The following is a 57,327-nucleotide window of genomic DNA, read 5'->3' on the forward strand; positions in this document are numbered from 1 at the left end:
TCCCGGCTTTCGGGCCAGTGGCATTGGGCATCCTCTCCGTTCACGGTCGCGGGGGCGGCTGCGTTTGGCGGCAAGACCGTTGACGCATTCCCTTTTCATCGGCTGTCACCGACACCAACGAAAGGGACATGCGGCACCGCTGGCCTGCTTGTCAAGCGAGTCGCGCGCAACAATGATGCAGAGGCATGGAAAGCGACCTGTGGGCGTCGATGGGCGGCATGGCGTGCCGGGACCCAGCCTGAGATGGGCCGGGCGACGAACAGTATGTTAGCAAGGGGCGTAGACTATGGTGAACGGGTGCCTTGACTGAACCTGTCCCGATGATGGGAAAAGACCACCGAACACCGCAGATCCTCTTGCGCTAATAGATGACGTTGATCATGAGCAGGGAGACGACCAGAAACAGCGCCGTCATTATTCCGCCGGAGCGGACGAAATCCATCACCTTGTATCCGGCCGGACCCATGATCAACGCGTTTACCTGATGGGTTGGGATGATGAAGCTGTTCGAGGTCGATATGGCGACCGTCAGGGCAAAGACGGCCGGGTTTCCACCCGCCGCCACCGCAATCGATACTGCCAGAGGCACCAGCAGGACCGTGGCCCCCACGTTGGACATGACCAAAGAAAAGGCCGTCGCCAGAATGGCGATGCCGGTTTGCAACGACCAGAGCGGCCAGCCGTCCAGAATTATCATGATCTGCTGGGCGATCCACGCGGCCGTGCCTGTGTTCTGCACGGCTTGTCCCAAAGGTATGAGGCAGGCGAGCAGGAATACGGTGTTCCATCCGACCGCGCGGTACGCCTCGTCCACGCTGAGCACACGGGTCAGCATCATGCCCACCGCGCCGGTAAGAAGACAGAGTGAAAGCCGGACGTCCGTGAACAGGATCAACGACAGCGAAATGGCGAAGAATGCCAGGGCCCAGCCGACTTTTTGCGGCCTCAGCTCGTCCTGAGGAAAGTCTGTCGTCACAACGACGAAATCCGGATCTCGTTTGATCCGCATCAGGTTGTCCCATCTGGTATGGGCCACAAGCATGTCGCCCGCCTGAAACTTTTCGAGCCCGATCTGAGTGGATTCGTGATCCTCGGTCTCGACATGGCTCAGCGTCTCTTCGCCGCGGTGAATGGCCAGCAGCGACATCCCGTAGGTCTTGCGAAACAAAAGCTCGCGGGGGCATTTGCCGATCAGCTTGCTGTCAGGCGTGATGACCACCTCGGCCACGCCTGCATTGGTTGGGGCGAACTCTTCGACGAAAATGTCCAAGTCCGGAAGAACGGTCAGCCCGTATTTCTCGGCGAACTTCTCGACCTCCCAACGGCGGCCGACGATGGCCAGCCGACACGGCGCTGCAATTTCCGCTGTCAAAACCTGAACCATCGAGGTTTTGCCGCGATAGAAGGTTGAAATGATGTACAGGTGGTTTTCGTGGTTGATGTCGGCCAGAATCTCGCCGACCAGGGGGCTGTCCTCGGGCACCACGACTTCGAACACATCAGCTTTGAGGCCATAGACCCTTTGCAGGTATTCCTGTGTCCCTTGTCCGGTACCCGTATTGTCAGGTCCTTCAGCCTCCGGCAAAACCCAGCGTCCCAACAGCAGAAAGTAACCAATTCCCGTCAGGATCAGAACCGCACCGATCGGCGTGACCGAGAACAGGCCGAAGGGCTCCATTTTTTGAGAGGCCGGCAGACTGTCATTTGCCGTCAGGATCAGATCGTTCAGCAGGATAAGAGGAGACGACCCGACCATCGTCATTGTGCCGCCCAAAATGGCGCAGAATCCCATTGGCATGAGCAGGCGCGACAGCGGTATGCCTGACCGTGTGGAAATTCGGCTGACAACCGGCAGAAACAGAGCAGCGGCGCCTACATTCTGCATGAACGAGGATATGACGCCAACGGTGCCGGAAATGATTGGTACAACCCTGCCTTCGGATTTGCCGCCGTATTTGAGTATGACGGCAGCCACCTTGTTCATGATCCCCGTCTTGTCCAGACCGGCCCCGACGATCATAACCGCAATGATCGAGATGACGGCATTGGATGCGAAGCCGTCGAACAGAAGGGTGACATCCGCCAAATTTTCCAGCCCGGGCGCGTAGCTGAGCAAGCCTATGAGAACCAGAACCAATATGGCGGAAAGGTCGATCCTTATGATCTCGGAAACGAACAGAAAAACGGTGAAAGCCAGAAGGGTGCAAACGACCCCCATCTCGAAGGTAAAGGCAATATGTTCCACAATACGTCCAGAACTTTTTCTTTGTTAGATTCCTAGTTCATCCCTCCCGACTTGTCATGAAGTTTCGTTTTTCGGCGATGTTGAGACATAATGTTGCTCAATGGTTGCTGTGGGAGCAATGCTTTCGGGAACCCCGTTTGACGAACACGTCAGAAAGAAGGATTGACCAAATTGCATGAAGAAACCAGCACGTTTCGTACCGGCGCGATGCCGTTCCAACAAGGTCGAAGCAGCACAGGTAATGGCAAGTCAATTCCAGCCACGAACAACAGACAATCCGACAGCTTTGTTTGCAGTACCATTCTGCCGCCGCCTGAACCGGGCAAAGGGCCGGCTTGGCCGTCCCTGATCGCAAACTGCCCACAAGAATGGTTTACACCTAAACGGGCCGGACAAATAATTCAGGTCACCAATTCTGATCATTTCGAGGTGAAGATGCCAAGGAAGTACGGCGGGGTGTTGCCTGAACGCAAGCTGGCGGCATATGCCCAGAATGCTCGCAGTCGGATGGAACAGAACAAGATCGCAACACGAAAAATCCAATAGTTGGTTGGATGAAAAATCCAATAGTTGGTTGGATATTGAACCTCGAGGAGGGAAAAAGTATCTCAAGTCGTTGGAGGTAGTGGAGGCGAGTACCGGAATCGAACCGGTGTACACGGATTTGCAATCCGCTGCGTCACCACTCCGCCAACTCGCCTTTTCAAGTAAAATCAGATACTTGCCGTGGTGTGCGTGGGGTTTTAGCAGCTTTCCAAAGGGGCGTCCAGAGGATTGCGCGCAATTTTGTCGACGAGATTGAAATTTGCCGAAGCCCGCAACCGCAAACGCACGGGCGCAGGGGGGTTGCGTCAACAGGGCCGTTGCTGGGCGTTTCAGGATGTGGCAAAAGCCGGGTAACTTTGGGAATGACTCGAGAGATCCTATGACAGATTTCGCTGCCCGGCGCCGCACTATGGTTGATACGCAAATCCGGCCTTCGGATGTTACAAAGTTCCCGATCATTGAGGCGATGTTGAACGTCCCGCGCGAAAACTTCGTGCCTGACGCACAGCGTGAGGCCGCCTATGCCGACAGTGTGATCGATCTGGGCAACGGGCGCTGTATGCTCGAGCCGAGAACGCTTGCTAAAATGCTGGATGCGCTCAACATTTCGAACGACGAGATGATTCTCGATATCGGTCCGGCGACGGGGTATTCCACTGCGGTTGCCGCGCGTATGGCGCAGTTGGTTGTTGGTGTGGAAAGCGACGACTCGCTGGCGTCCGAGGCGCAAAGCCTATTGGCTGAGGCCGATGTGGACAATGCCATTATCCACGTCGGTCCTTTGGAGCAGGGTGCGGCTGAGCACGGCCCTTACGATGCGATCATGGTGCAGGGCGGTGTTGAACGGATTCCCGACGCCCTGTTGGATCAGCTCAAGGAACATGGCCGGATTGCATGCCTGTTTGTTGAAGGCAATCTTGGAACTGTGCGGATCGGTCGAAAGACCGGAGGCCGGGTCAGCTGGAGGGATGCCTTCAACGCCAGTGCACCGATACTAGAGAGCTTTTCGGCGGAGTGTGCATTTTCGCTATAGTCCGCCGATAGATTTTTCTTCCGCCTTGATTAGTTGAAAACAAGGCCGCAAACTGCCTGCAGGGCAGTGTAATTTCGTTTTGAGAGGATTTCGGTATGCGTGGTTCGGCGACAGGCAGGCTGGTCAAGGCATTCGCAGTGACCGCAGGGCTTGCCATGAGCGTAATGCCAGGGCGTGCAGCGTGGGCTGATAACATAACAGACGCCTTCATCGGTGCATATAATACAAGCGGTCTGCTGGAGCAGAATCGGGCGCTTTTGCGGGCTGCGGATGAAGATGTGGCTATTGCGCTTTCAGCGTTGCGGCCAATCGTCAACTGGGCCGTGCAGGTAAGTCAAGACTACACCCGGTCGCGGGTCAATAACGTAGTCACGACGAACGAGCCGTCTAGGTTTTTTACCGGATTAACGCTTAGCCAATTAGTATATGATGGTGGGGCTTCGATTCTGGGCAAGCAATCTGCTCAGGAAACTGTTTTGGCGACCCGGCAAACCCTGATTGACATTGAACAAGAGGTCCTAATCCGTGCCGCGCGAGCGTATCTAAGCGTCTTGGAGCAGGAAGAAACAGTTGAAATTCGGCAGAATAACGTGAACGTTTCTGCGGAAGAACTCCGCGCTTCAAATGATCGGTTTGAAGTTGGCGAAGTCACCCGCACCGACGTGGCTTTGTCCGAAGCACAGCTAGCCAGTTCACAAGCGGATCTTGCGGTCGCTCGAGGCCAGTTGAGCATCGCTCAAGCCGAATACGTCAATGCGGTAGGCAACGCACCGGGTCGAACAGCGGGTCAGCCGAACCTGCCCAACCTGCCGCGTTCGGAGGCGGAAGCCGTTAGTTTGGCGCAACGCAACCATCCCGCGATTCTCTCAGCGCAGCATCAGGTTCGCGCGAGGGATCTAATCGTGGAGCAACAAAGGGCTAACTTGGGTCCGAATGTGTCGCTTGACGCTGATGCAGGTGTTACTGAACGCTATGATAACAGCGATTATGTCAACGATGCGAGCATCTCGTTGACTTTCCGGCAGCCGATCTATGCCGGTGGTCGCTTGGCAGCAAATGTACGGCGTGCGATGGCGGTACGTGATGCCGACCGCGCGAACCTACTAAACGTGCAGAAGAACATCACTCAAGGTGTCACTGACCGCTACGCAGCGTTTCAGGCGGCCAGCGCAAGCTTGAGAGCATCAACAGAACAAGTTCGTGCGTCACAGGTCGCTTTTGACGGGATCAGGGAAGAAGCCACCTTGGGTGCACGAACAACTCTAGATGTTCTGAACGCTCAGCAAGATCTTCTGGACGCGCAACTCACAGAAGTGAGATCCCGAACTGAACGGACTCGAGCAGCGTACGAACTGTTGCAGGCTCAGGGTCTGCTGACGGCTGAACGTCTGGGTTTGGCGGTGCAGATCTACGATCCGACCTTGTATTACAACCTGGTTAAAAAAGCGCCAGCACGGGTCAGCAAACAGAGCAAAGATCTGGATCGCGTCCTCAAAGCGTTGCGTCGGGACTGATCGACCATACTATTTGTTGTGAGGTTGAGATTGTTTGGCTACACTCGATCCAAGGATAGAGCGGTAGAGAACAATGACTGATAACGTCGTAAAAGCAGGGATCGAAGACGTTCTGTCTTCGGTCAAACGTCTGGTCAGTGAAGACAGTCGCGGTAAATCCTCTTCGGATCAACAGGGTGCTACGCGAAAGCCGGGGCGTTTGGTGCTGACGGACGCGCTGCGCATCAGCAAACCTGCTCAGCCCGAGATCATGCCCGCCAAGCCGTCTGCTGATGTTGCCGACTCGGCCAAGCCGATGCTGCTGCGTGCCTGCGACATCGTCAGGGCAGGTGATCCTGCCAACACTGCGGATGACGCGACCGAGGGACATTCCGCGGCAACCGGCTCAGCCGATGATCCCGCGATCAGTCTGAGTGCCAAGATCGAAGCGCTGGAAGCGGCGATTGCGCAAACCGAGGATCAATGGGAGCCGGATGGCGACAGCGCAGACGCCTATTCCGGCACACCGACGCATTCCCTGCCGTGGAACGTCGAAGAGGAGTTTGCGGCCGCAAGGACCGTCGTTCTGACTGATCAGGAAGATACGGACGATCCGCAGCCCGAGTCCGCTTCGGTACAAAACGCAGAGTTCATCCGGGCGGGACGACCGGCTGAATCCGATCGTGCCACTGAAGTCGTTGAAAACGTTTCGGCAACGGATTTGGATGAAGAAACATTGCGTGAGCTGATCGCGGAAGTTGTCCGCCAGGAGTTGCAAGGCGCGATGGGCGAGCGGATCACGCGAAACGTGCGCAAAATGGTGCGGCGGGAAATCGCGCGCGCGCTCGCCGCGAAAGATCTGGGATAAGATTCAACCGCGCTGTGGTGGCTGGGCCAGGCTCAGCATCCGGTCAAGATTCATGTGGCGCTCCAGATGATCGGCCAGATCATCCAGCGCCTGCTCTACACCGTCTTCGTAGGCAATGTCCGACGTCACGCCCAGCGTTGACAAATAACGGGCACGAAATGCGTCTGACGAGAAAATTCCATGCAGATAGCTGCCCTTGACCCGACCGTTGCTGCTGGCGGCGCCTTCTGGTCTGCCTTCGACCTCAAGCCATGCGCGGGCGCGGTCCGGGCCGTCGGTATGGCCCATGTGGATTTCGTATCCGCTGACCGGTTCTCGGTCTGGCAGGGCATGGGCGGAACGCAGGATGACCTGTTTCTGCCCGCCCATTACGGTATCGACGTTCAGCAACCCCAATCCATCAACTTTGCCCGGCCGGCCGTCCACGCCATCAGGATCGGAAATGGTCTTGCCCAGCATCTGATAGCCGCCGCACAACCCCAGAACATGTCCACCGCGGCGAACATGTGCATACAGGTCGATATCCCAGCCCTGTGCACGAAAATAGCTCAGATCTCCGATCGTGGACTTGCTGCCGGGAAGCAGAACCAGATCCGCATCGCCGGGCAGGGGACGTCCGCCTGGAATGACCTCGACGCTCACGCCGGGCTCGGCGGACAACGGATCGAGATCGTCGAAATTGGCCATACGCTCCAGTTGGGGCACAACGACCTTGCACGCGCCGCCGGTATGGGAACGGATGTCCATCATGTCTTCGGCCGGCAGTTTCCAGGCGTCGTGAAACCAGGGCACGACCCCAAGGCAGGGCCAGCCTGTTCGGGCCGAGATGTCATCACGGCCTTCGTCAAACAGGGACACGTCGCCCTTGAAGCGGTTGATGGCAAAACCCCTGATCTGCGCCACGTCGTCTTCGTCCAGAACGGCCTGAGTACCGACGATCTGCGCAATCACTCCGCCACGATGAATGTCCCCGACCAGTACAACAGGGATGTCCGCTGCACGGGCAAATCCCATATTGGCGATGTCACCTTTGCGCAGGTTGGTCTCAGCCGGGCTGCCAGCGCCCTCGATCAGAACCAGATCAGCGTCGGCGCAAAGCCTGTCAAAGCTTTCCAGCGCTGCGCCCAGTAGCTTGGATTTGTCCTTGCGATAGTCACCGGCCTTCATCGTGCCAGCACGCTGCCCCTGAACGATAATCTGCGCGCCGGTATCCGTCTCGGGTTTGAGCAGAATAGGGTTCATGTCCGTGTGTGTTGCCCGCTTTGCCGCACGGGCCTGAAGGGCTTGTGCGCGGCCAATTTCGCCACCGTTTTCGGTGACGGCTGCATTGTTCGACATGTTTTGTGGTTTGAACGGCGCGACCCGAAGGCCCCGGCGCGTGTAGGCGCGCGCCAGCCCCGCCACCAGAACCGATTTTCCGACATTGCTGCCGGTCCCTTGAATCATGATGGCGCGAACCATGCCTTGTCTCCTATAAGTCTGGGCGCAGATGATCTGATTTGAGCCGAAAGGGAAAGCCCCGGATGAATACGCCTGCGCATCTTTTGATCGGGGCTGCCGTGTTTGCCCGGCCGCCGCAAGGACGTATCCTCTGGGCTGCGCTGCTGGGAGCGTTGTTGCCGGATCTGTCCCTGTATGTCATGGCGGGCGTGTCCCTGTTTGTTCTGAGCATCCCTGAGCAGGTGGTCTTCGGGCAGCTTTACTTTTCCCCGGCGTGGCAGACCGTATTCGCCATAGACAATTCCTTTATCCTCTGGGGGCTGGCATTCCTGCTGGCAGTCTGGAGAGGTTGGCACGTTCTGGCTGTCGGTGCAGCGGCGGGTCTGTTGCATCTAGCGACAGATTTCCTGCTTCATGCGGGCGACGGACGGCCACAGTTCTGGCCCATCAGCGACTGGGTGTTCAGCAGCCCTGTCAGCTATTGGGACAGCGACCATCATGCTTTGTGGGTGGCTCCGGTGTCAGCCTTTGTCTGTCTGGCCGCATATGTTCTGCTTTGGCAGCGTGGATTGCCGGTCTGGGGCAAAGCCCTGTTCGCGACCATGCTGGCAGCTGAATTCTGGGTGGTGCGGCAATGGCTGTTGTTCTTTTGAGCCATTGGCTTCTTACCTGACGATCAGGCATAGAAAAACGCGCTCTGATAGGCAGAGCGCGTTTGTTCAATCCAAATCTACTTTGGTTCAGGCAGCTTCAGCCTGCTGTGCGGCGTTGCGACGCTCGCTTTCCTCGCGTGACAATGCGACTGAGGTGCGCACGCCACGGCCAACGAACTCCATCAGCCCGCTGACAACCCGTTCGTTCGGGTCAATGCCTGCGCAGGACAGAACTTCGCGCCCATCGCGCGAACGCGCCCAGCGGGCGATTTGTTCGGGGCCATTGCCGTATTTCTTGTCATCGGCGATAGCATCATCAAGCGCAGCCAGGACAACGGCCGCGAAAAGTTTGCGCGCACGATTGCCTTGCTCATTGTTAAAGGCAGTGCCGTCAACGAAATCTCTCATCTCGTCTTCCTTGTTGTTCTTGCTCTTGCATTTTCGGCGTGAGGGTCCTTATGACCGATTAGGTGCGATTCGGATACAGCTAAAATGCATAGTTGCGTTGCGTCACTTGCATGGCTTGCTGCACCTGCAGCACTAGGTGTCGTTGTCTTGTCAGGTGTGTTCCCGCCAGATATAGGGACCGCAACTGATGCATCAACCGTTTGTGAAGGATTTATGTAATGCCCAAGATAAATGGGAACGAAATTCGCCCCGGCAATGTGCTTGAGCATAACGGTGGCCTGTGGGCAGCGGTCAAGGTAGACCACGTAAAGCCGGGCAAAGGAGGGGCATTTGCTCAGGTCGAACTGCGCAACTTGCGCAATGGCTCGAAACTGAATGAACGCTTCCGCTCAGCGGACAAGGTCGAGCGTGTCCGCCTGGAACAGAAGGACCAGCAATTCCTGTACGAATCCGACGGAATGCTGGTGTTCATGGATGCAGAAACCTACGAACAGATTGAATTACCAGCAGAATTGCTGGGTGACCGTCGTCCGTTCCTGCAAGATGGCATGACCATTGTTGTCGAATTCTACGAAAGCGAAGCGCTGAACGCGACGCTGCCGCAGAAAGTGACCTGCAAGATCGTCGAGACTGAACCGGTCGTAAAGGGCCAGACGGCGGCGAACTCGTTCAAGCCCGCGGTGCTTGACAATGGCGTGAAGGTTATGGTTCCCCCCTTCATCGGCCAGGATGAAATGATCGTCGTGAACACTGAAACGATGGAATATTCCGAACGCGCATGACGTTTCGTCACTTTTTATTAGGGACCGCGCAGGCATTCGCCGCGCGGTCTTTTTTATGCGTTAGGGCGATAACGATACCGTGTTGGGTCGGGGCCAAACAATTCCAGCATCAGTTCATATTTGATGCGATTGGCACTGACCTGACGATAGAATGCGATCAAAAAGGCAGTGGGTCCTTGAATGCGGCTGAGCCCACTGGTGGCGGCCACCACGGTGCCCACATCCGTTTTGCCCTGCAGGACCAGATATCCCCCCAGCATCAGGATACCGACGGTGCCGGCCCCGTTGATCACGCTCAGCAGGAACTTTGCCGACAGTTTCCATAGGAACATCCGCCGCCGCGTGTCGTAAATGTCATCAAACATGGTGTTGATATCCCGCTCGACGGCTTCGATATCCTCGGTTGTCAGCCGGTCGGTGGCACCGCGCAGAATGCGAACCCGTTCCGCCACGAAAGTGTTCACTTTGCGCTGCGAGACCAGAACGATGATGATTTGCGGCACGATCATTGACAACGCAATCAGCCCCAGACCTGGTTGCGTGGACGAGATATAGCCGATCACACTGATCAGCGTTCCAATCTGAACGACCGGATCCGAAAAGGCTCCACCGGCAAACTTGCCCAACTCTTCGGCTTCGGCCGAAATGGCGGTGGTCATGGTGCCTTTGCGCAGGCCTTCGTCTGAATCCTTCAGGTCGGTCGAACGCCAAAGCAGGCGTTGACGGATCAGCCGGATCATGTCTTCGCCCAAGGTTCCGGCGCGATAGCTTAGTACCCATTTCAGGGCGAGGCTCAGCAGGATGACGGCCATCATGCCGATGCCCAGCTGGATCAGTTTTTCAGTCCCGACATCGTCGGATGTCAGGTGGTTGACGATGTCGCGCTGAAACTCAAGCGGCACGGCGGCAAGGCCCGCAATTGCGACGGACAGCATGATGAGGATGATCTGCCGCCCCGCACTGGCGCGCCAGATCGCGGAATAAAGTCGAAACATGCGGGTATCCGGTTCGTCCTGTTTGCCTGCACTTTGGCAGTGCAGGACAACGGGTTCAAACTTTTCGATACAAGCTGATGCGCGGGTCGTGCCGATTTGGCAACAAGGTGGGCTCAGTCCTCCAGCCGCACCGTGGCGTCTGCGGCCTGCATCTCAGGGCCTGCGCGATCAAATCGCAGATACGCGATCCCGTTTCCGCCGGCCTGTGTGTACAATGTTCCGACAGGTTTGCCATTTGCACTGATCTCGGTCCTCACCGGGGCCGAGCCCTGGACAACGACGCGTCGCAGACCTTTGCGCAATTCGGTTTTGTGCTTCATGCGCGCGGTCACTTCCTGCCCGACATAACATCCTTTTTTGAAATCCACGCCATTCAGCGCTTCGAACCCGGATTCCAGGATGTAACTGTCCGGGGTCAGTTCAATGCCTGACTCGGGAATGCAGTGCTGGACGCGCAGTGCATCCCAGTCGGTTCCGTCATCGCCCTCGGGTTCGGGGGAGTAGTTGCGCCAGCCCATCTCCGGGTGGCGGGGATCGGGCAGGGCGGTTTCCGGCGCAGCCTTGGTGCCGCGTTGCAGGTTCAGATCGGTTCCCTCGATCGTCACATCCGCACGCAGCTTGTACATCGTCAGACGTTTGACCAGATCATCCGCAAGGTGTTCGGCCACATCCAGAAGAACTCCGTCGTCATCTCGTTTCAGAAAGAAATCCGCCAGGTACTTTCCCTGCGGAGTAAGCAGAGCGGCATAGACCAGCCCGTTGTCCAACCCCTTAATGTCGTTGGTAATCAGATCCTGCAAAAAGCTTTCGGTATCCGAGCCGGACAGGCGCAGAATGCGGCGGGTGGGCATGGCTTGGTCCTCGTCATTTCCTCAGGCCTCGTGATATAGGAAGTTCCGATGCCAAGACCAGAGGTTATCAGACGTGCCCGCGCCTATTACCGTCGTGATCCCGACCCTCAACGCTGCCGACGCTTTGCCCGAATGTCTTGGGGCTTTGATGGAAGGGGTGCATGCCGGGTTGATCCGGGAATTGATCATCAGCGATGCCTGCTCAACCGATCACACGCCGGATATTGCGGAAGAGGCCGGTGCGATGGTCGTGACCGGCCCGCCATCCCGAGGCGGCCAGTTGCGCCGAGGGTGCGCGCAGGCCAAAGGGGATTGGCTGCTGATTCTTCATGCCGATTCAGTGCTGCAAAAGGGGTGGAGCGAGACCGTCAGCGCCCACCTGCCGTCAGCCAAACCTGCCGCGTTTCAGCTGGCGTTCCGCGCGCGCGGGATCGCGCCGGCCTGGGTGGCTGGCTGGGCCAATCTGCGCAGCAGGATGCTGGGATTGCCCTACGGAGATCAGGGGTTGCTGGTTCCGCGTCACACCTATCAAGCGGCAGGCGGGTTTCCCGACCAGCCGTTGATGGAAGATGTGGCTTTGGTGCGCGCGTTGCCAAAGGTAACTGTTCTGAACACACGCGCCTTTACGAGTGCGGAGCGGTATGAGCGGGCGGGGTGGATTCGGCGCGGAGCTCGGAACCTGTGGACTCTTCTGCGTTACTTTCTTGGGGCTGACCCGCAAGTTTTGGCGCAGACGTATCGTCGCTGAGCGTGGTGCGCAGCTCGACCACGGATTTCCCCAGCCGAAACGGTGCCGCAAAACTGACAAGGCATAGGGCCACGATTTGCAGGACAAGAATATGAGCATTGTCCTGTAGGTATTCCCATTCTTCTTTCAGCTTCCCGACCTGCGCGATCAGGTCATCGTAGCTCTGCGCAAGTATCATATAGTCGCCCGCAATCGCGGGAACCTTGCGACGCATATTGTCAATGGCGGTCTGTGTGCTTTCGTCCAGTGAAGTGAAGACAAGGAACTGGTCGATGTCAAAGGCATCGGCCTTGGCGGCCATGTCACGTATTTCGTCCATTTCGTCCCTGGACTGACCCCCAACCAGGAAGTGAAGCCCCTGTAGGGGGGCCACTTCGTTCGTGACCGCGATGAACAGGGGTAGTTCCGAGTTGCTGGCGGTCGAAGCAGAAAGGAATTCAACCTTTTCGCATAAAACGGCGGTATCCGGATCATAGGCCGGATCACAGAACCGCAGGCGGAACCGGGCCGCGTCCCTGTCAAATGCCAGCGTCGCGGCATAGGCTACGTCGATCTGTCGGTCCAGTCGCGAGCTGTCCGAGGTGTAAAGCCCGGCCAAAACAGCCACCAATGCCCCGATGCCACCCAGCACAACCCATACCAGATCAGCCAGTTTCCACGCCCGGTGCCCGGCCGGTTTGCGAAACAGAAAGGCAGTGCCGATAAAGCCGATGATAAAGAACAGGATCAGCAGGGGCAATTGATTGTCGGTCACAAAACTCATGGGTCCAATCTTAGGACCTGTGCTTCGACCTGCAACAGGGATCACGGGCAGTTGTAACGTCTTACCATATCCCCATACTGGAAACAGCGCAGGGGGGACTTCGATGACCAAAGAAATCGTTCTTATCCACGGAGCATTTGCCGGACCTTGGTGTATGCAGGATTACGCGGACTTCTTTCGGGACCGAGGTTGGACGGTTCACGTTCCTGCCTTGCGGTACCATGACGGTGATCCGAAAGCGGACCCCGACCCGGGTCTGACCGATACTAGTGTCATGGACTACACCAACGACATCGCCGATTTTGTAAAAGGACTGGATCGCAAACCTGTCATTTTGGGGCATGCCATTGCTGGGGTGGTGGCACAGCAAGTGGCGTCTCGTGGTTTGGCCAGTGCCATCGTTTTGATCAATCCCAATGCGCCTTGGGGCACCTTGCCCGAAACCGATGATGAACGCGCTGTACCGCGCACCTTGATGGAAGGCGGCCCATTCTGGAAGCAGCCGATGCGGGTCGGGTTCGATTTGATGGCCCCGTTTGCTCTGAACAAGATGGATGAGGCGCAACAACACGCTGTATTCGAACGATTGGGCGCAGAAAGCGGGCGCGTGATGTTTGAAATGTTCTTTTGGATGTTTGATGACCATCACGCAATCAAGGTTGATTTCGACAAGGTTGACTGCCCGGTTCTGGTGGTCTCGGGTGCCGAAGACAGGGCTGTTAACCCCGATACCTGCCGCGCACTGGCAGCGCGCTATTGGGATCGCGGAACCTTTTTGCTGGTCGAAGACCATGCGCATTTCCTGTTCATGGAGCCGGGTTGGGAAGGGCCGGCCTCGATGATCGAGACTTGGATGACAACCCAGGTGACCTGAAACGGGCTTGACAACAATCCACCCTTTGCAGACATGGCGCCAAGTGAATAGGGCAGTTGACCCTTTTGGCGCGAAACCTCTGCGGGAAAGGTCCGGACATGACCCTGTTCGTTGTCCTTATTATTCTTTCGGCTGCTTTGCTGCACGCGGTGTGGAATGCAATCGTGAAGACAGCGGCTGATCGAACCACGATGCTGGGTTTGGTCGCTCTGGGTCAAGTGCTGCCTGCGGCGGTCATGGTGATGCTGCTGCCGCTGCCAAACCCAGAGAGCTTTATTTACATCCTGCTCTCGACCGTTGTGCATTTCGGTTATTATTTCATGCTGGGTAAAGCCTATCAGCACGGTGATCTGAGTGTGGTCTACCCCATCGCCCGTGGGATTGTCCCGGCGCTGGTTTCGCTTTGGGCAATGGTCCTGGTCGGAGAAGTGCTGCCTTTTCAGGCCTGGACAGGTATCGCCCTGATTGCCGTGGGCATCCAGCTGAGCAGTTGGAAAGCTCTGCGCTCGGGCGTTGGGCGCAATGCACTGATGTTTGCGCTGGGCACCGGGTTCTGCATTTCGATCTATTCGGTCGTTGACGGGATCGGTGTTCGGCTGTCGGGCAACACGCTCAGCTATTGGGTATGGGGGGCGTTTCTGCACCTGTTCATTGCCGGGTTTGTCGGGGTTCGGAAACGTGCGACCTTAAAAGACCTGCCGGCCAAAGTATGGATGATCGGCATTCTTGGCGGGCTGGTATCGATGACAGCTTATGGTCTGGTGCTGTACGCCAAGAATTTCGCACCGTTGGGCGCGGTTTCGGCGCTGCGGGAAACTTCGGTCATCTTTGCCGCACTGATCGGGTTCGTATTCCTCAAGGAAGGGAACTGGGCGCGACGGTTGGGTGCCGCGGTGCTCATGGCCGTGGGTGTCGCCCTGATCGGAATGACGGTCTGATCCGGCGGAAAAGCCTCGGGCGACAGTGATACCTCTGGCTTAGCGACCGACCTGAAACGTGCATTGTGGCTTGCAGTGCATGGTGCCTTTGTCGCTGCTTACGCATCGCAGCAGGCGTTCCTCGCGCGTGTTGATCGTTTCTGTGACGGTGTTGTGGCCAGAGATCACGATGAAGGAATCCGGGGAAAAAGCCAGCCCCTTGTAATAGCAAAACCGTGTTTCCGTTCCGTCCGGGATCGGAGATGCTAGGCTGAGCGTCTTTTGCGCCGGGGCCTGGGTCGCCAGCATAGCAAAGGCCAGCCCATAGGTCAGTGTTTTCAGGTCGTCCTCTCGTCCTGCATATCTGTTGTCGATCAAAAAGGGTTTGGACGCCCGGACCTCAATCATGGTTTTGTGTTTCAGCAAGTTTGAACGAGATCAACGGGTTAGGCAACGAAGATCCTACAAGCTCAGCGACAAGCCCAGAGGGCGATTTTTGTGGTTGGTCACTTCTGTGGTAACATGGCCGCATTGTTTAAGGAGAATTGAGAGATGTTCAGACCCTCTGTTGAAGCGATTATGGATGTCATGTCCCAAAAGGATTACGTAGTTTTCGACACCCCAACTGTCGATTGGAACCTGAACATAGTGGGCATTCGCGCCCACCCGGTTTCACCCAAGAAATTCGATGATGTCATGACGGTGTTTCACCGGTTTCTTGGCGTTTGGGATATAGCGTATTACCCGATGACGGCCGATCCCAGCGATCACTACCTGAAGAACCCGATAAACCCGGATGGGACGGCCATTCTGGCGTCGGGGCAATATCGGTCCTGCTACAAGATCGATATTCATAAACGAGGCCGGCCCGGAGGCCACAAGGCGCTGTGTCAAAGGCTGGGAAACGTTACCGTGTTTCGGGACAACAACAGGGATGGAAACCTGAACCTTGTTAATCCTCAAAGCGGGATGTTCGGCATTAATCTGCACAAGGGGCCAAACAACGGTGACGATGACACGGCGAATACGATCTATTCCGCCGGGTGTCAGGTATTCGCCGATCAGCGTCACTTTGCCGAGTTTCTGCTGAAATGCGAAGCCGGGCGCGACGCGTTTGGCACCAAGTTCACCTATACGCTGCTGGATCAGGCAGATTTCGAATAAGGCGGTGCTTTGCGAAGGTTCTGCAAGCGCCGGGGCAGGACAGGGGCTGGGGGCGTGCCCGGATCTTTAACCGGGCCTTGGCCCTAGGTCTCGACTTCGGCCTGAAGGTCTCGGAAATACCGGATGGTTGCGTGCAATCCTTCTTTCAGTTGCACTTTGGGTTCCCAGCCCAGCAGGGTGCGCGCCAGTGTGATATCGGGCTGGCGCTGTTTCGGGTCATCCTCTGGCAACTCCTTGAAACTGACAGGAGTCTCGGCCCCCACAAGGGCCTGCACTTCGCGGGCAAGTTCGTTCATCGAGAATTCGTTGGGATTGCCCAGATTGACAGGGCCGGTCACGTCCGCGCCGGTCTCCATCAGGCGGATGAACCCTTCGATCAGATCATCCACGTAACAGAAAGACCGGGTCTGCGTACCGTCGCCAAAGATCGTGATCGGATCACCCGTCAGGGCCTGCATGATGAAGTTCGACACGACGCGCCCATCGGCGGGGTGCATTCTGGGCCCGTAGGTGTTGAAGATTCGGGCGACCTTGATCTCCAACCCCATCTGCCGGTGATAGTCGAAGAATAAGGTCTCGGCGCAGCGCTTGCCTTCGTCATAGCAGGATCGCGGACCAACCGGGTTGACGTTGCCCCAATAATCTTCGGTCTGCGGATGGATCGTCGGGTCGCCATAGACCTCGGAGGTCGAGGCCTGAAAGATCTTGCATTTCAGCCGCTTCGCCAGCCCGAGCATGTTGATCGCGCCATGCACGCTGGTCTTGGTCGTCTGCACCGGATCGTGCTGATAATGCACGGGTGAGGCCGGGCAGGCGAGGTTATAGATCTCGTCCACTTCCACAAACAGAGGGAAGGTCACATCGTGGCGCATGAACTCGAACCGCGGGTTGTTGTGCAGATGGTCGATATTGCGCTTGGTGCCGGTGAACAGGTTGTCGACGCACAGAACCTCATGCCCCTGATCCAGAAGCCGGTCGCACAGATGCGAGCCCAGAAATCCGGCCCCACCGGTTACGAGAACACGTTTTCGACTGTCATAAAGGCGGGCCATTGCAAATCCTTAATCGTTAAATCCAAGCCAGCTTGTCACGGGGAAGCCGGGTCTTGGTTTGATTAGTAAACCGAAGGAATTTGAATTGCAGTAGATTTTGGTTTTTTGAGGGCGCGTGTGGGGTTGGTGTGTCTTCCTATCCATCCATTGCTTGAAGTAAAGCATCATGCACGCGCCCGCTCCGCTTCCTTGGTTTGGCGCGTTGAGTGTGAATAGTTTGGAGGGTGTTCATACCTATCTAAAAGCCAATGATGGGATGGGAGCGAGTACCCATCCTGAACTTGCCTTGGCCTGAACGAGATGGCCCGCAAACCTATTAAGCACTGTCCGAATCTAACTACTTAAAGAATAGAATTATGGCTTGAATGGCCGCAGCGATAGCAATCACCCAAGTCAATCGCCTGATTGCAGTATCATGGCCCCGCGCCTCTGCGGCTTTGTGCTGTGCTTCTTCAAAGTGAGACACACTTACAAGAGCCTTTCCGGTCAAACGATAACGGCCCGCAACCTTTTCCAAATCGTTCGAAGAAACTAGCGAATCCAGCACAAATTCTAGCTCTGTTAAATAGTAGTCATGGTCATCAAGACCCCAAAACCGACTAGTGAAGATGTGGTCGCCCAAGTCTATATGAGAAAACTCTTTCGCGAGGGCGTTAACACCACTCCTCTTGGAAATGCCTCGACGCCAGTTGATGGCTTTTCCAAGAATCTCCATACGTTTAGCTGAAAATTGAAAGTCCCTCTTGAACTTTCTTTGTGCTCGAGCCTCTTGAGTTTCATTAAACCAATTTACCAATACGTGTCGTTGAAGAACTTCGCTAACAACAAAAAACACTGGGTTGTTAAAGGAAAACTCGGTTCTCCCATAAACTCTTTGGATACGGTAGGACGCTCGTCCAACCAGCGAATACGGAAGGCAAGCGTCTGCCATTCTGCCATCTGGCCACAGAGCTTCTTCGGTTGGCGAGTAAGCCCCTACCATCCCATTCGCGAGGGATGGTGAAGTTGGCAGGAACCTTTTGTTTTTGTCGCAATCAAGATTAATCCAAAAATAAGTAAAATTGTTGTTTTGCTCAGATGGCGAGTACCTTTCGGGAACTTCTCGACAAGTTGCTAGACGCACTCCCAATCGAAGTGCCAAAAAAGTCAATAAATTCATTAAATTATACGTCTAACTCCTCAACAAACCTCGCGTTTTCCTGAATATATTGGAATCGCAGTTCGGGCTTTTTGCCCATCAGACGCTCGACCAGATCACCGGTTTCGCCGGGCTCGTCCTCGTCAATAGTGACCCGGATCAATTTCCGGGATTTGGGGTCCATCGTGGTCTCTTTCAGGTCCTTGGCGTCCATCTCGCCCAGCCCCTTGAAGCGGGACACGTCGATCTTGCCCTTGCCGCCCAGACCTTTCTCAAGCCATTCATCCCGCTCGGCCTCGTCCAGACAGTAAACCCGTTTGGCACCCTGGGTCAGGCGGTACAAAGGCGGGCAGGCGAGGTACAGGTGGCCCGCGTCAATCATCGGGCGCATCTGGGTGAAGAAGAACGTCATCAGCAAGGACGCGATATGCGCCCCGTCCACATCCGCGTCGGTCATGATGATGACCTTGTCATAGCGCAGATCGTCGAGGTTGAACTTGCTGCCCAGCCCCACGCCCAGCGCCTGCGTCAGGTCGTTGATCTCGGCATTGGTGCCCAGTTTCGAACTGGCCGCGCCCAGCACGTTCAGGATCTTGCCGCGCAAGGGCAGCAGGGCCTGCGTTTTGCGGTCGCGCCCCATTTTGGCCGAGCCGCCGGCCGAGTCGCCCTCGACGATGAATAGTTCGGTGCCTTCGCGTGTTGAACTGGAACAGTCCACCAGCTTGCCGGGAAGACGAAGTTTTTTAGTGGCGGACTTGCGTTGTGTTTCCTTCTCGGCCCGTCGGCGCAGGCGTTCTTCGGCCCGCAGGATCAGGAAGTCGAGGATCGCGCCGGCGGATTTCGTGTCGGCGGCCAGCCAGTTGTCGAAATGGTCGCGCACCGCGTTTTCCACCAGCCGCTGCGCCTCGACCGTGGCAAGGCGGTCTTTGGTCTGGCCGACGAATTCCGGCTCGCGGATGAAGCACGAGACCAGAGCGCACCCCCCGGTCAGCAGGTCGTCGCGGGTAATCTGCGCGGCCTTCTTGTTGTTGATCAACTCGCCATAAGCCTTGATCCCCTTGAGGATCGCGGCCCAGAAACCGGCCACATGGGTGCCGCCTTCGGGGGTGGGAACGGTGTTACAATAGGACTGGATGAACCCGTCACGCGACGGTGTCCAGTTGATCGCCCATTCGACCTTGCCGGGGGTGCCGAATTTCTCGTTGAAATCGACGGTGCCCGCAAAAGGTTGCTCGGCATAGGTGGACGAGCCGTTCATCGTCTCTTTCAGGTAATCCGACAGGCCGCCGGGAAAGTGGAACGAGGCCTCGGTCGGGGTTTCACCGTCGTCGATGGCTGATTTCCAACGGATTTCCACACCCGAGAACAGGTAGGCCTTGGACCGGATCGATTTGAACAGGCGCGCCGGTTTGAACCGGTGGTGGCCAAATATTTCCTCATCCGCGTGGAAGGTTACGGTCGTGCCGCGCCGGTTGGGGGCGGCGCCGACTTTTTCCACAGGGCCCAGCGGAACACCGCGCGAGAACCGTTGTTCGAACAGCGTCTTGTCGCGCGCCACCTGTACGACCATCGAATCCGACAGCGCGTTCACCACCGAAGCGCCCACGCCGTGCAGACCACCCGAGGTCTGATACGCTTTGCCCGAGAACTTGCCGCCCGCGTGCAATGTGCACAGGATCACCTCGAGCGCGGATTTGTCCGGGAACTTGGGGTGCGGATCGATCGGGATGCCGCGCCCGTTGTCGCGTACGGTCAGGGCGTAATCGGCGTGCAGTTCCACCTCGATCCGGTTGGCATAGCCTGCCACGGCCTCGTCCATCGAGTTGTCGAGGATCTCGGCCACCATATGGTGCAAAGCGCGCTCATCCGTGCCGCCGATATACATGCCGGGTCGCTTGCGGACCGGTTCCAAACCTTCGAGCACCTCGATCGAGGAGGCGTCATAAGTTGTGGTCGCTTCTGGCGTCAACAGATCGTCGGGCATGGGTGCTGCTCTTGTTTTTGAGTTTCCCCCATTATGGCAGGTGATGTGGTCCGGGGGAAGAGGGGCGCGAGGTGTTGTGGACGGATAGAAGGCGCGGGGCCGCAGATTGCTTGGACAATTCGTCGAACGTCACGATTGGCGGTTTTGCTTGAAACCACCGCCCCTGGCCGTGGCGCGGGAAGGTCCCGTACTGCTGTTATCGATAGTTGGTCAGGGCCTGTATTCCAGGCCGCAAAATTCACGATAAACCCGTCCGATAAAACCAGCGACGCGACAAATAACGTTACGCGATCGGGTTGAAGTCAGCCTTGCTGCGTCTCCGGCTCATTGACGGAATCGCTTTAAAAATATATCGTGAACGCAGACTCCCAAAGTATCTATCTATCAGTTCCAAGCGTTCAAGAGTTACGTTTATTTCGTAATTGGAAGGCTGCTATGGCTACGTTTCAGGACGTTCAAGCAGCAGTGCATGATATTGCTGCCCGTTTGAATGTCACCCCAGAGCTTGCTCGTGCTGCGCTGATTAACCCCGTGTTGGCGCTTGAGGAGCTTGGGTTCGAATTGGACCTGTCTGGCCGACTTGAGCTGGAGGACAGAGCGCGGTTTTCCAAGAAACAGATCGTTGAACGCAAAAGTTTGCGAAAAAAGATTTTCGCCGCGTCCGGGCATGAATTTGACCCCGGGCAGGAACACGATCTGGCTGTGGTCCTTTTCGACGAGTTGAAGCTGGTCGATGATACTTCGAAACGCCCTGACCTGTCTCCCTTGTCCTTGCCGATGCGAAAAGTGCGCTATTCCACCTCCAAAGTGAAGGTGGCCAAGGTCAAGGCATCTGAAATCGCGCGCCGGTTTCCTGGGAAAGCCAAAGGCAAATCCGTCGCCGGGCTCGATCCGAGTTTGATTGAGCCCGTGAAGATTTCCGACCCGCTGGAAGCGCTGGGCAAGGCGCACAAAATCATCTCTCCGTTACTTGCCTACCGGCAACTTGATGCATCGACACCGCGTTTTGCGACTGAGGCGCTGTATCGTGCCGTGCGAACCGGGAAACGTAGGCTGGTCAATATCACGCCCCGCGCCGTTGTCACCGGCACTGCTTGAAGACACCCGGGCGCGATTTCCTCGCGCCGTCACACCGAGGACGTCAGGATGGCAAATACAAGAGGATACCAAGTTGTCGTCGAAGCCTCAGAAGAGGTCCTGCGAAAGGTCATTCGGGGGGCGTGGAAGTCCGCGGAATGCGACGATGATCCCGGCGATGAAGGCCGCATTCCCGAATTCATGGATGTTCCCGCAGGTGAAACCTTTGGCGGTTTTGTTGTAGCTGACGGGTCTGTTCAGATTCCCGAAGACCAGTTGGACGCCAGCTTGCGTCCGGACATCACCGGTGCCGAAATTCGACTTGGTGTCCTGATCCAGATCGAAATCGAAAACCCCCCGGTTCCATCGGCGCAAATGCTGACGATGACGGCCGATCTTGCTGCGGCTGCGCCGATCGGTCTAATTCCCGGGCGTCAGGATGTGGGATGGCTGTTGGATGGCCTGCCTCGCAACCAGGTGTCCGCCACGCTGACCAGCGGCGATCCGATTGCGTCCAATATCGAGTTGTTCGCAAGTGAATTCGTGGACAAAGCCTATGAGAACGGTGGCCCCGGCGGACCGATCGATCCGGCCTTTCCCTCCATCCCCCATGTCATCGATGAGACCGAGCTGCAATTTGCCTTGGGAGCGTTGACGACGGATGTCCATGCGGAAATCTTCAACGACGCCTCGGACGCGGCGCACGATATTGAAACCATCGTGTCAGGCGGTGACATAACAATTTCGTTGCCGGTCTATCTGCGCATGTTCAACATTGTCGTTGGGCCGACGGTACAGCTTTTTTTCAATCCGCAGGACCCCATGGGGATCGAAACGCGGATCAACATCACGGCACCTTTCAATCGGGTCGGTTCGGAATTCCGCACGGATTTAAACGCGGCCATCGTTACCGTGGACGCGATCAACCCCGCCGGTCCGGAATATGGGCCAGAGGGTGACAATTACATCGACAACCGTGATCAACTGGCGGCGATCCCGTTGGTCGCGATTGACCTCGACGCCCAGATATCCAGCGAACTGGTGTCGCGGGGGCAGGAATTGGCCAGTGGGCTGGGCGAGATTTCAATTGCGGCCCCGACAGTAGCCGAGATCGAAGAATTCATCGGCGACTTTTTTCATCAGGATCTTGAGGCCCGCGATTTCGTTTACATCTGGGGGCCAGAGGCAACGGACGAAGAGTTTGAAGTCGACAGTATCACCGTCGGCGTGACAAACGAGTTTCTGGCGATCGCCTTGAACGATGATGGCGGTGGTGACGTAGGCGGGCTTGCCAATTTCATCCCTGCTGACAGGGATTTTGCAATTGCCATCAGCGCGGCCCAGGTTGAAGCATCGATTGAAACGGCGCGCATCGAAGCCGAATTGTCGGATGATGACCTTCCGAAGACCTTTACACCTGACGGGCGCGAAGTCCGGCTGACCGATCTGGACGTGAGCCTCAGGGCCGGGGCGATCAGAATATCGGGCAAGGTGACGGTCGTAGACGCGATCCTGGGCAGTATTGATGTGGATGCCGACTTTTTCAATGATGTCGGATTGCGCTGGCAGCCGAACGGTTCGCTGGGCCCAACCGGTGGGCAGCAAATGGATCACTTTGAAATCGACAGCGATGTCGATCCCGAAGAATCCGTGCTGCTTTGGGTGCTGACGGCAATCGCCGCGATATTGTCATTCGGCGCTTTCGGAATTCTGGGCGCATTGGTCGTTGTGATCGTGGCCCTTGTCGTCCGGGGAATTGCCGAAAGCATGGGCAGTGAAATCCTGTCAGATGAAGTTACCAATACGGTCACGGGTATCACCGGCTGGCCGGAGAACCTTGCCAGGATCGGGCGGGTCGAAGCGGTATTTTCGGACCCGATCGTGATTGATACCGACGGTCTTGAAATTGCCGGAGATTTCACTGTCATAAGCAGTTGCGAAGCCACGGATGTCGTCCCGGCGGATTCGGGTGGTGCACGGTCGGGTGCGGCCGCATCGGCCATGTCGCTTGCGGCTGCGAATGAACATCCTGACGCAGGGTACGAGTGGTTGCCGGGTGACGGAACACCGGCCGCGGTCTTGCCCTCGATTCAGCATGTCTATGCTGCAAGCGGTGTCTACACCGCAAAACATGCGCTGACGATCAACCAGCCGGGCGGCGCGCGCAGTCGCAGTTTCTCGCTTGTTACCGTCGAAAATGTGCCGCCGACAGTGGATGCCGGCCCTGATCTGACGGTGCAGGAGGGCGAAGAGGTCACTCTGGTCGCACGGTTCCGAGATGTCGAATACCCCGACACCCACGAGTCCATGTGGTATTTCGGTGATCACCACGCGCCCAAACCCGGCGTTATTTCTGAAACCAATGCTCCTCCTGCGGCGACAGGCACGTCGACCGTGACCCATGCCTGGTGCGACAATGGCGAATACACCGTCACGGTGCGTATTCGCGACGTCAACGGGGGCGAGGCCATCGACACCTTGCGTGTCACCGTGACCAATGTTCCGCCCGAAGTCGAAGCTGGCCCGGACCTTTATGCATATGTCTGCACACCGATCACGCTTGTCGCCGATTTCGGGGATCCCGGCTGGTGCGACACGCATACGGCCAAGTGGGATTTCGGCGATTGCAGTGAACCCCGCACGGCCCTGATCGAGGAAACGAATGAACCACCGGCAGCCGAAGGCACGGCGACCGCCTCACATATCTATGAAAACTGTGGTGACTTCCGGGCCATCTGTACCGTCATGGATGACGATGGCGCCTTTGGTCAGGATGACCTGACCGTCCGGGTCGTGCATTTGCTGAACCCTGGTTTCGAAGATGGTTTCCGTTCGCTTCCAGCGGGCAATGTCGGTCGCTTCTGGACACCCTATGCATGGCTGACCGACTTGGCAGCCTTTCATGCCGGAAAGGGAAATCCCGTTCCGCAATTGGCCCCGATCCCCGCCGATGCCTTTGACTGCGAAGGTTGCATCGTCCGGACCGGGGACAGGTCCCAAAGGGTCATCGCGCAGCGCGGCCTTCGTGTCGGCCTGTGGCAATCGCTGGGTTCGAATCCGGGGTGGGATTATGAGTTCTCGTGTTGGTTCGCGAAGGAGGCCGGCGACGCAAGCGGCTATGCTCTAGGGTTGGATCCGCGCGGTGGTGATGATCCGCGGGCGCCCTGGGTGGAATGGTGGACCGGCAATCTAGACGGTGCCTGGCGGCAATTGCGGGGCCGCGTGACGGCGGAAGCCGAGGCCGTGACGGTGTTTCTGGAGTTCAGCGGAGATGATCCGCGCAACGATGCGCTTGGCTATATTGATGATTGCGCTTTCATCGCGATTCAGCCGCATTGTCCGGAGCAGCCGAAGCCCGATCCGGAAATTCCACCGCGTGAACGTTGCATTGATTTTCGCGGCCAGAAACTGCCTTCCCGCCATCCGGTATTGAACGTCGGCGGTGTGCGGTTCCTGCCGACCAAGGGCAGCCTTCTTCAGATCATTGGCGGGTTCCAGCCGCAAGGCACACCCAAACTGTTGCTTTCCATTGCCGGTGTCTTTGCCCATCTGCCGGTCGTTGCTGATTGGGCCCGCCTCAAGCTGAGCTTTGCTGGCGGAAAGCCCATAACGATCATCGCACTTGATGCGGCGGGCAATGTCCTGACGACCCAGACAGGAACGCAGCAGCAGGGGGTACAGATTATCGAAGTTCAGGCGAGCGGTATGGTGACCCTCGCCATGCGCGCGCAGGAAGCGGCGTTGATCGAACTGTGTTTCCGGCCGGAACACCCGCGCAGTACGCCCTCGGCAGAACCTGAACCGGGGCCCGGCATTGTCGTGAATCCGCGCTTCGACCGTGCCGTCGCACCGGCCATGTTCAGTGCAGGGACGACCACGGAGGACAGAACCTTGACCGAAACCAACAGCCCTCATCCGTTCGGCCTGTCCGAGGCGGCTTGGGGCAAGCTGGACACTCAGCTGCGATCGGAATTGGCGAAGGCTGCAACAGACGGCGATGATGGGAACTCGGTGCAGGTCATATTGCGCTTGGCGCCAGACACCGAAGGCAATGCGCCCTCTTTCCGGCGCGCCGAAACGAAGGCCCGCGAAGATTATTTCCGCCGACGCACACGGCCCCTGGTCGGCACCCTGGAAAGCCTGGGCGGTGTCGGGATTACCGAACTGTGGCTGATCGACAGTGTTGCCGTCGAACTTTCGCCCGGGGCCATCGCGACAATGGCCAACGATCCTTCCGTGGTGATGATTACCCATTCCACCAAACGTCAGGCCATTCCTGAAAACCCCATAAGACCATGATCTAAAGGAGCACGAAATGTCCGAGTTAAGCCGGGAACACGTTGATCGCTTCGAAAGAGCGGAACGTCGTGAAATCGAGAAGCTTCGTGCCGAGTTTGGCAGCGAGTCCATCTTGAAGATGGACAGCATTATCTTGCGCGACCTCTTGGCCAACCGAAAAGAGGCGCGCCTGAACGCCCTGCTTGGCCAAACCGAAACCGCCCAGCTTCCCCGGCATCGCGTGCTGGTCTCGCTGCGCAGCGGCAGGGCATCGCCGGATCGCCCGCCCCGTGCGTTCGACCGGCGCCAGCGCCGCCGTTCGATCATGCAACACCGACGCCATGGTGAAGACGTGGTGGGCAAAATCGCCCGAAGCTTTGAAGAGCGGGGGATTGAGGTCGAACGGTCGTTTTGGCTGACTCACAGTCTGGTTGTCCTTGCCGATGATCAGCGCCTTACGGATATCGCGGGGCGCGCCGATGTCATGAAGATAGTTCATTGCAAAAACCAGATCCTGATCGACCTGGATAACAGTCGTCCGCTGATCAATGCCGATGTCGTGGAAGCCAGCGGGATCAACGGTGCCGAAGTGGATGTTGCCGTTCTGGATACGGGCGTGGACCAGACACATCCCGAACTTGCCGGAAATTTCGGCACCCAACAGGATTTTACCGGCGAGGGGTTGGGCGACCTGAACGGGCACGGTACTCATTGTGCGGGTGTTGTCGCCAGCAATGGCGCGACGTTCCGTGGTGTCGCCACGGGGGCGGTTATCCACGACTACAAGCTGCTGGATCAGTTTGGCAGTGGGAACGCTCCAAACTGCGTTGCGGCAATCCAACAGGCCGTCGCGGACGGGATGGATGTTCTTTCCAATTCCTGGGGCTTTTCGCACAGAAACGGCAATTGGGTCGATCCGGACGGAACATGCGTTTTGTGTGTCGCCGCTGATGCGGCTTCGACCGCCGGGGTGACCTTTGTGGTGGCCGCGGGCAACGAGGGCAATGACAGTTGCGGCACCTATGACACGCGCATTCGCTGTCCGGGTATTGCGCAGAGCGTGATCACCGTCGGCGCAAGCGATGACAGCGACAACATGGCCGGTTTCTCCAGTCCCGGACCAACGCCGGATGGACGCGACAAACCGGATGTCACCGCCCCCGGCGTGGATATCGTGGCATCGCGATCGGCGACCGGCAATGACATGAATGGCGGCGCGACGGTGATAGATCCGCTTCATCTCGAGGCCAGCGGCACCTCGATGGCCTGCCCCCATGTCGCCGGGGTCGCGGCGCTGATGTTGCAGCGAAACCCGACACTGCTGCCGGCTGACATCAAGGCAGTTCTCATGGCCACCGCCGTCGATATCGGCGCACCGACCACGCAGCAGGGCGCCGGGCGTGTGGATGCTCGGGCGGCGGTCGGCTCGGTCTGATTTGGAAATTCTGGAACGGAGGATACGAACGTGGCAGACTATGAACAGCGGATGCAGCCGGAAGAGGGTGCAAAGGCAGTCGAAAAACTGGCCGAAGATGCTTTGGCGGGTTTCAAGGCGGACGCCAAGAAGGAATATGCTGAACTGGTCAAGCAGTACGAGGGCGCCAGTGCAACGGTTGGTGTTTTTGGTATGGGGTCGGTCGAAGTTTCGGTGATGAGCGGTGAAGTTCACATCAACCCGAGCCAAAAGCGCAAAGGGAAAGGCCGGGGCGTCGGCGCGATCTCACCGGAAGCTCTCGTGGCCATTTCCGAAGGCAGGATGACCGTAATGGACGCTTTCCACCGTGGTGAGATTGTTGTTCGCGCCGAGTCCGCAGCACTGCACGAGGGCTACGACAGTTTCATCAGGAACTCTGAAGCGGCGCTCAGGTCGAAGCGTTTGCAGAAGACGCTGGCGCAGTTCCGCAAGATTGCGGATGTCTGACTGGTTGCAGGACGAACAGGTCCGGGCCACGATACCCCAGGTTGAAGCATCCATGTTGGATGCTGTCGCCTCGGACCAGCCGGGTTTTGAAGAGATAGCCCACTGGCTTATCGGCGCTGGCGGGAAACGGTTGCGGCCAATTCTTCTGCTGCTTACCGCGCGAAGCCTCGCCGACACAGAAGGCCGCAAGCGCGCAATTCAGGCGGCGGCGGCTGTCGAAATGATCCATGTGGCGTCGCTCTATCATGACGACGTCATGGACCGGGCCGAACTTCGGCGTGGAGCGGAAAGCGTGAACCGTCGCTGGTCTTCGCCCATCGCCAGCTTCGCCGGAACATTCATTCTGGCCCGTGCACTAAACCTGTTGGATTCCATCAGCCCCAAAGCCTCTGAGCTGGCTGGCAAACACTGTTCCGCGCTGTGTCTGGGGCAGTTGCGCGAAGCAGAAAACGCCTACAACGCCGATTGGACCATTGAAGAGCATCTTGAAATGCTCGAGGGCAAGACGGCCGAGCTGTTTGTTCTCGCCGCATCGCTGGGGGCGATGTTGGCAGACGTAAGTGATCAGGAACGAGACGCACTGATCACCTATTCAAAGTGCCTCGGCCTTGCATTTCAGCTGCGCGACGATGTTCTGGACTACATTGCAAGCAGCACCGAGCTTGGAAAGGGGTCCGCCTCTGATCTGCGCGAAGGGGCCTATACGATGCCGGTGCTCCTGTGCCTGGGTCAGAACGGTCAGGCCGCCGATGAATTGCGGGCCAGGTTGAGGCTGGCTGAAATGCAGGATGCAGACGTTTCGCGTGCTGTGGAAATCATTCGCAATTCGGATGCGGTTGAAGCCACGGAACAGCTGGCGCGGGACAAATCCGAGGCAGCCGTCACGGTCATCTCGGGGCTTGACGATCATGTGCTGCGCGCCTCGCTGGCAAACCTCGCCCGGCTTTCGGTCGAAAGGAGGGCCTGACATGGACGGTTACGGCCCTCTTGCCGAGGATCTGCCGCTTGCGACACCTGCGGAGGCCGCGGCCGAGACATGGGACGCCGTCATTGTCGGTGCGGGGCCCGGCGGCAGCGCTGCCGCCATTGAGCTGACGCGGAGAGGTCGAAAGGTCATTCTGATCGACCGTGAGGATTTCCCTCGGGACAAAAGCTGTGGAGACGGAATCACCCGGTCCGGTATCTCTCAGCTGAAACGCCTCGGCATCCTGTCCGCGCTTACAGATCAACAGGAGGTCGAAGGTGTGCGTGTCCATATGCGCAACAAGGGCCACCGGGATTTTCGATACGAGGGCGAAGACGACTATGGGCTGGTTGTACCCCGTTTGATACTGGATGACTGTCTTTTGCGTCAGGCCCGCGCGGAAGGAGCGGCTTTCTTGCCGAAATGTCGTGCCGACGATCTGGTAACGGATGAAAGCGGGACTGTCACAGGTGTCACCGCTCGGATGCAGGATGGCACGACAGTGGTTCTGACCGGGTACATGGTCATCGCCGCAGACGGGGCCGCGTCTCGATTGGCGAAAGCAGCGGGATTGCGGGAAACACCGGAACAAGGCTATGGCACCGCGCTTCGCGGTTATGTCGATGGCTGCGGAGACACTCCGCCACTGCTGGAAATAATGCTGCCGTTGACTGATGTTACGGACCGGTACTTGTTGCCGTCCTATGGCTGGGCATTCCCAACGGGGAAGGGAACTGCAAATGTCGGTGTCGGGCTGTTCTGCAGGGCGTTTGACACCAATGTCAGGACATTGTTTGACCAATTTCTGGACGTGCTCCGAAAGGATTATCCGGAATATTCGGGCATTCAGTTGTCCGGTACGACCTTGGGTGCACCGCTGAGGTTCGATTTCGCACCGGAACGCGCCGCCCATTCAGGTCTGTTGCTGGTAGGGGACGCCGCCGGTCTTATCAGCCCGTTTACAGGCGAAGGAATTAGCTTTGCGCTGGAATCCGGTGCGCTTGCGGCGCAAACCACTGATCGATGTCTCCGCACAGGGGCAGGCCCTTGGGTGGCGGCAGACGACTATGCGCTTTTGTTGGGGGATCGCTTTGCCGGGTACTTCACGCTCGGGAACCGCGCAAGCCGCAGATACGAGTTCATCTGGCGCGTGTTGGACGATACGTTCGAAAGCGAAAAGCCGGTCCACAACATGCTGCGCCGCGCCGTTTTGGTGCCTGAAGGCACTGGCGGTGATGTGGAAAGCGCCATGTTGGATGACGTATCGCCCCTTGTGCGAGTGCCCGAGATGCCGCTTGGGGACGACCTGCGCGACGTGGGCGCACGCCTCAATCACATCGTGCGCACCGATTGGCCGTTTCTGACGCGCATGTCCTTCGCGGGCAAGCGGGTTGACATGGTTGCGTTTCGACCTTCGCTGTTGCTTTTGCTGACGTCCTATCTGGGTGATGTTGAGGCAAAAAGGCGTCGTGCCGCGGCCACGGCGCTGGAACTTGCGTATCTGGGGTTTCTTGCCCAAAGCGGTATTCGAGGGGTCGAGGCCGCGGCCGCAACATCCGACGCCAAGGCCAACTGGGGCGACAAGCTTGGGATACTCACAGGTGATTATCTTCTGGCGAAGGCGCATGAAGTCGGCGCACAGGACTGCCCGGATCTGGTGCCACCAATCCTGAGTACCATGGCCTCGGCCTGTGAAGGCCGGGTGTCCGAGCTTCGGACCGCATGGCAACCGGATCTGGCGGTCGAAAAGCGCATCGCGCAGATGCGGCAATGCATGGCTGCATTCTTCCGACTGCCTTGTGAACTCGGTGCGATGCTTGCCGAACAAAACGATCTGTCAGACGCCCTTCGCGACTATGGCGAGAATCTTGGCCTGGCTTACCTGCTGACCGAGGATGAACTGGCCCTGGACCGCCCCCCGGGCAGCACCCCATTTGCGTCAGACCTCTCGAGCGGCCTGTTCAGCGTGCCTGTTCTCGAGGCAGCCCAGCGGCAAACCGGGGGCGAGGCAGCCCGTGCTTTCCTTAGTCACCGCGACCCTGCGCGGTTTTTGGCAGAGCTTTCTCCGGCCGCGCGCCATATCAAGAGGCAGAAATTGCCTGAAGAATACCGCGATCAGGCAATAGCAGCGCTAAGCCCCGTGCTACGGGGCGGCGTGGCAAAATCGCTTTCGGCGCTTGCAGGTTACGCGGTAAGTCGACACGTCCCAAAACGCCGCGTGCTGTAATAGTGCGAACCAGGTTCAGTGGTGTCCCGCTGTAGGTCAAAAGCGCAACCGTTCGCATTACCTTGCCCCATGCGCCGGGTGCTTCATTCGGGGGCAGGTGGGGTATGTGTGGACAGCCCATGTTTCGGGCGGACGGTTCAGGTTCCAACCCGCTGCCGTGAGCATGCCGCTTAGGACGATTTCCACCCGTGGCTCAATTTGGTTCGATAATGTCGACACAGCGCCTCGTGGATGACCGCCTCTTCCGCGGCGGTTCCCCAGTGGAGGATCCGGTTGATGGACATATGAGCGAGGCTTCCCAGAACGTCGGCCAAGCTGCTTCCCAACCGGCCATCCTGTTCTTCTCGCTGAAGGCGTCCAAGATCCGGATGAAGCCTGGCCGCACGTGCGTTCCAGCGCGATGGCCGCGAATGAATGCCTTTGCCCACCCCGAGCTCACTCAGAACAACACACGCACTTTTCCATTCCTTTCCAATAGCACGACGCGCAATCCGGCACGACGCCGGGCCGCCGCCGTAGTTTTGCGAACAGCGCTCGGAGATCGCCAGCCGAACACCTGTAGGCAATTCCAAATCTTCGAACAGGGCGTCGATACTGGCGGCCGACGCCATCCACCGTCTGGACCGGCTAATCTTCGGATCGTTGAGCACATCAAGCGCAGTGATCGAGTCGGCGCGGAATATCCTCTCGCATGCGCCGAGCCCCAGTTCTCCGCCGTAGCGCGCCGTTTCAGGCAGGTATTCGTCAACAAGAAACCTGTCCACCAATCCACCGGCCGTTTTCTGCAAGTGAACAAGCACCCGGTTCCTCAGAACTCTGTCATGATCGTTTGAAAACTTGATGCGGAGGCGCAGTTCAAGCTCCGGGTCTGCATATCTTACGAAGAACCAGTTCTCGATCAGATTGCGTTTCTGCCACAGCGCCAACCTGTTCGATTGCAGTTTCAGGAACTGTTCCAGCTTCATGGCATCCCCGAAAAGCCGCAGATACAACCATGACCCGGCCTCATCAGTACCGTGCCCCAGCGGTTGCCATGCGGTCGGGTTGGCATCGTATTCCACAAAGGGCGTATCAACTGGCTTTGCTGGGGCATAAACCAGTTCAGAGGCCAATCGACCATGCGGCGAGTCGATCCACCAATCCTTGGGCGTTGGAAGGTACTCGCAGATCGAAAGCGGCTTTTTTTTCAACGTCTTGATCAGGTTCGCAGTGGAAAAGGGGTTGTCCAGATCCCATGGCGTGGCCATGTCGCTGGCCTCATCCGTAGGGGCCACGTATCGCGGCAATTCCAGTTTTTGTCGGTTGGCTTCCAGCCAGAATTCCGCTTTGCCCGACCTGACCACCTGTGTCGGGATGCAAAGACGCCACCGTTGCGGCGCAAGGACCACATTTCCAGCACAGACCCTGGGCAGCCGGTTCCGATTGCTTTGCGATTGCCACGACCAGATCACCGACGGTTGCCGCATGTGCATGGCGATGTCGATGAGCAGAAGATAGACAGCCGGCGCCCCGGGAGGGCTTTGGTGGGCAGCGTGCAGTTGTGGAATGACCTCGACGCCTTGGCTGCCCCAGAACAGTCGGAACCGACTGCCATCGTGACGAATCCACAGATCGTGCAGCGGAATCCTCAGTTCGGGCGGTAACCCGCTGTCGCCGAGGATCTCGATGACATACCGGGAAAGGCTGGCGCGTCTGAGGATGTTTGATGACCGGGGGTCCGTGGCGCACAGGATGTCTGCTTCGACAATTGTCGAATCCTCTTCACGCGTGGGGCTGTGTTGCATCAACGCGTCTGCGATCAACTGATTTCGCCTTGAGAAACGGCCGAAAATCGCCTTGGGCCCGCCCGGGAAAATACCTTCGGGATAGGCCGTCCAGACGGGCTTGTACCCTACACTGCGTCCTACTTTGCTCAGAAGAACGCCATCCTGGATGGCGAAAGGGGCCTGATCCGTATTGCGGGCATGCAAAATCTCGATATCCTGCGCGCAAAGCACCCACTTGTGCGCGTCCCAATCGGGTTCCAGCGGAAATTCCTGAAGGTTTTGCCTAGGGGCATCACTTGACGACCCCGTACCTGTAACGAAATCCATTCGCAGCGGCATGCCGAGATATGCAAGCCCGCTTTCGGCATCCACGGCCTGACCCAGCAACACGGCGCGGTCACCGTAACGGTCAAGGAAACGCCGTTCAAATTCCAGAAAACGGTTTGGCTTTGGCACGCGAAAGCCGATCTTCTCCAAAATGTTCCATGCGTCGGTCAGTGCCTGCACCGCGCGCAGTGGTGTTTCCAACGTGCCGACGCAATGCGCATCGACATGCAGAAAATCACCTCTCCAACCCGGGGCGAAAGAGTCAGCTGTTCGCCCCAGTTGCTTTAACGCGATCATCGAAGGGGTTTCACGCGCGGCATCAAGATCATGCCCGAGCGCCGCCAAACCTCTCTTTTGGCGGGCGGTCATATCTCTTTCCAGCCGCTTCAGGGTTCTGGCGGTTGCGTCATGTCCCAGAAGTATTGGGTCTTTCCGTGGTATCAGAGCCTCGGACCGACAGAGATCCGAGATCGTCACGCCAGATTTGAAAGATCGGTCTCTAAGGGCCGTTTCCAGATCGGAAATCGGGACGGAATCGACATCAAAGATGAACTCTGCCAGATCGGAATCCGCCGCTGCAACGATCTGTTCGTGGTTCCAAGGGCCGTCGAGATCACCGTTGGTTATCCAGTGCAGAACGTCCTGTTCCCACCAGGCCGATGGATTGCACCGCACCCTTGTGCTTTGCGTTTCGGCGAGTCCGGCGGCAATATGGGACAAAAACCCACAGTCCAGATCCATATCCAGATGGTGGTCGGCCACGGTGACGATGCCCTTGCCTGCAACAGGTACTGCCGTGCCCACTGCCGCGAATGCGCCGAACGGCGTCGGGCGAAAACACATTCTGTAAACAAACCGATACAATGTGCCGAGGACTGCGGGGGAGAGGCCTTCGCCTTTCTCGAGTTCCCGCATGACCTTCGAAAAGAAACCGGGTCGTGCAATGAACAACGACAAGGCAAAGGCCGGATCGCGAATTAAATCTGATGCACGCTTTTCCAGATTCTTTTTTCGGGTGCTTTTTGTGACTCCGCCAAGATCGTGCTGCGGTGAACGCGTACAAACACGAATTCCGAGGAACGGACGAGAGCTGTGCGGTTTCGGATGGGACGGGCAGTGGACATTCTGTTCAACATCCAGCCCCATGAACTTCAGATATCCGAGGTAACCCGTGTCCCTTAGGGCAAGCAGTGCCAACAAAACGCCGCTCGACCCGGTCAAAAGATCCGTCGATTGAAACGTCTTCCAGCCTGCGCCGATCGCGGGAAGCCCGTCCGGGCTCAATTCCCGTTCAACGAGGGACAAAAGCCGTTCGGCGTGCTTTTCGATCAGGGGATCGACGTCCGCGTTGGGAAAAAGCGATCGAATGGCAAGGGCCATCACGACAATTCCGGCATCGCCATGGCACAGCCCGCCGTCATTGATACCTGTCTCACGAATAGGTCTGTCGACGCAGGATACCAGAACCCGCGATGCGACATCGCGTATTTCGTCCTCCATACCCACCAGCCTCGCCGCCGCGAGCGCGGTGTATATGATACCTAGGTCGCCATAACACCACGCAAGACGTGACGGTACCTCCCACGCATGACTGAGCGCTGACATGCAGGGAAAGCAGGATGACAGGCCGCTGTCTGAAAACGCGCCCCGGTGCGAAAGGAGAAACAGGACCGCGTCTTTGAGGTCTTCGATGTGTCGCGGTGTGAACGCGTGCCGCCGACCCAGGCGAGCCAGAGCCAGAACGGCGCCAGGAGAACCATGCGCCAGCCCCATGTTGACGAGGTACCGCGTTGTCTTCAGGGGGCCGGTCTCGTCTTCCGGAGAGGAAAAAGGTTCTGTCCACGCAAGCCCCCGTTCTGTGCGTGCCGAGTGCCTCCAAAGCTCCTCGGCTAAACGCAGGCACAGCGACTTTCCCCCAAGACGGGCCGTCCGGGATTTCGGTTCGCACAAAAATACGGATATACCCGCAAGACCGGACACGTGATCGAAATGCCCCATCCAGGGGGCTTCGAGAAGGCGTTGCGCAACCGAACGCAGGGCACGGTCAAGCGCCAGTTGCGCTTCGGGATCGTTTGGATTGGCGTCCAGAGCATGACAGGCCAGCAACCCAAGGCCGGCGCGGCCTTCGAACAGTGAAACAGGGGCTCCGCGCAGGTCTCGGTCGCAAGCCCAGATGGTCGCAAGGCGACGTGACGCGGCGGATCGCACGCGATCATCCTTCAGAAACTTGTCTGCCGCCAGCAATGCCATCGCCTCTCCGGCGACGGCGCTTCCCAGTCCGATAGCATCAGTTCTGATCGGGGCCGCCACAATCGACCCTGCAATGGACTGTATTGCCGCTTCAATCCGCGTTGATGAAATAGACATTGAACAAAATAAATTCTCCGCCACGCGAGATTTACCATTCAGCAGGCGTTTGGATGGCACCCTTTGCTGCTGGCACGGATGCTGCACCAATTCTTGCAGCAATTTTTGGCCCAGCTGAACGTGCGGCGCGTCGGGGCCCCAACGCTGCCGGCGTCAACGAAGCCGAAGGCAGGACCGGTGGACGTGGGATTGAAGCCAGAAGAATGATCCCCCAACTCGCCTAGGGATTCGATGGATGTCAAAAGCGCGTCCACGCGATGTTCGACGGTTTCCAGCCTGTCTTCCGGGCCTGGTTCCATGACGCGCATCAACTGGTCGAGGCGCTGCTCGATCGCGGTCAGCCTGTCATCGACAGACCGGCATTCCGGATCTGTCTTTTCGCTTTCGGTGTAATCGTGTTCTTTGCGATTGTCGTTTTCGTCAGCACTCATTTCTCTCTCCGGAATCTGAGGTGGTCGAATAGTCGACTTGGGACCGCCTGTGGAAAAACGTGTCGTTCAAATATCAACTCCGATGGAATCGGAGGGTCTTTGTAATGAGAGATTTCAATAATAGACGAAAATGACCGTTTTGTCATGAAGCCGTCAGAACAGCGCGCGGATACTTGGTGGCATTGCCCGCGATGCATGAGCCGGTTTCAGGCAGGCGAACCGGCGCGGTCCGCCCTGCCGACGGTTCCGTGCGTCAGCCGTTGTCCGCTTCTTTCAGCCCCTCGATCTGCAAATCGAACCCGGCCTGAATATGGGCGGTAAAGGTTTCCAGTGCTTCTGTCACGTCTCCGGTTTCAATCGCGTCGACAAGCGCCTGATGATCACCCAGAGACTGTGAGATATCGACATTTTCGATTGCGGAAAACAGGTGAAAGGCCATGGCCTTGCCCCAGATCATGTCGAACATGTCCAGCAGGAACTTGTTTCCCGCTTCAACCATGAAGGCGCGGTGAATGCGCCGGTTGGCAATGAAATAGTCGCGCGTCGTAGGGTTGGTCAGGTTTTCTTCTCGACGAATCAGCGCGCGCAAACCCTCCAGAACCGCGGGGTCTGCGTGGGCCGCAAGAATCCGGGCGGCCTGACCTTCGATTGCGGCGCGGGCCTGATACAGCTGCCGGACTTCGGCTTGATCCATGCGGGCCAGCCGGAAACCACCGCTTGCGGCGACTTCCAGAACACCTTCGGTTTCCAGCCGCATCAAAGCCTCGCGAACCGGGGTGCGGCTGATGTTCAGTTCCGCTGCCAGCTTTTCCTGAACCAATCGGTCTTCGGCAGAGATTTCGCGGCTCATTATGGCTTCGACCAACTGATCATAAACCTCGTCCGCCAGCCGTCTGCGCTGTGTTTTTATCTGTTTCAGAGCCACTCGGAGCCTCTCTTTCCGTGTTTTGTGAATTCTGTATTCAAAAAAGCATCTGGTGCCAAGGCGAATGGGCTTGCTATTGTCCGTGTACTGTATACAGTATACAAACACAGTTGAACAGGGAGCTCTTCATGTGTGGAATCGCTGGAAGGATTCTTACCGCACCCGGGCAGGTCGGGGCGGACCTGGTAGACCTGATGGATGCGCAGGAACACCGTGGCGCAGACAGCACCGGGTTTGCAGTTTATGGACCGCCACGAGACACCGGATATGTTTTACGAGGGATGGGATTTGACAAATCCCGGCAGGATGCTGACCTGAATGCGTTTGAGGCGGTGTTGAAGGATCACGGCTCTGGCTTTCTGTCCGATCCGAAGATCGTAACCGATGAGAACCGGCATTATTGCTTTCGCGCGGAAATCTCGGACCCGACTGATTTGCAGGCCTGGGTGCGGGATGCAGATGAGCTGACGGACCGGTTCGAAGTGCAGTCCTGCGGCCGCAGTCTTGAGATCATCAAGGACATCGGCGGCGCCGAAGCGGTTGCCGAAAAGCATGGCGTGCGCGACATCATCGGCACCCATGGTCTTGGCCACGCGCGGCTTGCGACGGAAAGCTCGGTTCTGCCCAACGCTTCACACCCGTTCTGGGCGCGGCCGTTTTCGGATGTGGCGATCGTGCATAACGGCCAGATCACCGATTATTTCACATGGCGCGACAAGTTGAGCCGAAAGGGCTATCGCTTTCTGACCGAGAATGACAGCGAGTTGATTGCGGTCTGGGTCAGTGACCAGATGAAAGCGGGTCTGACGATGGAACAGGCGCTGAAGAAGTCGATTACCTCTATCGACGGAGTATTCACCTACATGATCGCAACGCCGGACGGGATCGGATTTGCCAAGGATCGGTTCGCGATGAAGCCGTTGGTTGTGGTCAATCGCAATGGCGATCTGGCCGCCGCGACCGAAGAACAAGCGGTGCGTCGCGTGATGGCCGAAGAATGCGACGTGATCAACTATGATGGCCCGTCGCTGACCGGCATCTGGGGTGTCGGCAACCGGAGCCTGGCAGCATGAGCGAGGTAGCAAGACAGATGGATGAAATCGTCATCGAAGTCGGCAAGCGGCACATTCGTGAGGTGAACCGGGATATCATGGCAGCCTGCGCATCAGGACGGCCGATCCGGGTTGTCGATACGCTGTCGCGACACAATCTGGGCGTGGGCCTGCCGGACAATGTGGACATCACTTTCGAAGGTTCGGTGGGGTACTATTGCGGCGGTCTGAACACTGGCGCCAACATCTCTATCGAACGCAATTGCGGGTGGGCCGTGGGCGAAGGGATGGCCAAGGGTCACATCACTGTCGGTGGCTATGCGGGCATGTCCTGCGGGGCGGCGATGATTGGCGGCACCATTCATGTCAAAGGTGATGCCGGGCCGCGTGTCGGTGTTGCCATGAAGGGCGGCAACATCGTGGTCGAGGGCAAGATCGGATACCAATCCGGTTTCATGGCGCATGCGGGACGCATCATTGCGCTGGGCGGTGCGGGTGAATCCTGTGCGGACGCTTTGTGGCAAGGCGAGGTTTGGGTCGCAGGCGAAGTTGACAGCCTGGGTGTGGACGTCTCGGTGATCGAACCCACTGCCGAAGAGGTGGCCGAGGTCGATGCGATCCTTGACCCTCTGGGGCTTGTCGACAGCTCTCGTAACTGGCGCAAAATGGTCTCTGGCCAGCGCCTTTGGTATTTTGAAAGCAGGGACGCAAGCGCATGGCTCATGATCTGAGTAAACCTTATGACTACCCGTTCGAAGTCGCGTCAGAGGAAGAAATACGGTTCCGCGACGCAGGTGCGGTCGATGGACGACCGGCTGGTGTGCCTTCGTCTTATGATGAAGGGGGATCAACCCGCTGGACGCCCGAAGCGATATCGGAAGTTCACGCATTGGCGCAGCTTGGGCGGTATCAGGTGCGTGGCTACAACACGTTCAACAAGCAGTTGCCGACATTCGACGATCTGACATTTGTCCCGGCGACGATGACCCGCCTTCCGCTGGAAGGATACCGCGAGAGCTGCGATACGACGACGGTTCTTGGCGGCGGGCGCGGATTGGTGGAACGGCCACTGGAACTGAAAATCCCGATCTATATCGCATCGATGTCTTTCGGCGCGCTCTCGGCCTCGGCCAAGGCGTCGCTTGGTTATGGTGCCTCGAAGGTGGGCACCATGACCTGCACCGGCGAAGGCGGCATGCTGGAAGAGGAGCGCGAAGCCTCCCAACGCCTGCTCTACCAGATGTCGCCTGCCCGCTATGGGGTCGATCTGGATCACCTGCGCCGCGCCGATGCGCTTGAACTGGTGGTCGGGCAGGGGGCCAAACCGGGCACCGGCGGTCTGCTGCTGGGAATGAAGGTCAGCCCGCGGGTCAGCGAAATGCGCACTTTGCCTGAAGGGGTCGATCAGCGATCCACCATCCGGCACCCCGATTTCCTTGGGGCTGACGATCTGGCCGTCAAAATCGAGGAATTGCGCATCGCCACGAACTATCAGGTGCCGATCTTTATCAAGATGGGGGCCACGCGGCCGCGGTTCGACGTGGCCGTGGCTGCAAAGGCGGGCGCGGATGTCGTCGTGGTGGACGGGGCCGAGGGCGGCACCGGTGCGTCACCCGAGTTGCTGCTGAATCACACGGGCATACCGACCATGAGTGCCATACGCGCGGCACGCGAAGCGCTGGATGAGTGCGGGATGAGCGGCAAGGTCTCGCTTGTCGCCGCGGGCGGGATTCGATCAGGTGTGGACGCGGCCAAATGTCTGGCGCTTGGGGCGGATGCGGTCATGATCGGGAATGCCGCGATGGTCGCGCTGGGATGCAACACTCCCAGATATCTGGACGATTACCAGGCGCTGGGAACATCGCCGGGGGCGTGCCATCACTGCCATACGGGCCGTTGCCCGGTTGGGATCGCAACGCAGGATCCTGACCTTGAGGCGCGTATGAACCCGCATGCAGGTGCAGAGCGCGTCGCGCGGTATCTGACCGCGATGACAATGGAGATCACGGCGCTTGCCAAGGCCTGCGGCAAATCTTCGGTGCACAATCTGGAAACCGAAGATCTGCGCGCGCTCAGTTTTCAGGCCTCGGCCTTTACCGGCGTCAAGATGGCGGGCATCGACCGGGCCTTCGACTGGTGAGGATCGCGCTTCTTGAGTTGACCCTTCATCCATTGCCGCTGCTTGAGGGGCTGCCGCGTACGGCCCAGCAGATCCGCGCATGGCTTGAACCACATCTGCCCGAAGCCCGATTTTCCACGGTGGATGTGGTTGATGGCGAGGCATTGCCTCAGCTCGGGGATTTTGATGGGGTTGTTGTCGGAGGGTCCGAATTCGGCGTCTACGATGACACGGAGTGGATGCGGCCCCTTCGCGATTTCTTGGAGTTGTGCCGGGACCATGCCAAGCCGGTCTTCGGCATCTGCTTTGGTCATCAGATCATGGCGGATGTCTATGGCGGCAAAGCCGAGAAGGCCGAGATCGGCATTGTCGTCGGCGCGCGAGGCTTCGACTATGGTGGAACCAGCGTAGATGCCTTTGTCTGGCATCAGGATCAGGTCACGCAGGTTCCGCCTTCGGCGCAGGTGACAGGGTCGGCGGATCACTGCCCGGTAGGGGCCTTGGATTATGATTTCCCGGCCCGTTCCGTGCAATTCCATCCCGAATACCGGGCAAGCCATCTGCGTGAATTGTTCGTGCGCGGGAGCGACGTGTTCCTTGCACCGCAAAAGGCGGATGAGGGGCTGGCCTCGATTGAGATGGCACATGTGCCGAAGGATCTGGCCGCCGCGCAGGCGGTTGACTTGTTTCGCAATGCCTGCGGTCGGCCGTAAAACCTGAAAACCCGCTTGATCCTGATCAATTCCGGCTTTGAAACACTGTGTATACTGTATCCATAACGTGGTGGAGGAGGCCGCGATATGTCGGGATACACAGATTTCTTTCAGAAAATAGCGCGCATCGTCAGCTCACCTCGGGATGAAAACCTGAGTGACAGAGAGCTTTCAGACCTTGGCTTGTCCCGCGCGGATCTGGCCATGTTGCGATCGGGCGCACCACAGGCACGAGAGCGTATACTCGCCATGGCCGGACAATTCGGACTGACCGAGGCAGACCTGAACGCGCACCCCGAGCTGGGGTTGGAACTGGCGGAAAAATGCGGGCACTGCCTTCAGGCCGAAACCTGCCGTGACGCGATCCGGGCGGGCGCGCGACTTCCCCAGGGCAAATGCCCAAATGCTGGAATTTATCGCGCCCTCCTGGATGGTTAGCGTCCACTGGGGCTTTCCTTCGGGCTCAGCTTTCTGCGGCCGCTGATCTTGAACCGGTCCGCGGTTCCAAAATCCTTCAGCCCAACGCCTGCTGCAAATTCTGCAAACACCGGGGCGTGCTTGAACAAATGGCCAGAGCATCCGCCGGCGAACAGCACGTTTTCATGCTCGGGGTGCCAGTCGACAATGAAATGTGTATCCGGGGTCAGAATGATCTGGTTGAACTTGGAATCCACAACCCTTTGCCCCTCTAAACCCGGAAGCCGGTGGCGGATATAGCTGCGTGTGCGGCCCAGTGTTTCCTGGCGGATCAGCCGTTCATCATTGTCCAGATCGATCTTGTCCGGGATGACAACCGCCGCCTTTACGCCGGAGCCTTCGGACGACGGCAGACCAAATGACCCTTGCCCGTGATCGATCCAGCAGGGCATCCGGCTCATGTCGAAATCTTCCGACCCGTCGGGTGTTGAGGTGTAGAGGACATTAACGCCAACCACGGTCGAGATCGGCTTGATCGTTCTGGGAAACATGTCAGCCATCCATGGGCCAGTCGCCATGATGATCAGATCAGCCTCGAGCGGTTTGCCGTCAAGCATCGGACGTTCCGATCCATCCGTGGTGACGCGACCACGTTGTACTTTGCCTCCTGCCTTTCGGAACAGATCCAAACCGGTCAGAACGCATCGATGCGCCATCAGCATTCCGGCTTCGGGTTCGAACAGCGCATATTCGATGTCGGTGACCTTGAACTGAGGGAACCGCGATTCGATATCCGACCGACCGAATTTGTAATAGGGCACCCCGACCCGGTCGAAAGTTTGTGCGGTTGCGTCTTCCCAGTCGCAATGCCCCGCCGTCGCCAGAATCAAGGCGCCGCATTCATACATCAGGTTCTGGCCGCTTTCGGCTTGCAGCTCCAGCCAGCGCAGGCGGCTTTCGCGCGCCCAGCGTGTATAGAACTCGTCCCGCCCGGATATGGCGCGAATCACCCGGTTGTAATCTGTTGAAGATGCACGGGAATGTCCCGGCTCCCACCTGTCGATCAATGTCACGGCCTCGCCGCGCCGTTGCAGTGTAAGCGCCGTCATGACGCCGACTATGCCGCCTCCGACAACGATGACCGAGCTTTTGGACATGGCGCAGATTTTCCTTGTTTCCTGACTGGCTTTGTGAATACTGTATACAGAATACAACAATTATAAAGCTAAAAACAGGGAGCACGCGCAAATGAGTTCGGGGTTTGATCTGCCCGAGGGCACACATACCGTCATTCTTGGTGTCGGGGATCTCAACGGCATCATGCGTGGCAAGCGCATTCCGGCCAGCCATTGGGATCATGTCTGCAAAAGCGGCAATGCTCTGTCGATTGCACTGCTGGCGATCGATATGACCTGCGACGTCTGGGATACGCCTTACGTCAATTTCGACAATGGCTATCCCGACATGCATGTCTTTCCGATGACAAAGCCTGTTGCTGTCCCGTGGGAACCGGGCGTGGCCGTCTGTTTTGGCCGCGCTGAGGGCATGGATCACAAACCGGTGCCGATCGATCCGCGTCAGGCTTTGGTGCGGCAGGTGGACCGGGCCCTCGACATGGGGTTCGAGGTGAATGTCGGCACGGAATTGGAGTTCTATTTGCTGGACCCAGAAACCGGCCAGCCCCGCGACACGGGCATCCAGGTCTATGGCCTGGGCCGCGCCGCCCGGATGGAACACATCGTTGGCCCGATCCGTCAGCAGATCAACGAATGTGGCATTCCCATCGAACAGTCGAACCCGGAATATGCGGCCGGCCAGATCGAGGTCAACATTCGTTATGGTGAAGCTTTGGCAGCTGCGGATCGTGTCGTTCTGTTCAAATCCCTGATCCGCCAGTTGGGGATCGCGCACGACTATCTGGCGACTTTCATGCCCAAGCCGTTTTTTGATCAATCGGGCAACGGGTTTCATACGCACTACTCGCTGTGGAAAGACGGCAAAAACGCCTTTGCCGACAACGGCAAGATCAACGACACCGGAAAATCCTTCATCGCAGGCCTGCAAAAGCGCATGTGCGAGACGGCGATTTGCGGCAGCGGCACGGTCAACGGATATCGCCGTCGCCAGCCCTATACCTTCTGCCCGATCAACACGAGCTGGGGCTATGACAACCGGACGGTTGGTATCCGTGTCATCGAAGGCTCGGACAGTGCCGTGCGGGTGGAAAAGCGCGATGCCGGTGCAGACGCCAACCCGTATCTGTTGCTTGCGGCCGAGATTGCCGCCGGGCTTGACGGAATCGAACAGGGGCTGTCCCCTTCGGAGCCGACGACAGGCAACGGGTATGAAGAAGGGATCGGAGATCCAATTCCAACCGATTTGCCAACCGCCATCGATCTGGCGCGCGGGTCGGAATGGCTGCGCGATGTCATGGGTGAAATGCAGTGGGAACTGGTCCTGCAACAGGCCGAGCGAGAGCTGGAATTCTTCAATCAACAGGTCACACAGGTCGAACTGGACCGCTACCTGAGGGCGTTCTGATGCACTTGGGCAAGGTCGCTGGAACTGTCACGGCAACTGCCAAGGACGCCAGGCTGGTCGGAGCAAAGCTGCTGGTGACGGATCTGGTCGACAGCAAGGGCAGCCTGATCGATCCCGCGCGGGTTGCGGTCGATACCTGCGGCGCTGGGGTCGGGGATACGGTGCTGGTTGTCAGCGGGTCTGCGGCCCGCATGGCGGCCGGGTTGTCCACGGCCCCTGTGGACATGGCCATCATCGCGGTGATCGACCGCGTCTCGACGACCTGAATCACAATACGCGAAACATCTATTTTTGGAGGAACAGAAAATGGCGAAACCAGTGGCGGGGCAGATGGCCCTGGGCATGATCGAAACACGCGGCCTGGTCGGCGCGATTGAAGCCGCCGATGCGATGGTCAAGGCAGCCAGCGTTGCCATCGTGGGTCAGACTAAAGCTGGCGGCGGGTTGGTGACGACCCTTGTGCGCGGTGAGGTCGGCGCGGTCAAAGCCGCCACCGATGCAGGCGCGACAGCGGCCAACAAGGTGGGCGAGGTGGTCTCGGTTCACGTGATCGCGCGGCCGCATGACGAGCTTGAGGCAATCATCGACGGGCTGGGTGCCGGGTCGTCGGCCTGATCAACCCCTTTGAGGAGGTACCATGTCAGCCGGTTTCGAGGATTTCACGCGCGCGGTGACACGTGGCGCGACACGGGATGCACCTGTTGCCCAAAGGTTTGAGCGCATTGCAGTATTGGGTGGCGGCTCGGATGCCCGTCTTCTGGCAGCACTGTGTCTGGCGGAAGGGGCTGAGGTTACACTGTTTTCGGCCTATGGGGCGGAACTGTCATTGCTTGCCCAATCCTCGGGCATTGGCATTCGCGGCGAAGGGCCTGTGGGCACGTATCAGGTGGATCGCGACGGGCCTTCAATCCGCACCACGGCAGAGTTGGATGCAGCAGTGCAGGACGCACAGGCGATCTTTCTGACCGGACCGATCCACAAACAGCGCACCTATGCGATGGTGCTGGCCGATCATCTGCACGATGGGCAGGTGCTTGTTCTGGCGCCCGGTCGCTCTTTGGGCGCGGTCGAAGCGGTCTGGATGCTGCGAATAGGCGGCTGCACTGCCGACGTCACTCTGGTCGAGGCGCAGGGCCTGCCATACTGGTACCAGGCCGAAGGTGCGGGCCTGACCCTGACGCAGGCGGCACCGATGGCGGCTGCGACATTGCCCCGAGGCCGCGCGGACGTTCTTGAAGCGCTGCAACCCTATCTTTCGAACATCCAGCCGCTGGATTCGGTTCTGGCCTCAGGCTTTGCCGATCTTTCCGCAGCGGTCGAGATTCCGGCGTTGATCCTTGGTGGCGCGGGGCTGGGGGCCGGTGGACCGGATGTGCCGATGGGCGGGGTGCCGCTGGAAGGCAACCGGACATTCTCTGCGCTCATAGGGCCGGAACAGCATGAGGTGATCCACGGGTTGGCTAGCGAAAGGCGGCAGGTCGCTAAGGCCTTTGGCGTTCGAAACCTGCCCGAGACCGATGACTGGATCGCGACCTATGCCGGCGCCGAGCGGGGGGCGGGCGCGCGTCCGGTCCCGGATCGGCAGGCCGCGCGTCAGTTGATGCGCGATGGCGTCTTGGGATCATTGGTGCCCCTTGTTTCCGCCGCACAGATCGCAGGTTTGACTGCGCCTCTGACGGAAAGCCTGATCTGCATGACGGATCGCATCCTGGGCGCTGACGTGGCCGCGTCCGGGCGCAGGCTGGAAACCATCGGAATTTCCGCAGGCGATGTCGATCAGGCCCGCCGTATCTTTGACACCATTGCCACCGGAGCCTCGTGATGGACGCTGATCTGAAATCCATCGCCGCCGCACGGCGCGCTGCTGAAACGGCTTTCGAAGCCTATCGCGCCTTTCTCGGTACCGACCCGACACAGGTGGATGCCATCGTCGATGCCATGGCTCGGGCGATCGAACCTGAAGCCGAACGTTTGGGGCAATTGGCGGTCGAGGAAACCGGGTACGGCAACGTAGCAGACAAGCGGGTCAAGAATCTGTTTAACGCCTTGTCGGTCGCCGATTACCTGCGGGATGTCACGACGCTGGGTCTGCTGTGGCGGGACGATGCGACAAAGATCGCGGCTTTCGGAGAGCCGATGGGTGTGGTCGCGGCGCTTATCCCGGTGACAAATCCGACCTCCACGATCATCTACAAGGTTCTGTCTGCGGTGAAGGCGGGAAATGCCGTCGTCTGTGCCCCGCATCCGCGCGGCGTGGAATGCGGGAAGGAAACCGTCCGCATCATGGCGCGCGTTGCCGAACAGATGGGCGCGCCCAAAGGGTTGATACAATGCCTGGACGCCGTGACCATTCAGGGCACCGCCGAGTTGATGAAGCATCGCCGCACGTCGGTTGTCATGGCGACAGGTGGCCCTGCCATGGTCAAGGCTGCCTATTCCAGCGGCAAACCGACGCTTGCGGTCGGGGCGGGGAACGTGCCGTGTTACGTGCACAAGTCCAAGGCGCGCGATCTGTCCGAAGTTGCCGAGATGATTGTGACGTCAAAAAGCTTTGACTATGGCACGGCTTGTGTCAGTGAACAGGCCGTGGTCGCCGATCCTGAAATTGCACGCGATCTGCGCCATGAACTGAAACTCAAAGGCGCTTATTTCTGTACCCCGGCCGAGGCCGATCGGCTGGCTCGGGTCATCTTCAAGGGTGTTCAGGCAATGGATCCCGAACGCGTCGGCCAAAGCCCTCAGGCGCTGGCCGATGCTGCGGGGTTCTCGATTCCGCCGCGCACGCGCTGCCTGGTGTCGGAAGAGACCGAAGTGGGGTGGCAACGCCCGCTTTCGGCTGAAAAGCTGAACCCGGTGCTGGCCTTTTACGAGGCGAAGTCCACCGATCACGGCATCGAACTGGCGCAATCCATTGCCAAATTCGAAGGTTGGGGACATTCCTCGGTCATCCATTCCGATGACCCCGAGGTAGTCGCTCGGTTTTCCACCGTGCCCACGGGGCGGGTCCTGGTGAATACGCCGGGGATCATGGGCGGCATGGGGTATTCCACCGACCTTGAACCATCCTTTATGCTGGGTACCGGTACGTGGTCGGGGTCGATCACCTCGGACAACGTCACCGCCCTGCATCTCATCAACATCAAGCGGGTCGCGTATGAAAGCAGACCCTGGCGCGACATTTACGAGGAGTATGGCGCATGAGCGAGATCACGATCCGGGCGCTGATGCAGATCGACAACCTGCAACCGAAATTCGCCGCCTACAACGGCGCGACGGTGCAAGGGTCAGTGCCTTTGTCCGGTGACACCGTGCTGATCGGAGAGTTCGCGCCGGGCAATGGTGTATTCTCGCTGATCGACCGGGCGCTCAAGGCGTCCTCGGTCGAAGCGACGACGCAGATGGTCGAGCGCGAGTTCGGCTTCTTCATCCTCCGCTCGCCTTCAAACGCCGAAGTGTCCGCTGCACGGGACGCGATGCTGGCCGAACTTGGGGCTTCCATGACGGATCGATTGAGGCCTGCCATCAGTTCCACGCAAATCATCACAAGTGTCGAGCCCTATCAGGCGCAGCTTTTGAACAAATGGCGCAAGGGCGCATTGATCGTGCCGGGGCAGACGTTGGGGATCGTGGAATGCGCGCCGGCCGCCTATATCTCGATTGCCGCGAATGAGGCCGAAAAGGCCGCCGAGATTGACATCGTCGAGGTGCGTGCGGTGGGGCGGTTTGGTCGCTTGTTCATCTCGGGGTCTGAAAATTCGGTCAAAACCGCCGTCGAGGCCGCGACGCGTGCAATCGAGGCGGTGGACGGGCAGGACAGCTGATGGCAACCCCTCGCGTCATAGGCTCGGATGCGGTCGAGGATGCGCGCCGTCGGGGCAGGATCGTATTCGAGGTTTTGCCGGGTGACATCGTGACGGCCCTTGCGCGTGAAACCGCAGAGCGTGTTGGTATCTCCTTGGTGGATGGCCCGCTGGAGAGACCGAAACCGCCGCGTACGGATGGTGCTGTTTCCATGCGCCGGGTGCTGTACCGCCGTTCACCCAAATGGGTTGCCCCTTCGCGTGCGCCGCGCAAAGCCCGCAGGCTGGGCAAACTTGCCTTGATCGGGGCGGGGGGTGTTGGCGGCAATATCGCGCATCTGGCGGCAATGGCGGACATGGCGGATGAAATCGCGCTGATCGACATCACTCCGGGTTTGGCGGCTTCGACTGCGCTGGACCTAAATCATACGTCCGGGATCACCGGTGCGCGGGCCCGATGTGTCGGTGGCGAAGCGATGGATCTGGTGGCCGGGGCGGATGTGGTCGTCGTCACGGCCGGACGAGCCCGCCGTCCGGGCATGACACGTGCCGATCTGATCGATGTGAATGCCCGCGTGATCCGTCAGTCGGCCGAAGCGATCCGGTCAGCCGCACCAAATGCCATCGTGATCGTGGTGACCAACCCGCTGGACGAAATGACGGTCGAGATGCTGCGTGCAACAGGTTTCCCCCGCGAACAGGTTTTGGGTATGGCAGGAACGCTGGACAGCAGCCGGTTTCGCAACGCGCTGGCAATGGCTGCGGGTGTCACGCCTGCGGACGTCGAAGCCTTCACGCTTGGCAGTCATGGGGACGAAATGGCCCCGATCCCCAGCCGCGCCAGGATCAAAGGCCGTCCGCTGGATGTATTTCTGTCCCGCGAACAGATCGAAGCCTGTGTTCAGGATGCGATCACCGGGGGCGGTCAGGTGGTCGCGCTTCGGAAATCAGGTTCTGCAACGATAGCTCCGGCTCATGCCTCGATCGAATTGATTGATCACATTCGGGGCGCGCGTACAGGCCCGGTTCCGGTTTCGGTCATGCTGCACGGGGAATACGGCATCGACGGTGTCGTGCTGGGCGTGCCAGCCCATCTGGGTGCAGGCGGATTGGTTGAGGTCGAGGAGTTGCGGTTAACCGCCGAAGAAAACGCGGCATTGCAAAACGCGGCCGAAGCGATCCGGGTGAGGCTGCGCCTGTGACCCTGCGTTTTTGGAAATCCGGCGGACGGTTTGAAGAGGTGGCCTCGTACTCTCGGGCCAAGCGCATCGGCCCCTTTGTCTGGGTTGCCGGAACAACGGCCATCGAGCCGACGGGCCGCATCCACGCGCCCGGGGACGTTGGTGCGCAGACCTTTTACATCCTGTCTCGCATCGATGACGCACTGAAAGAGGTTGGCGCCGAACTGCGACATGTGGGGCGGGTTCGCGCCTATCTGACCGATCTCTCCCAAGCGGGCGCGTTCGCGCAGGCGCATGGCGAAGTTTTTAAGGGGATCGATCCGGTTCTGACGGCTGTTCAGGCTGGGCTGACTCAGCCGGGGCTGATGGTGGAAATCGACGTGGATGCCGTGATCCACCATGAAAACGGCGAAATCAGCGGATTCTGAACATGAGTCTTCAAGAAAGGAATTGATCGAACCATCGTCTTGTGTACTGTATACAGAATACAAGAAGGCATAATGAGACACAGGGAGCTAATGTGATGATCAAGACAGCGCTGCTCAGCGGAACATGCATCGCGCTCATGGCCTCGGCGGCCGGAGCGGAAATCAAGGTAGGATTCATTGGGTCGCTTTCCTCGGACACCGGATTGTCGACGCTGCGCGGGGCCGAGATTGCGATTGAAGAGCTCAACGCAAATGGCGGCGTGATGGGCGAACAGATCACCCTGGTCTCGGCGGATACCGGACAGGACCCGACCGAGGGCATCCGGGCCTATGAATACCTTGCGGAAACGGAAGAGGTTGATTTCATCATCTCGGGCTCGATTGACGATGTGTCGCTGGGATGGCTGCCCCGCATGCAGGAATACCGGATTCCGACGCTGGACACCTGGACATCCTACATCGGCATCATCGACATGGTGGTCGAAGACCCTGAAAGCATGGCGCCCTATTTCATGAACATCGCCTCGGATGAGGCGCTGGCCACGTTGTACATCAACTTTGGCGCGGATGTTCTGAAGGAAAAAATGGGGTGGGATTCCGTCGTCATTCTGGCGGAAGATACGGCCTTTGGCGAGGCGATCACCGGCCTTGTCACCGAAGCGCTTGCACCGGTTGCGGGTATCGAGGTCAAGGACATCATCACGTATGACGTCGCCACCGTCGATTTTGCTCCGATCTTCAGCCGTGCGCAGGATACCGGGGCGGACTTCATCTATCAGGTCTCGTCGGTGAATTCGCAGGTTGTGTCATCGCAATACGTGAAACTCCAGGTGCCGATGGCGATGACGGGCGTGAACGTCGCTGCGCTGGGTATGGAATATTGGGAAGATACGGGTGGTGCCGGTGGCGGTATCTCGACCCTGTCTCCGATCCCTTCGGTCGGGTTTCGGCTCGATCCGGCCAGCCAGGAGTTTGTCGATACCTATCAGGCGAAGTATGACAGCCGCCCGCTGCTGCCGCATTTCAACGGGTTCAACGCCTATCATGGGCTGAAACAGGCGATGGCCGCAGCCGAAGAGGCTGGCGGTTTCGACAATGTCGAAGGCTGGGCCGATGCGATGAAGAAACAGGATCTGGTTCTAGAACTGGATGGCCAGTTGTGGCTGCGTTACGCATTCTGGGGCGATGACGAGGTAGAGCCCGTGACTGGCCGTACTTACCCGCACAATATCCGTTTTGATCTGTCCGAGCCGTTCGACGATGCCGCGCCGTCAATGGTCGTGGTCCAGTGGTACGAGGACGGCACCGCCGCCGTTGTCTATCCCGAGAAATACGCGACGGGTGAATTCACTTTGCCAAGCTGGGTCAAACAGTAACCTGTCCGTTCGCTTAGCTTGAAATGGGTGCGCGGGCGCGCGCACCCGCAGCCAGGGATCCTTACATGTTGCAGATACTGATCCAGGGGCTTTTGCTCAGCGGTCTCTATGCGCTTATCGCAATGGGTTTCACGCTGATCTTCAGCATCGGTCGGGTCCTGAACCTGGCCTACGGTGCCTATCTGATGGTCGGCGGGTATATGTATTTCTGGGTGTCCCAGACGCTGGGAATGCCAAAGCTGATGGGCGTCGCAGTGGCCGTGGTTCTGGGCGTTCTGATGGGGGTGCTGAAATACCGCCTGATCGTCAAGACCCTGAAAGGGGATCACGTAGCCGTCGAAATATCGACGCTGATCCTGGCGGTCGTGATTCAGGCCGGGATCGTTCTTGTCTTTGGCGACAGCAGCAAGATCCTGCTGCCGATCGTGCCGGGCGTGATCAACGTGGCCGGAGCGTCCGTCACCTATAATATCCTGATCGCAACGATGATCAGTTGGGCCATTTTGCTGGGCCTGTATGCTTTTGTCCGCCTGACACATACGGGGCGGGCGATGCAGGCGGTGTCGATGGACGCCAAGGGGGCCGCGATTTCAGGGATCGACCCGGATCGGATCAACCTGATCACATGGGGTATCTCAGGGGCACTGGGTGCGCTGGGCGGCGTATTTTTCGCCAGCTATACGCAGCTTTCACCGTCTATGTGGGTTGCACCTCTGATCATCTCGGTGGCCGTCGTCATTGTGGGCGGCATCGGGTCGATCATCGGCACGCTGGTCGTTGCTCATATCGTCGGGTTTCTCGAAGTCATCGTTGTCGCCACCCTGGCGCCGGAACTGCGCGGTGTCTTCACCATGCTGCTGATCATCGGCGTGCTGGTGACGCGACCGCAGGGCCTGTTCGGCCGCGAGGAGTTGTAACATGGGTTTGCGCTGGTTTCACTTTGTCCTTTGGGGCGGCCTGATTGCGGGGATGCTGCTGTTGCCCCAGGTCGTCTCGAACGGGACGCTGCGCACGATGATCTTTGCCAACTATCTGGCCATCTTCGCCATCAGCTGGGATGTGCTGTCGGGCAGGACCGGGTATGTGAGTTTCGGGCATCCCTTCCTGATCGGTATCGGGGCCTATACGACTGCCATCCTGACCAAACGGTTTGACGTGCCAGTCGAAATCTCAATCCCTGTGGCCGTGTTGGTTACGATGATCGCAGGCCTGATTGTGTTGTTGCCCGCTCTGCGCATTCGCGGCAGCTACTTCGCGCTGGTCACACTGGCTTTCATGGAGCTGCTCTATCAGCTGGTTCAGGTGATCCGTCCGGATCTGACCGGCGGCACACGCGGGATGTCGGGAATTCAAACCCTGACACGAGGCGCGGCAAACGGCTACTACCTGTCCACGGCCTTGATGCTCAGCGTGGCGGTCAGCATGTGGCTGCTGATGAAAACCCGGCTGGGCACTGCACTGGCCGCCATCGGGATGAATGAAGAAAGCGTGCGCGGTTCGGGCCTCAGCACCACGCGGTTGAAGGCCTTTGCGTTTCTGACCAGCGCGTTCATCGCAGGTCTGGGCGGAGCGTTCTATGTCCATTATCTGGGCTCACTTGCGCCCCGCGCGCTGTTTGACATCAACTTTCTTTTCACCATCATCGTGGCGGCCTTGCTGGGCGGAACATCGACCATCATCGGCCCCATGATCGGTGCGTTCTTCATGACGTTCCTTCTGGAATACCTGCGCCCCGTGCTTCCCGGGGCTGAACGGTATTTCGTCTACGGTGCCATCGCACTGCTTCTCTACATGTATCAGCCAAAAGGATTGGTTGAACTTGTGCAACGCGGCTTTCAAAGACTGCGGAAAGGGGGGCTGGCATGACCGTTGCGCTGAAAGTTTCCGGTCTTGTCAAACGGTTCGGCGGGCTGGTGGCCACGAATGATCTGTCCTTTTCCCTGCAAGAAGGAGAGTCGCTGGGCCTGATCGGTCCGAATGGCGCGGGAAAGACGACGGTATTCAGCCAGATCATGGGCGAATTGCGGCAGAACAGCGGTACGATCGAGCTGTTCGGCAATGAGATTTCGGCGCTGTCGACGCCTCAGCGTATCCTGGCCGGGGTCAGTAGAACCTATCAGATACCTCGGCCGTTCGGCGACATGAGTGTTGCAGAAAACATCAGGGTGGGCCTGATGCCGGACGACATCTGGCGCATGATCGTTTCGCCGCCGGATACGGACAGGGAAAAAGAGCTCGCGCTGAGTGTCGGGTTCACGGAAACGGATCTGAGCCGCTCACCCGCCGAACTGGCCATGGGTGATCTGCGCAAGCTAGAAATGGCCCGAACCATGGCCACCGCACCGCGTGTCATGTTGCTGGACGAGGTGTTTGCAGGTCTGACAGTCGGTGAAATCGCGCAGATTTCCGATCTCATACAATCCATGCGCAAGGACGGGATGACCTTTTTGATCGTCAGCCATGATTTGCCGGCGCTGGAACCGCTGATCGACCGCGCCATCGCCATCGAGCGGGGCACCATGATTGCCGAAGGCGCGTTCAGCGACGTGATGAACGACACGGCCGTTCAAGCCTCGTATCTGGGGAGCGTCTGATGTCCTATCTGGAAATCGAGAACCTGTCCGCGTTTTACGGCAAGGCCCAGGCGTTGACCGATATATCGATCACGGTGCAGCCCGGTGAGATCGTCGCCGTGGTCGGCCCGAACGGTGCAGGTAAATCCACCTTGTTGGACAGCATCATGGGCCTTGTGAAAATCGAAGGCGACATCCGGTTGCGCGGGCACAGCCTTGCCGGTCGAAGCCCTTCGGAAATCGTGCGTCACGGGGTGGGCTATGCGCCCGAGCGGTTCAACCTGTTCCCCTATATGTCGGTGCGCGACAACCTGATGGTGGGGGCCTTCACCGCACGAGACGACATCGAAAACAACCTTGAGATGGTGCACAGTCTTTTCCCGCGTCTGCAAGAACGGGAAGGGCAGGAGACGTCGACACAATCCGGCGGGGAGAGGCAGATGGTGTCCTTTGGCAGGGCCTTGATGACCAGCCCGGAACTGCTGCTTGTCGATGAGCCGACGATCGGCCTTGCCCCGAAGATCTGTCACGAGATTGCCGAAGTCGTCCGTCAGCTGAACAAGGAATACGGGCTGACCGTCGTCATCACGGAACAGAATGCCAATTTTGCCCTGTCGCTTGCCAGCCGCATCTATGTGCTGGAGTCCGGGCGGATGCAGACGTCGGGCACGGCTGACGAACTGAGAAATGACAAACGCTTGCTCGAGGCCTATTTCGGCGGCCATTGAGTGGCGTGGTTGGTAAGCCGGGCAGGTGCCGTCCGGCCATTCGATGGCGGGTGATTTCAGTTTCAGCCAAGTGCGGCCAGAACCTCGGTACTCACGTCGATGCCATGGGCTTCGGCGGCTGCCCGTTTTGCAAGGCGACCGTCGCCCGGAACCCGGGCGGACCCGTTGCCGGAAATCTCGGCGCAGATGCGGGCGACATATTCGTTGAAGGCCGCGTTGCCGAACCGGGTGGGATCGATGGCAATCAGGGTCGCTCCACCTTTGATGTTCAGGGCGCCGAAGGATTCGCGCTCTTTGTTGTCCACGGACAGGGTTCCTCCCGCCAGCGCGGCGCCCAACACCTCTACCATGAAGGCGATCGCGGCCCCTTTATGCTCTCCGAACGGCAATAGGCTGCGGGTTTCAAGGATGGCATTTGGGTCTGTTGAGGGCTCGCCTTGGGGATCAAGACCGGCAGGGCGGGGCAGGTCGTGCCCCTCGGCGGCGGCCATGCGGATATCCATGAGGGCCACCATGGACGAGGCCTGATCCCAGACCACGGGCGCATCGCCATCACGCGGGCAGGCAAAAGACATGGGGTTGGTGCCAAAAACCGGGCGAACCCCACCTTGCGGAACCACCATGGACAATGAGTTGATCACGGCAAAGGCCACCAATCCGGCTTCGGCCAAAGGTTCTGTGTCAAACCGTAACGCACCCAGATGGTGGCAGTTCGCGCAGGTGAACGCGGCAATCCCGTTTTCCCGGGCCATCGCGATCAGATCCTCGCGGGCTGCTGTCGCTGCAACCTGATAGTACCCGTTGTCGGCATCACAGCGCAAAACGCCCGGGGCAACCTTTTCGGTTTTGGGCTTCGCGTGCCCGTTGGCATAGCCGGACGTGAAGCTTTGGACATAGACCGGCAACATGCGCAACCCGTGGCTGCGCGGGCCGTCCCGTTCAGACCGGGTGACGATATCGGCAAGTACATCACTGCTGCGCGTGTCCGCTCCAGCAGAAACAAGAACCGATTTGGCCAAGTCCCGAACTTCGGCAAGAGAAAGCGTTTTTGTCGGTTGTTCGGTCATCCGTTCGAGTCCCGTCTTTCTGTTTCGCACTCAAGCGCGCGGGCGTGTGTTTGCGGGATCGACAGCACATGTGTCGATGACCACGGCGTCGCGCATCTCATTGTGGACCAGCACCTGCATTTTCGTTCCGGGCGCCGTCATGTTCTGTGGCAGTAGTGCCATCGCAATGTCGTGGTTGCAATAATAAGAGAACCCGCCCGAGGTAACACGTCCGATCAGCTTGCCCTGAGCATAGACACCCTCGTCAAATATCACCGATGTTTCGCCAAAGGGCAGTTTCAGCGTGACCAACCGCCGGTACGCGCCATCCTTTTTCTGTTTCAAAAGAGCGGCCTTGCCTATGAAGTCGCGACCATCTGTTACCACGAACCGATCAAGGCCGGCCTCGTATGGCGTCATGTCCTTGCAGATTTCGCGATTGATGGCGCGATAAGACTTTTCAAGACGCATGGATTCCAGTGCCTCAAGCCCGAAAGGTTTCACACCGGCCTTCAGCAGCAGGTCAACAAGATGGCGGTTGTAACCGACCGGATGATGCAGTTCCCACCCCAGCTCGCCGGTATAGGACACGCGAAGCAGATGAACGCCCTTGGCGTAGCCCACTTCACCCATTTGCGCAGAAAGCCAGGGGAAGGTTTCGTTCGACAGATCATTGTCGGTCAATGGTTGCAGGATCTCTCGTGCCTTGGGGCCTGCCAGTGCAATCACGCCCAGTTGTTCTGAAACATCCTCAAGAAGGACAGAGCTGTCATTGGGCAGCAAACGTCGCAGTTGATCCCAGTTGTAGGCGCGCCAATTCGGGGTGGAGACCAGGTAAAAATCATTCTCGGCATAGCGGACGACCGTATATTCCGCATCCATGCCGCCCTTTGGGTTCAACAAAAACGACAGGGTCATTCGCCCCACTTTGGGCAGCCTGTTCGCCATAACGCCATCCAGCCATTTGGCAGCCCCCGGTCCGCGCACGGTGAACTTGGTCATCGGCGACATCTCGATGAACCCGGCCACGTCACGGGTGGTACGCACCTCTTCCTGAACGCGTTCCATGTGGTTGGTGCGTCGGAAGGAATGTTCCGGAACAGCTTCCTTGCGCGATTTGGCGAACCAGCGCGGAAACTCATATCCGTTGAAGCTGGTCCAGACGGCGCCATGCGCGCTCAGCAGATCGTAGGACCCCATCGTTTTCATCGGGCGCGCGCCGGGAAAATCTTCTCCGGGGATGTGCGCGTTCATGTGGGTCCCCCACGTTTCGCGCACCTTGTCCATGGTCCACCGCTTGGACGCGTAATCCGAAAAACGGCGTGGGTCGAGTTCAGACATGTCCATGCCCGGATCCCCATCGACAATCCAGCGGGCCAGACGTTCACCAACGGTTCCACCCCACAATATGCCGCCGGGCATGCCTTCGGCCAGCCACAGGTTTTCATGCCCCGGTGCGGGTCCCGCAAGCGGCAACTCGTCCGGTGTCATCTGGAACGGACCTCGGGTGTTGGCCTTGATACCTACCTCTGCAAGTGTCGGAACCCTCTCGATGGCACGTTCCCACTGCGTTTGGACCGCGTCGAAATCTTCGGGCAAGAGGTCGGCGCCAAAGTCAGGCGGCACGCGATCTTCGGCAAATAGCTTGAGGTCTTTGGTGAACTCATAAGGACCGAACTGAATGCCGCCCACATCTTCGCGCAGATACGCACCGTAATCTTCATCCCGCAGGATCGGGAACTCGGGCAACCCTTGCGCGCGGCGTTCTTTCAGCAGCGGAACGGTTTCGGTCGTCCAATATTGGTGAACGATTGGAATGCAAGGCAGATCCAGACCAACACGGCGCGCGTTTTCGCGGGCATAGTTTCCGGTCGCGAAGACAAGATGTTCGCAAGTGATCTCACCTTGATTGGTTGTCACCTTCCAATGACCGTTTTCCAGTTTTTCGTAAGCCTGCGCTTCGGTGTTCTGAAACACTTTGGCGCCTTTCTCGCGCGCTAGCCTCGCCATTGCCATGGTGATGTCAGCAGGGTTCACATAGCCGTCCTCGGTATGCAGGATGCCGCCGCGAATATGTTCCGATTGGTTGAGCAGAGGGTGCAGTTCGGCGATTTCTTCTGGCGTCAGCAGTTTGCAGGGCACACCGGCAGCTTCGGCAATCGAGACATAGGACAGGAACTCGTCCCAGCGTTCCTGCGTATTGGCAACGCGCAACTGGCCCACCTGGCGCAGTCCGACCGAGGCGCCGATCTTCTTTTCGACTTCGGAATAGATGCGGATGGTCTCCATCGTCATCTTCGAAACGTTGTGGGATCGCACGAAGGTGACCAGCAGACCCGCCGCATGCCAGGTAGAGCCGGAGGTCAGCGTCGTTCTCTCCAGCATGATTGCATCTGTGCACCCGTGCTGCGTCAGCCCATAAAGAACCGAAGCCCCAACGCATCCGCCTCCTACGACGACAACCTTGGCATGTGACTGCATTCGACGCATTCCTTCCTGAGGCTGTTTTCGTTTCCAGAGGGTCAGTCAAAACGAAATCAGCGGGCTGAGAACTGGTTGAACTGTTTACGTGAAATCTGCGTCAGGCAATTCGAAAAATTTTCCGGTCCAGCTGAGTTCAGTTAAACCATGATCGGGTTTGCCGGTGATCTCACGCGGTCTGTGAGGCGGCCCGCAAAAATACCGGCCATCTTTTGTTTCGGATTGTTGTGTTAGCGCAAACTGTGCTGGTAAGGTCTGACATCGGCTTGGGGTGCGCTTTGTTGCGCCCGCGATCCGTGCGGCATACGAAGGGGGAAAATCGCGTGTATCTCGGTCTGGATTTGGGGACGTCAGGTCTTCGGGGAATTGTGGTCAGCGAAGAGGGCAAAGTCGTCGCCGAAGCCGAAGCAGGTGTTGAGACATCGACGTTGCATCCCGGCTGGTCGGAACAAGATCCGTCCGATTGGGTGGAAGCCTGCCAAAACGTCGTTGCCCAATTGCGCGCGTTGAATGGTGCTGCATTTTCTGCGGTGCGCGGCGTTGGTCTGAGCGGCCACATGCACGGTGCCACGTTGCTGGATCGGGATGGCAAAGTGCTGCGGCCCTGTATCCTTTGGAACGACACGAGATCAGCG

The 57,327-nt window shown here is 58.4% G+C and carries 51 protein-coding genes, 1 tRNA gene, 1 pseudogene and 1 riboswitch (2 of these 54 running past the window's edge); of the genes and pseudogenes, 35 read left to right on the forward strand and 18 right to left on the reverse strand.

Going from position 1 to position 57,327, the window contains the following annotated elements; genetic code table 11:
• Positions 1 to 134: riboswitch (cobalamin riboswitch) on the reverse strand; it reaches 73 nt to the left of the window's first position.
• Positions 135 to 361: 227 nt separating this feature from the next.
• Entirely contained in the window at positions 362 to 2,218 is a 1,857-nt protein-coding gene (locus tag ACR0FB_RS08155) for an SLC13 family permease (protein ID WP_171633868.1), read from the reverse strand.
• 189 nt (positions 2,219 to 2,407) lie between these two features.
• Between ACR0FB_RS08155 and ACR0FB_RS08160 the strand changes: the two genes are divergently transcribed.
• Complete coding sequence (locus tag ACR0FB_RS08160) at positions 2,408 to 2,791, forward strand: hypothetical protein (protein ID WP_209547207.1); 384 nt, start codon at positions 2,408 to 2,410, stop codon at positions 2,789 to 2,791.
• A gap of 80 nt (positions 2,792 to 2,871) precedes the next feature.
• Here ACR0FB_RS08160 and ACR0FB_RS08165 read toward each other — a convergent pair.
• Positions 2,872 to 2,945: transfer RNA gene (locus ACR0FB_RS08165), tRNA-Cys, on the reverse strand.
• Positions 2,946 to 3,170: 225 nt separating this feature from the next.
• Between ACR0FB_RS08165 and ACR0FB_RS08170 the strand changes: the two genes are divergently transcribed.
• The 3 genes from ACR0FB_RS08170 (at position 3,171) to ACR0FB_RS08180 (ending at position 6,185) form a co-directional block, all read left to right on the forward strand.
• On the forward strand, positions 3,171 to 3,824 hold the full coding sequence (locus ACR0FB_RS08170) for a protein-L-isoaspartate O-methyltransferase family protein (protein ID WP_171723579.1): 654 nt from the start codon (positions 3,171 to 3,173) through the stop codon (positions 3,822 to 3,824).
• A gap of 95 nt (positions 3,825 to 3,919) precedes the next feature.
• Positions 3,920 to 5,338 carry a TolC family outer membrane protein gene (locus ACR0FB_RS08175; protein WP_480489767.1) on the forward strand — a complete coding sequence of 473 codons (1,419 nt, stop codon included), beginning with the start codon at positions 3,920 to 3,922 and terminating at the stop codon, positions 5,336 to 5,338.
• A 73-nt stretch (positions 5,339 to 5,411) separates the two neighbouring features.
• On the forward strand, positions 5,412 to 6,185 hold the full coding sequence (locus ACR0FB_RS08180) for a hypothetical protein (protein ID WP_480619000.1): 774 nt from the start codon (positions 5,412 to 5,414) through the stop codon (positions 6,183 to 6,185).
• A 3-nt stretch (positions 6,186 to 6,188) separates the two neighbouring features.
• Here ACR0FB_RS08180 and ACR0FB_RS08185 read toward each other — a convergent pair whose 3' ends face one another.
• A complete protein-coding gene (locus tag ACR0FB_RS08185) occupies positions 6,189 to 7,646 on the reverse strand; it encodes a cobyric acid synthase (RefSeq protein WP_209833566.1) in 1,458 nt (485 codons plus the stop codon).
• A 62-nt stretch (positions 7,647 to 7,708) separates the two neighbouring features.
• Between ACR0FB_RS08185 and ACR0FB_RS08190 the strand changes: the two genes are divergently transcribed.
• Positions 7,709 to 8,278 (forward strand): cobalamin biosynthesis protein CobQ, encoded by a 570-nt coding sequence (locus ACR0FB_RS08190; RefSeq protein ID WP_480619002.1) that lies wholly within the window; start codon positions 7,709 to 7,711, stop codon positions 8,276 to 8,278.
• Between the two features lie 87 nt (positions 8,279 to 8,365).
• On the opposite strand, the gene ACR0FB_RS08195 is transcribed toward ACR0FB_RS08190, so the two are convergent.
• Positions 8,366 to 8,686, reverse strand: coding sequence for a DUF6280 family protein (locus tag ACR0FB_RS08195; protein WP_037310273.1), 321 nt, complete (start codon positions 8,684 to 8,686; stop codon positions 8,366 to 8,368).
• Positions 8,687 to 8,904: 218 nt separating this feature from the next.
• Here ACR0FB_RS08195 and efp point away from each other — a divergent pair, with 218 nt between their 5' ends.
• Positions 8,905 to 9,468, forward strand: a complete 564-nt coding sequence (gene efp / locus ACR0FB_RS08200; protein ID WP_480619004.1) for an elongation factor P — start codon at positions 8,905 to 8,907, stop codon at positions 9,466 to 9,468.
• A 53-nt stretch (positions 9,469 to 9,521) separates the two neighbouring features.
• Here the strand turns inward: efp and ACR0FB_RS08205 are convergent, their stop codons facing one another.
• Positions 9,522 to 10,463: an ABC transporter transmembrane domain-containing protein gene (locus tag ACR0FB_RS08205; protein WP_171633590.1), complete on the reverse strand. Its 942-nt coding sequence runs from the start codon at positions 10,461 to 10,463 to the stop codon at positions 9,522 to 9,524.
• 113 nt (positions 10,464 to 10,576) lie between these two features.
• Complete coding sequence (ygfZ, locus tag ACR0FB_RS08210) at positions 10,577 to 11,314, reverse strand: CAF17-like 4Fe-4S cluster assembly/insertion protein YgfZ (RefSeq protein WP_480619007.1); 738 nt, start codon at positions 11,312 to 11,314, stop codon at positions 10,577 to 10,579.
• A gap of 73 nt (positions 11,315 to 11,387) precedes the next feature.
• Here ygfZ and ACR0FB_RS08215 point away from each other — a divergent pair, with 73 nt between their 5' ends.
• A complete protein-coding gene (locus tag ACR0FB_RS08215; protein WP_480619008.1) occupies positions 11,388 to 12,062 on the forward strand; it encodes a TIGR04283 family arsenosugar biosynthesis glycosyltransferase in 675 nt (224 codons plus the stop codon).
• 7 nt (positions 12,063 to 12,069) lie between these two features.
• On the opposite strand, the pseudogene ACR0FB_RS08220 reads toward ACR0FB_RS08215, so the two are convergent.
• Positions 12,070 to 12,825 (reverse strand): annotated as a pseudogene (locus ACR0FB_RS08220) (hypothetical protein); the annotation flags it as partial.
• 103 nt (positions 12,826 to 12,928) lie between these two features.
• Here ACR0FB_RS08220 and ACR0FB_RS08225 point away from each other — a divergent pair.
• Positions 12,929 to 13,699 carry an alpha/beta hydrolase gene (locus ACR0FB_RS08225; RefSeq protein ID WP_480619010.1) on the forward strand — a complete coding sequence of 257 codons (771 nt, stop codon included), beginning with the start codon at positions 12,929 to 12,931 and terminating at the stop codon, positions 13,697 to 13,699.
• A 98-nt stretch (positions 13,700 to 13,797) separates the two neighbouring features.
• A complete protein-coding gene (locus tag ACR0FB_RS08230) occupies positions 13,798 to 14,637 on the forward strand; it encodes an EamA family transporter (RefSeq protein ID WP_480619012.1) in 840 nt (279 codons plus the stop codon).
• Positions 14,638 to 14,676: 39 nt separating this feature from the next.
• Here the strand turns inward: ACR0FB_RS08230 and ACR0FB_RS08235 are convergent, their stop codons facing one another.
• Entirely contained in the window at positions 14,677 to 15,024 is a 348-nt protein-coding gene (locus ACR0FB_RS08235; RefSeq protein WP_480619014.1) for a hypothetical protein, read from the reverse strand.
• 144 nt (positions 15,025 to 15,168) lie between these two features.
• On the opposite strand from ACR0FB_RS08235, the gene ACR0FB_RS08240 reads away from it, so the two are divergent.
• Positions 15,169 to 15,780, forward strand: coding sequence for a hypothetical protein (locus ACR0FB_RS08240; RefSeq protein WP_480619016.1), 612 nt, complete (start codon positions 15,169 to 15,171; stop codon positions 15,778 to 15,780).
• Between the two features lie 83 nt (positions 15,781 to 15,863).
• On the opposite strand, the gene ACR0FB_RS08245 is transcribed toward ACR0FB_RS08240, so the two are convergent.
• The 3 genes from ACR0FB_RS08245 to parE all read right to left on the reverse strand — a co-directional run bounded on the left by ACR0FB_RS08245 (position 15,864) and on the right by parE (position 19,954).
• Positions 15,864 to 16,832 (reverse strand): UDP-glucuronic acid decarboxylase family protein, encoded by a 969-nt coding sequence (locus ACR0FB_RS08245; RefSeq protein ID WP_171170429.1) that lies wholly within the window; start codon positions 16,830 to 16,832, stop codon positions 15,864 to 15,866.
• A gap of 337 nt (positions 16,833 to 17,169) precedes the next feature.
• On the reverse strand, positions 17,170 to 17,991 hold the full coding sequence (locus ACR0FB_RS08250) for a hypothetical protein (RefSeq protein WP_480489785.1): 822 nt from the start codon (positions 17,989 to 17,991) through the stop codon (positions 17,170 to 17,172).
• Positions 17,992 to 17,995: 4 nt separating this feature from the next.
• Positions 17,996 to 19,954: a DNA topoisomerase IV subunit B gene (gene parE / locus ACR0FB_RS08255; RefSeq protein WP_480619018.1), complete on the reverse strand. Its 1,959-nt coding sequence runs from the start codon at positions 19,952 to 19,954 to the stop codon at positions 17,996 to 17,998.
• A gap of 354 nt (positions 19,955 to 20,308) precedes the next feature.
• Here parE and ACR0FB_RS08260 point away from each other — a divergent pair, with 354 nt between their 5' ends.
• Entirely contained in the window at positions 20,309 to 21,052 is a 744-nt protein-coding gene (locus ACR0FB_RS08260; protein WP_480619020.1) for a hypothetical protein, read from the forward strand.
• Positions 21,053 to 21,100: 48 nt separating this feature from the next.
• A complete protein-coding gene (locus ACR0FB_RS08265; RefSeq protein ID WP_480619022.1) occupies positions 21,101 to 25,330 on the forward strand; it encodes a PKD domain-containing protein in 4,230 nt (1,409 codons plus the stop codon).
• Positions 25,331 to 25,355: 25 nt separating this feature from the next.
• On the opposite strand, the gene ACR0FB_RS08270 is transcribed toward ACR0FB_RS08265, so the two are convergent.
• A complete protein-coding gene (locus ACR0FB_RS08270) occupies positions 25,356 to 25,808 on the reverse strand; it encodes a hypothetical protein (protein ID WP_171723565.1) in 453 nt (150 codons plus the stop codon).
• Here ACR0FB_RS08270 and ACR0FB_RS08275 point away from each other — a divergent pair.
• The 4 genes from ACR0FB_RS08275 to ACR0FB_RS08290 are packed head-to-tail and all read left to right on the forward strand — an operon-like array spanning position 25,794 to position 30,421.
• Positions 25,794 to 26,744, forward strand: a complete 951-nt coding sequence (locus tag ACR0FB_RS08275) for a S8 family serine peptidase (protein WP_171723564.1) — start codon at positions 25,794 to 25,796, stop codon at positions 26,742 to 26,744. The two genes, ACR0FB_RS08270 and ACR0FB_RS08275, sit on opposite strands and share 15 nt — an antisense overlap.
• Positions 26,745 to 26,774: 30 nt before the next feature.
• Entirely contained in the window at positions 26,775 to 27,230 is a 456-nt protein-coding gene (locus ACR0FB_RS08280; protein WP_171633556.1) for a hypothetical protein, read from the forward strand.
• Positions 27,223 to 28,197, forward strand: coding sequence for a polyprenyl synthetase family protein (locus ACR0FB_RS08285; protein WP_480619024.1), 975 nt, complete (start codon positions 27,223 to 27,225; stop codon positions 28,195 to 28,197). The genes ACR0FB_RS08280 and ACR0FB_RS08285 overlap by 8 nt, the downstream gene beginning before the upstream one ends.
• Position 28,198: 1 nt before the next feature.
• On the forward strand, positions 28,199 to 30,421 hold the full coding sequence (locus ACR0FB_RS08290) for a geranylgeranyl reductase family protein (RefSeq protein ID WP_480619026.1): 2,223 nt from the start codon (positions 28,199 to 28,201) through the stop codon (positions 30,419 to 30,421).
• Positions 30,422 to 30,591: 170 nt separating this feature from the next.
• Here the strand turns inward: ACR0FB_RS08290 and ACR0FB_RS08295 are convergent, their stop codons facing one another.
• The 3 genes from ACR0FB_RS08295 to ACR0FB_RS08305 form a co-directional block, all read right to left on the reverse strand.
• Positions 30,592 to 34,881, reverse strand: a complete 4,290-nt coding sequence (locus tag ACR0FB_RS08295; RefSeq protein ID WP_480619028.1) for a thiopeptide-type bacteriocin biosynthesis protein — start codon at positions 34,879 to 34,881, stop codon at positions 30,592 to 30,594.
• A gap of 38 nt (positions 34,882 to 34,919) precedes the next feature.
• A complete protein-coding gene (locus tag ACR0FB_RS08300; RefSeq protein WP_171723560.1) occupies positions 34,920 to 35,312 on the reverse strand; it encodes a hypothetical protein in 393 nt (130 codons plus the stop codon).
• A gap of 253 nt (positions 35,313 to 35,565) precedes the next feature.
• Entirely contained in the window at positions 35,566 to 36,237 is a 672-nt protein-coding gene (locus ACR0FB_RS08305) for a GntR family transcriptional regulator (RefSeq protein WP_171633543.1), read from the reverse strand.
• A gap of 128 nt (positions 36,238 to 36,365) precedes the next feature.
• On the opposite strand from ACR0FB_RS08305, the gene ACR0FB_RS08310 reads away from it, so the two are divergent.
• The 5 genes from ACR0FB_RS08310 (at position 36,366) to ACR0FB_RS08330 (ending at position 40,559) form a co-directional block, all read left to right on the forward strand.
• A complete protein-coding gene (locus tag ACR0FB_RS08310) occupies positions 36,366 to 37,310 on the forward strand; it encodes a class II glutamine amidotransferase domain-containing protein (protein WP_480619030.1) in 945 nt (314 codons plus the stop codon).
• Entirely contained in the window at positions 37,307 to 38,020 is a 714-nt protein-coding gene (locus ACR0FB_RS08315; protein WP_152457491.1) for a GltB/FmdC/FwdC-like GXGXG domain-containing protein, read from the forward strand. Before ACR0FB_RS08310 ends, ACR0FB_RS08315 begins: the two co-directional genes overlap by 4 nt.
• Positions 38,005 to 39,429, forward strand: coding sequence for an FMN-binding glutamate synthase family protein (locus ACR0FB_RS08320; RefSeq protein WP_152457492.1), 1,425 nt, complete (start codon positions 38,005 to 38,007; stop codon positions 39,427 to 39,429). The genes ACR0FB_RS08315 and ACR0FB_RS08320 overlap by 16 nt, the downstream gene beginning before the upstream one ends.
• A complete protein-coding gene (locus ACR0FB_RS08325) occupies positions 39,426 to 40,121 on the forward strand; it encodes a type 1 glutamine amidotransferase (RefSeq protein ID WP_480619032.1) in 696 nt (231 codons plus the stop codon). The genes ACR0FB_RS08320 and ACR0FB_RS08325 overlap by 4 nt, the downstream gene beginning before the upstream one ends.
• An 87-nt stretch (positions 40,122 to 40,208) precedes the next feature.
• On the forward strand, positions 40,209 to 40,559 hold the full coding sequence (locus ACR0FB_RS08330) for a YjiS-like domain-containing protein (RefSeq protein WP_171633536.1): 351 nt from the start codon (positions 40,209 to 40,211) through the stop codon (positions 40,557 to 40,559).
• Here the strand turns inward: ACR0FB_RS08330 and ACR0FB_RS08335 are convergent.
• The gene (locus tag ACR0FB_RS08335) at positions 40,556 to 41,695 is read right to left on the reverse strand and encodes an FAD-dependent oxidoreductase (RefSeq protein WP_171231923.1); all 1,140 of its coding nucleotides are present in this window, start codon (positions 41,693 to 41,695) and stop codon (positions 40,556 to 40,558) included. The genes ACR0FB_RS08330 and ACR0FB_RS08335 overlap by 4 nt on opposite strands.
• Before the next feature lie 91 nt (positions 41,696 to 41,786).
• On the opposite strand from ACR0FB_RS08335, the gene ACR0FB_RS08340 reads away from it, so the two are divergent.
• From ACR0FB_RS08340 to ACR0FB_RS08400, 13 genes are all read left to right on the forward strand, one after another.
• The gene (locus ACR0FB_RS08340; RefSeq protein WP_480619035.1) at positions 41,787 to 43,079 is read left to right on the forward strand and encodes a glutamine synthetase family protein; all 1,293 of its coding nucleotides are present in this window, start codon (positions 41,787 to 41,789) and stop codon (positions 43,077 to 43,079) included.
• Positions 43,079 to 43,345, forward strand: coding sequence for a EutN/CcmL family microcompartment protein (locus ACR0FB_RS08345; RefSeq protein WP_152457497.1), 267 nt, complete (start codon positions 43,079 to 43,081; stop codon positions 43,343 to 43,345). Before ACR0FB_RS08340 ends, ACR0FB_RS08345 begins: the two co-directional genes overlap by 1 nt.
• A 40-nt stretch (positions 43,346 to 43,385) precedes the next feature.
• Positions 43,386 to 43,694, forward strand: coding sequence for a BMC domain-containing protein (locus ACR0FB_RS08350; protein WP_117869464.1), 309 nt, complete (start codon positions 43,386 to 43,388; stop codon positions 43,692 to 43,694).
• Between the two features lie 22 nt (positions 43,695 to 43,716).
• Entirely contained in the window at positions 43,717 to 44,901 is a 1,185-nt protein-coding gene (locus tag ACR0FB_RS08355; protein ID WP_480619037.1) for a hypothetical protein, read from the forward strand.
• Positions 44,901 to 46,280 (forward strand): aldehyde dehydrogenase family protein, encoded by a 1,380-nt coding sequence (locus ACR0FB_RS08360; RefSeq protein ID WP_480487115.1) that lies wholly within the window; start codon positions 44,901 to 44,903, stop codon positions 46,278 to 46,280. Before ACR0FB_RS08355 ends, ACR0FB_RS08360 begins: the two co-directional genes overlap by 1 nt.
• On the forward strand, positions 46,277 to 46,900 hold the full coding sequence (locus tag ACR0FB_RS08365) for a BMC domain-containing protein (RefSeq protein WP_480619039.1): 624 nt from the start codon (positions 46,277 to 46,279) through the stop codon (positions 46,898 to 46,900). Before ACR0FB_RS08360 ends, ACR0FB_RS08365 begins: the two co-directional genes overlap by 4 nt.
• Positions 46,900 to 48,081 (forward strand): malate dehydrogenase, encoded by a 1,182-nt coding sequence (locus ACR0FB_RS08370; protein ID WP_480619040.1) that lies wholly within the window; start codon positions 46,900 to 46,902, stop codon positions 48,079 to 48,081. The genes ACR0FB_RS08365 and ACR0FB_RS08370 overlap by 1 nt, the downstream gene beginning before the upstream one ends.
• The gene (locus ACR0FB_RS08375; protein WP_171633517.1) at positions 48,078 to 48,488 is read left to right on the forward strand and encodes a Rid family hydrolase; all 411 of its coding nucleotides are present in this window, start codon (positions 48,078 to 48,080) and stop codon (positions 48,486 to 48,488) included. Before ACR0FB_RS08370 ends, ACR0FB_RS08375 begins: the two co-directional genes overlap by 4 nt.
• Positions 48,489 to 48,583: 95 nt before the next feature.
• Positions 48,584 to 49,864 (forward strand): ABC transporter substrate-binding protein, encoded by a 1,281-nt coding sequence (locus tag ACR0FB_RS08380; RefSeq protein WP_171170476.1) that lies wholly within the window; start codon positions 48,584 to 48,586, stop codon positions 49,862 to 49,864.
• A gap of 65 nt (positions 49,865 to 49,929) precedes the next feature.
• On the forward strand, positions 49,930 to 50,781 hold the full coding sequence (locus ACR0FB_RS08385) for a branched-chain amino acid ABC transporter permease (RefSeq protein ID WP_171633515.1): 852 nt from the start codon (positions 49,930 to 49,932) through the stop codon (positions 50,779 to 50,781).
• A gap of 1 nt (position 50,782) precedes the next feature.
• Complete coding sequence (locus ACR0FB_RS08390) at positions 50,783 to 51,730, forward strand: branched-chain amino acid ABC transporter permease (RefSeq protein WP_171119494.1); 948 nt, start codon at positions 50,783 to 50,785, stop codon at positions 51,728 to 51,730.
• Complete coding sequence (locus ACR0FB_RS08395; protein ID WP_480619042.1) at positions 51,727 to 52,458, forward strand: ABC transporter ATP-binding protein; 732 nt, start codon at positions 51,727 to 51,729, stop codon at positions 52,456 to 52,458. Before ACR0FB_RS08390 ends, ACR0FB_RS08395 begins: the two co-directional genes overlap by 4 nt.
• Positions 52,458 to 53,165, forward strand: coding sequence for an ABC transporter ATP-binding protein (locus ACR0FB_RS08400; RefSeq protein WP_152457508.1), 708 nt, complete (start codon positions 52,458 to 52,460; stop codon positions 53,163 to 53,165). Before ACR0FB_RS08395 ends, ACR0FB_RS08400 begins: the two co-directional genes overlap by 1 nt.
• A gap of 62 nt (positions 53,166 to 53,227) precedes the next feature.
• On the opposite strand, the gene ACR0FB_RS08405 is transcribed toward ACR0FB_RS08400, so the two are convergent.
• Both ACR0FB_RS08405 and ACR0FB_RS08410 read right to left on the reverse strand, forming a co-directional pair.
• A complete protein-coding gene (locus tag ACR0FB_RS08405) occupies positions 53,228 to 54,232 on the reverse strand; it encodes an Ldh family oxidoreductase (protein WP_209833526.1) in 1,005 nt (334 codons plus the stop codon).
• A 30-nt stretch (positions 54,233 to 54,262) separates the two neighbouring features.
• Entirely contained in the window at positions 54,263 to 56,692 is a 2,430-nt protein-coding gene (locus ACR0FB_RS08410) for a GcvT family protein (RefSeq protein WP_480619045.1), read from the reverse strand.
• Positions 56,693 to 57,015: 323 nt separating this feature from the next.
• On the opposite strand from ACR0FB_RS08410, the gene xylB reads away from it, so the two are divergent.
• On the forward strand, positions 57,016 to 57,327 hold the start of the coding sequence (gene xylB / locus ACR0FB_RS08415; RefSeq protein ID WP_480619047.1) for a xylulokinase. The gene runs 1,146 nt beyond the window's last position; 312 of the gene's 1,458 nt are visible here — the first part of the coding sequence; its start codon is at positions 57,016 to 57,018; its stop codon lies off the right edge, out of view.

The sequence above is a fragment of the Ruegeria sp. P10 genome, assembly GCF_056534925.1.

Coding starts and splice junctions, on each gene's coding strand:
- ACR0FB_RS08155 (WP_171633868.1), bottom strand. CDS start 2,218: ATGGGGGTCGTTTGCACCCTTCTGGCTTTCACCGTTTTTCTGTTCGTT.
- ACR0FB_RS08170 (WP_171723579.1), top strand. CDS start 3,171: ATGACAGATTTCGCTGCCCGGCGCCGCACTATGGTTGATACGCAAATC.
- ACR0FB_RS08175 (WP_480489767.1), top strand. CDS start 3,920: ATGCGTGGTTCGGCGACAGGCAGGCTGGTCAAGGCATTCGCAGTGACC.
- ACR0FB_RS08180 (WP_480619000.1), top strand. CDS start 5,412: ATGACTGATAACGTCGTAAAAGCAGGGATCGAAGACGTTCTGTCTTCG.
- ACR0FB_RS08185 (WP_209833566.1), bottom strand. CDS start 7,646: ATGGTTCGCGCCATCATGATTCAAGGGACCGGCAGCAATGTCGGAAAA.
- ACR0FB_RS08190 (WP_480619002.1), top strand. CDS start 7,709: ATGAATACGCCTGCGCATCTTTTGATCGGGGCTGCCGTGTTTGCCCGG.
- ACR0FB_RS08195 (WP_037310273.1), bottom strand. CDS start 8,686: ATGAGAGATTTCGTTGACGGCACTGCCTTTAACAATGAGCAAGGCAAT.
- efp (WP_480619004.1), top strand. CDS start 8,905: ATGCCCAAGATAAATGGGAACGAAATTCGCCCCGGCAATGTGCTTGAG.
- ACR0FB_RS08205 (WP_171633590.1), bottom strand. CDS start 10,463: ATGTTTCGACTTTATTCCGCGATCTGGCGCGCCAGTGCGGGGCGGCAG.
- ygfZ (WP_480619007.1), bottom strand. CDS start 11,314: ATGCCCACCCGCCGCATTCTGCGCCTGTCCGGCTCGGATACCGAAAGC.
- ACR0FB_RS08225 (WP_480619010.1), top strand. CDS start 12,929: ATGACCAAAGAAATCGTTCTTATCCACGGAGCATTTGCCGGACCTTGG.
- ACR0FB_RS08230 (WP_480619012.1), top strand. CDS start 13,798: ATGACCCTGTTCGTTGTCCTTATTATTCTTTCGGCTGCTTTGCTGCAC.
- ACR0FB_RS08235 (WP_480619014.1), bottom strand. CDS start 15,024: ATGATTGAGGTCCGGGCGTCCAAACCCTTTTTGATCGACAACAGATAT.
- ACR0FB_RS08240 (WP_480619016.1), top strand. CDS start 15,169: ATGTTCAGACCCTCTGTTGAAGCGATTATGGATGTCATGTCCCAAAAG.
- ACR0FB_RS08245 (WP_171170429.1), bottom strand. CDS start 16,832: ATGGCCCGCCTTTATGACAGTCGAAAACGTGTTCTCGTAACCGGTGGG.
- ACR0FB_RS08250 (WP_480489785.1), bottom strand. CDS start 17,991: ATGAATTTATTGACTTTTTTGGCACTTCGATTGGGAGTGCGTCTAGCA.
- parE (WP_480619018.1), bottom strand. CDS start 19,954: ATGCCCGACGATCTGTTGACGCCAGAAGCGACCACAACTTATGACGCC.
- ACR0FB_RS08265 (WP_480619022.1), top strand. CDS start 21,101: ATGGCAAATACAAGAGGATACCAAGTTGTCGTCGAAGCCTCAGAAGAG.
- ACR0FB_RS08275 (WP_171723564.1), top strand. CDS start 25,794: ATGAAGATAGTTCATTGCAAAAACCAGATCCTGATCGACCTGGATAAC.
- ACR0FB_RS08270 (WP_171723565.1), bottom strand. CDS start 25,808: ATGAACTATCTTCATGACATCGGCGCGCCCCGCGATATCCGTAAGGCG.
- ACR0FB_RS08285 (WP_480619024.1), top strand. CDS start 27,223: ATGTCTGACTGGTTGCAGGACGAACAGGTCCGGGCCACGATACCCCAG.
- ACR0FB_RS08290 (WP_480619026.1), top strand. CDS start 28,199: ATGGACGGTTACGGCCCTCTTGCCGAGGATCTGCCGCTTGCGACACCT.
- ACR0FB_RS08295 (WP_480619028.1), bottom strand. CDS start 34,881: ATGTCTATTTCATCAACGCGGATTGAAGCGGCAATACAGTCCATTGCA.
- ACR0FB_RS08300 (WP_171723560.1), bottom strand. CDS start 35,312: ATGAGTGCTGACGAAAACGACAATCGCAAAGAACACGATTACACCGAA.
- ACR0FB_RS08310 (WP_480619030.1), top strand. CDS start 36,366: ATGTGTGGAATCGCTGGAAGGATTCTTACCGCACCCGGGCAGGTCGGG.
- ACR0FB_RS08315 (WP_152457491.1), top strand. CDS start 37,307: ATGAGCGAGGTAGCAAGACAGATGGATGAAATCGTCATCGAAGTCGGC.
- ACR0FB_RS08320 (WP_152457492.1), top strand. CDS start 38,005: ATGGCTCATGATCTGAGTAAACCTTATGACTACCCGTTCGAAGTCGCG.
- ACR0FB_RS08330 (WP_171633536.1), top strand. CDS start 40,209: ATGTCGGGATACACAGATTTCTTTCAGAAAATAGCGCGCATCGTCAGC.
- ACR0FB_RS08335 (WP_171231923.1), bottom strand. CDS start 41,695: ATGTCCAAAAGCTCGGTCATCGTTGTCGGAGGCGGCATAGTCGGCGTC.
- ACR0FB_RS08340 (WP_480619035.1), top strand. CDS start 41,787: ATGAGTTCGGGGTTTGATCTGCCCGAGGGCACACATACCGTCATTCTT.
- ACR0FB_RS08345 (WP_152457497.1), top strand. CDS start 43,079: ATGCACTTGGGCAAGGTCGCTGGAACTGTCACGGCAACTGCCAAGGAC.
- ACR0FB_RS08350 (WP_117869464.1), top strand. CDS start 43,386: ATGGCGAAACCAGTGGCGGGGCAGATGGCCCTGGGCATGATCGAAACA.
- ACR0FB_RS08355 (WP_480619037.1), top strand. CDS start 43,717: ATGTCAGCCGGTTTCGAGGATTTCACGCGCGCGGTGACACGTGGCGCG.
- ACR0FB_RS08360 (WP_480487115.1), top strand. CDS start 44,901: ATGGACGCTGATCTGAAATCCATCGCCGCCGCACGGCGCGCTGCTGAA.
- ACR0FB_RS08365 (WP_480619039.1), top strand. CDS start 46,277: ATGAGCGAGATCACGATCCGGGCGCTGATGCAGATCGACAACCTGCAA.
- ACR0FB_RS08370 (WP_480619040.1), top strand. CDS start 46,900: ATGGCAACCCCTCGCGTCATAGGCTCGGATGCGGTCGAGGATGCGCGC.
- ACR0FB_RS08380 (WP_171170476.1), top strand. CDS start 48,584: ATGATCAAGACAGCGCTGCTCAGCGGAACATGCATCGCGCTCATGGCC.
- ACR0FB_RS08385 (WP_171633515.1), top strand. CDS start 49,930: ATGTTGCAGATACTGATCCAGGGGCTTTTGCTCAGCGGTCTCTATGCG.
- ACR0FB_RS08390 (WP_171119494.1), top strand. CDS start 50,783: ATGGGTTTGCGCTGGTTTCACTTTGTCCTTTGGGGCGGCCTGATTGCG.
- ACR0FB_RS08395 (WP_480619042.1), top strand. CDS start 51,727: ATGACCGTTGCGCTGAAAGTTTCCGGTCTTGTCAAACGGTTCGGCGGG.
- ACR0FB_RS08400 (WP_152457508.1), top strand. CDS start 52,458: ATGTCCTATCTGGAAATCGAGAACCTGTCCGCGTTTTACGGCAAGGCC.
- ACR0FB_RS08405 (WP_209833526.1), bottom strand. CDS start 54,232: ATGACCGAACAACCGACAAAAACGCTTTCTCTTGCCGAAGTTCGGGAC.
- ACR0FB_RS08410 (WP_480619045.1), bottom strand. CDS start 56,692: ATGCAGTCACATGCCAAGGTTGTCGTCGTAGGAGGCGGATGCGTTGGG.